Consider the following 40,471-nt stretch of genomic DNA (forward strand, 5'->3'; position numbering starts at 1 on the left):
AAAAAAAAAGCACCTTCCCGCCAAGGGAAGATGCGTAATTGAAGAACCGTTTGATTCTTCGTTTTATTCCGTTAATGGGAGTCTGGCATACTCCGACCTCACGACAATATCGACATGGATCAATTTGCGTTCGAACGCGTAATCCCGGTTCATGATTCGCCACAACAATTGATCCACCGCCCGCATGCCGAGCCATTCCTTTTTGACATTGACGGTGGCGAAAATGGGATGCGTTTCGTTGGTATTGTCGAATCCGGTCACAATGCAGTTTTGCGGCACGTCCAATCCCCGCTTGCGAAGCTCGTCAATCAAAAAAGCGGCGTTCGAATCGTTCGCGCAGACGAACACTTCAGGCAGCTCGTCAAACGTTTCCTTCTGGAACAGCTTGTAAATGTCGTCCGCGTCCGGACCGTTCAAACGGGGATCCTGGTTCAGCGCAATGCCGTACTCTTCGAGCACCGTCTTGAAGGCCAGCCAGCGCTCGTAGAAGCTTTGCGCATATCGAATGTTGCCGACAAACTGATACTTCCGGTAGCCTTTGCTTACAAGCTTGAGCATCATTTCCCGCATGCCGTTGAAATTGTCCGCAAACACGGTATCGCAGCGGAAGGCCGGATCGACATGATCGACCATGACGACCGGGATGTTCAGGCGGCCGATATCAAGCAAAATTTGCGTCGAGATGGTGCCGATCGTAATAATTCCCCGGATCGCTTCCGGATTGAGCACGGAAAACATGGGATCGCCGGAGGGCTCGGTCAAGGTCAGAATATCCATTCCCTCCTGGTTCAAACGGCTCGTAATCCCTTCGAAAACCGGCCCCCAATAAACCGAATCCTTGTTCTGGTATCGGATATTGGGAAACAGCACGACGATCGTACCGGCCAGCTTGCTGTCTTTAGGCGCCGGAGGCGGGTCATCGGCAACCCGTCTCGATTCGTTATTTTTGAAATAACCGAGCTGCCCCGCCGCCTTTAAAATCAGTTCCCTCGTCTGGGCGCTGACGCCGGGCTTTGAGCTCAGCGCGCGGGACACGGCGAATTTGGAGACACCTACAAGATCCGCGATCTCTTGTATTGTCACTTTTTTCCTTTCATGTCAGCTCATCCATTCATCCTTAGGTTTAGTTTGTCGGTTCTTTCCGTTTCCGGCTGCGTCCTCCTTATACAGCAATATCATAACAAAACGTTTGGTTGTAGAAAACAAAAAATCAAACCCGGAACAAGGAAGGCCGATTCTGCGGAAGCGGCTGCGCAATGACCGTTCATTTTGTTATGAAAACACCAAACCAAAAGATAAATTCGACTAAATCCGGCAAGCAGAAGCGATTCCGTCGTACTTGTGTGAGGACGATGCTGTCTCGCGGTGAATGCTTAAACAGGATGGCGGCCGGGCCTTATTCGCTCGCGCCCCCCGCTGAGCCCTTATTGCGACCCGCCAACGTCCTATTCGCTTGCGCCAATGCCAGCAATCCCGCTGCGAACTGCCCACTAATCCCGAAAATGCTTGCTTACTCCGGTTCCCCGGCGGCTGGTATCCGAAAGATAGAAACCCAATACAAGAGCAAAGTTGACAAAATACAATTTTTCGGGCGTAAAATAACCAAAACGCAAAAATTCCTGCGATTATACAGTTTTTTTGACCCGTTCAAGCCAGACAAGCGAAAATCTCCAAAAATTACTGTATTTTTGCATAATTTTACACCCTAGTCGTCTATTTAGGCTAAAATCCTGCATTTTTGCAGGATTTTCGCCAAAGAATCTGCCGGGAGAAGGGGGGCGCTGAAAGGGGGGGCGCTGAAAGGACGGGACACCAACGTCCAGAGACAATTTGACGAATGGCAGAGTTGGTCAGCTGACAGGAGATAATTAGACGGTAAGACAAGGCACACCGACGCTCCAGCAAATGTTGATCTCATTCGACAAAATCATACAATTTTACACCCTTTTCCCGGTATTGGGAAGAGCTATAATTGACCTATATATATAGGGAGCAGAGAAGCCAGTACTTACTTTGGGCACTTTGGACTGGTGGAGCTAGTAGTGCAACCGGCCTTCTTTCATCGCGAGAGGGTTTTTTTTATTTTCAGCTGACATCTTGTGTACAGAGGAGGAGTTCTGAAGTGAGACGTTCTCTCGACATAACCGAAATGGTGGAGCAGCTCGGGATTCCAGCCGGCCGTTACCATCTCTGGCTCGAACGGAATCTGGATTCTCGCACCGCTCCGCTCACGGAAAACTTGGCGAAAGAAGAGACGTGCGTCTCCGTAAATGAAACCGCATTCGTTAAAACGGCATCCGGCCGCTAGCCCATCGTTCTCCTTATGACCGTTTCTTCATCTGCGCCACGACGATGCGGTTGCCGTCCGGATCGAGCAGCGCGAATTCCGACAGATCGTGTAAATGCCGGGGCTCGTCCGCAAGCCGGAAACGTTGGCGGCGGACATACGCCAGCGCGGCATCGAAATCCTCCGTCTCCAAATAAAAAAGCTCGGTGAACGTCTCCCCGTTCAAATGGCGGTTCCGGTCAAGAAGCAGCGCCGCTCCCCGGGCAACCGGGACGGAATAGATCGGCTGCTCCGCCCGGTGTTCGTCGAAAGGTTGTCCGAGCAGCCCGGTATACCAGCGCGCGGCCGTCCGCATGTCCTTCACATCCACGAATACGCCGCCGATCCGGGACAGGATGGGGCTTTGCGCCGGCAGTTCGGCCTCCTCCGCGCTCGTCCCGGCGGTCCAGCAAGCCATCAGCGCATTGCCCTCCGGGTCGCGGAAATTGAAGCAGGCCATCGTGCCGTGGCGCTCGGGCTCGAAGAACGGCTCCGTCCGTTCCTCCACATAACGGTAAGCTTCGTCGATGTCCCGGGCGGGAAACATAAACCAGGGCATCATCTCCTCCCGCCATTCCGGATTCTGCCTGTTGGCAGTGTTGGAATCGAGAATAAGATGCGTCCCCGGAAGGTCGAACCAGTACACCGGTCCGCCGTTCAGGCGCTCCTCGAGTATGGGAAGCCCCATCAGGCGGCTGTACCACTCCGCGGCTCGGCGCAAATCCGTCACATGAACGAATACGCTGGCGATCCGGTTTTCCAGCGGAATCGGCCGGAAGGTGCCGGGTGATGACACTGATCCGGGATTTTCCTCCATTTTTCGTTCTCTCCTTTTTTGAAATGCCATACCGTCCTCTTCCTGACCTTGGCATGGAAATATCCGTCTATATCTTGCGGATATAGGATTCGCTTTCGATGTTGGAAATCCTTCCTTAAAAATCCAATATACTGTTGGCGCCGGCCATCTTTTCAAGTATGATCGGAGACATGTAAAGCCGTTTTCGCGGCAAGCTGCTCCAACTGTTCCATTCTGAAGCACGGGGAGATGATTGCGATGAAAGTCGGAGAAGCAAGAACGGCGGCGGCGGAGTGGGTCAGGCAGCATGCCGCGCGGGAGAATTGGTTCCGGGGCGCCTATTTCAGCGGTTCGACGGTCGGGCTTCCCGATGAAGCGGAGCTTCCGGCGGCGTCCGATATCGACATCGTCGTCGTCACGGCGGAAGCCGAGCCGCCGCTCAAGCCGGGGAAACTCATCTACCAGGGCGCATTGCTGGAGATCACCTATCTGTCCTGGCACCTGCTCGCCTCGGCGGAGCAGGTGCTGACGAACTACCATCTGGCGCCCAGCTTTCGCATCGATACGATCTTCGCCGACCCGGCGGGGCATCTGCGCCGGCTGCAAACCGAAGTTGCCCGCCGTTATGCCGGGCGGACCTGGGTGCGCCGCCGCTGCCTGAACGTCCGGCAGAAGATCGAGGACGGGCTGCGGTCGATCGACGCGGACGCCCCCTTGCACGACCGGGTAACCGCCTGGCTGTTCCCGACCGGCATTACGACGCATCTGCTGCTCGTCGCGGCGCTTCGCAACCCTACGGTGCGGCTCCGTTACCTGGCCGCGCGCCGCGTCCTGGCGGAATACGGCCATGACGGCGTCTACCCCGAGCTGCTGGAGCTGCTCGGATGCGCCGACATGTCTCCGCAGCGCGTCGAACATCATCTCGCCGGGCTCGCCCGCACGTTCGACGCCGCAGCGGATGCCGCCCGAACGCCGTTCTTCTTCAGCAGCGACATTACCGCCGCCGCGCGGCCGATCGTGATTGACGGAAGCCGCGAGCTTATTCGGGCAGGCCATCATCGCGAAGCGGTATTCTGGATCGCCGCAACCTATGCCCGCTGCCACAAAATTTTGGCCGCAGACGCTCCGCCGGAGGCGCGGCAGGCGCATGCTCCCGCCTTCGAAGCGCTGCTCGCCGATCTCGGCATTCCGTCTTACGGCGATCTCCGCCGCCGCGCCGAGGCCGTCATCCGCTTCCTCCCCGCGCTCTGGGAGACGGCCGAGGCCATCATGTCGGCGAATCCGGACATTACGGAGGAGCGGTGAGGCCGCTCCGGCGCATCCGGCCTAGAATTCCGGCCTAAAAAGCTTTCGGAACCTCTCCGGCGACATGCCGACGATTCTGCGGAAGGTGGCGATAAAGTGGCTGGCATCCCGGAAGCCCGTCAGCCCGGCGACGGATTTGACGGTCAGCTTCCGGTTTCCGGTCAGCAGTTCCTTCCCTTTCTGGATTCTAAGGTGCAACAAATAGTTGTAAGGCGTAATGCCATATGTTTCACGAAACAGCATGTTCAGCATTCGCACCGACACGCCGAGGCATTCCGCCATTTCCGCCAGTCCGATGCCAGGATTTCCGTAATGGCGTTCCAACCAATCGGTCAATGGGCTCAGCTTGCCAAGATTGCGGGAGATGCCGGACGATTTGTGCTGTCGTCCGTATTTGCGGAGCATGATCAGAAAATGATAGGCTTTGGCCGAAGCATTCAGACCGAACCGGTCTTCCTCCCGCTCCAATTGCGCAAGCGTGTCCGGAAGCATCTGCGCGAACCCCGTTCCCGCCTCCCAGTAGTAAATCGCCGAGTTTGTCATCTCGAGGGAATTTACGATTTCCGCAGCCGCTTCCCCGCCAAACGTCAAATATATCGTCTCCCACCGTTCGGCCGTCCGCGCATAAGCATGCTCCTCGTTCGGAAACAGCAGGATGCCGCTATTCTCCGGCAGGCTTTCCCGCCTGCCGCCGATGACAATGCGGCCTTCTCCCCTGACGGTCTGAAGCCAATGAAACAGCGGGTACCCTTGCGGCCGGCTGACGGTTTCCTGGTCATGATTGTAGCCGATCGTCTCCACCTTGATCGGCAAAGGCTGATCATAGCTTGAAGGATAAACCATTCTTCTGTGGCGTGTCATACCGCACAAACCTTTGCAATATTTTTATATGTCCAAACATTTTTATTATATATATCGGCCTGTCTGTTGCGCGTTAAACTGATTATATTCTTACATTACAGGAAGGTGTAAGGGATGATCAACGAAAAGCTTGCGAAAATTTGGTATGGCGGAGATTACAACCCGGAGCAATGGGATACGGAGACGGTCAAGGAAGATATGCGAATGTTCAAACTGGCCGGAATCGACGTCGCGACCGTCAATGTCTTTTCCTGGGCTCTGAATCAGCCGAACGAAGACACCTATAATCTGGAATGGCTCGACGAAACGATCGACAGACTGTACCGGAACGGCATTTATGTATGTCTGGCAACCGGCACGGCCGCTCATCCGGCCTGGATGGCCAAAAATATCCGGATGTGCTGAGAGTGGATTATCAGGGCCGCAAGCGCGCTTTTGGCGGAAGACACAATTCCTGCCCGAACAGCCCGACCTACCGGAAGTATGCCGAAAAATGGCCGGGGTGCTCGCCGAACGCTACAAGGATCATCCGGCCTTGCTGATCTGGCACGTCTCGAACGAATACAGCGGATACTGCTATTGCGAACGTTGCGCGGCCGGCTTTCGCGAATGGCTGAAGGCCCGCTACTCGACGCTCGATCATCTGAACCAGGCATGGAATACCCGTTTCTGGGGACACACCTTCTACGATTGGGACGAAATCGTTCCTCCGAACGAACTGAGCGAGGAGTGGGGCGGCAACCGCACGAACTTCCAGGGCATCTCGCTCGATTACCGCCGCTTTATGTCCGACAGTTTGCTTGACTGCTACAAGCTGGAATATCGGGCCATCAAGGAAAAGACGCCGAATATTCCGGTTACGACGAACCTGATGGGCTTCTATCCGGAGCTGAACTACTTCGAATGGGCCAAATCTATGGATGTCGTCTCCTGGGACAACTATCCGGCCATCGATACGCCTGTCAGCTTTACGGCGATGACGCATGATTTGATGCGCGGCCTGAAAGGCGGACAGCCGTTCATGCTGATGGAGCAGACGCCGAGCCAGCAAAACTGGCAGCCGTACAATTCCTTGAAGCGTCCGGGAGTTATGCGTCTGTGGAGCTACCAGGCCGTCGCCCGCGGCGCGGATACCGTCATGTTCTTCCAGCTTCGCCGTTCGATCGGAGCATGCGAGAAATTCCACGGTGCCGTTATCGAGCATGTCGGACATGAGCATACCCGCGTATTCCGCGAAACCGCGGAGCTCGGCCGCGAGCTGCAGCAGCTGGGAGACAAGCTTCTCGATTCCCGCCTCGATGCCAGAGTCGCGATTGTGTACGACTGGGAAAACCGGTGGGCGATCGAGCTGTCCAGCGGCCCTTCCATCGCGCTGAATTATGTCAACGAGATTCACAAGTACTATGACTCCCTGTTCAGAATGAACATTCAGACCGACATGATCGGCGTCGAGGAAAACCTGGACCAATACGACATTGTCATCGCGCCGGTCCTTTATATGGTGAAGCCGGGCTTCGCCCAAAAGCTGGAACGATTCGTCGCAGCCGGAGGCACGTTTGTGACCACGTTTTTCAGCGGCATCGTTAACGAGAAGGATCTGGTGACGATCGGCGGATATCCGGGAGAACTGCGCCCCTTGCTCGGCATCTGGGCCGAAGAGATCGATGCGCTGCTGCCGGATCAAACCAACCGGATCGTCATGAAGCAGGAGATTGGCGCGCTGAAGGGCAGCTATTCGTGCGGCATTCTGTGCGACCTGATCCACGCGGAAGGCGCAGAAGTATTGGCCGAATACGGCGCCGACTTCTATAAGGGCATGCCGGCGCTCACCCGGAACCGTTTCGGCAAAGGACAGGCTTACTACATCGCCTCCAGCCCGGAAAGCGCGTTCGTGGACGCTCTGCTTGCCAACTTGTGCGAAGAAAAAGGCGTCACGCCGCTGGCCGACGCTCCGGCAGGCGTTGAAGTCACCCGCCGCTCCAAGGACGGCTCATCGTTTCTGTTCCTGCTCAACCACAACGCCGAGGAAGCAACGGTCAAGGTCGGTCCGGAATATACGCAGGATCTGTTGACGGGACAGGCGGTGTCCGGCGTCATCACGCTTGCGGGCAGAGGCGTAAGCATCTTGTCGAATTAACGATATAATGACTTGAGCGGCACCATCGATTCTTCCGGCACATAATACTTGAATTTGTTGTCGCTGATTTCGCCAAGCAGCTGGCGTCGGATCGGACTTGCGTCTTTCAGCAGCCGTTCCGACGCCTTGTGGTAATCGATCGGCCGCATCCAGATCGGACTGTAGCCCAGGAACAGCTGCCTTCTTTCGAAATTCGACCGGTTCGGCGCGCCGGCATGCCAAATCGTTTGCGGAAAATGAAGACATCGCCCGGCTGGCCGCAAATCTGCACCTCTCCTTCCAGCTTTGTACTGACATCTGTGGTGGCCGGATTGAAGTCCGGAATGTTGTGGCTGCCCGGGATAATTTTCGTGTTGCCGCGGTCCGGCTCCGACATGTCGCTTAAAATATAGCAAGCCTTGATATAGTATGTGGCCGTCAAGCCGTTGATTTTTGGAAACGGCGGATGCGGTCCGTCCTGGTGCCAATGAATGAAGCTGGAAGTCGACGTCTTGACGTCATCCGGATTCGGCCTGCGGATCGTCAGATGGGAAATGTGCAGCTGGATGTTGTATCCGAGCAGATTCACCATCAGCGGGAGGATCGTCGGCTGGTCGATTAAGTCGGCGATTTCCGGATGGCGCTCGACAGCATGATAAATATTATAGGCCAGCGATTCGGGCTCTTCTGCGATCATTTCGTCAATCGCCCGGTTCAGACGGTCCACCTGCTCCTGCGGCAGCACGTTTCGCAACAGCAGATAGCCTTCTTCCTCGAACTGCTTCACCAATGCCGGAATGTCCGGTTGAACGGGATTCATCTTGCCTCTCTCCTTTGCCGGAATTTCTGCGGCGTCCCCGCTACTTTCCGTAGCCGAGAGCGCTCAGCTGCTCGACGGCGGAATCGAGATAAAGCTTATAATTCATCGACGTTTCCAGCGTGTTCAGAAATTGATCGTACTCGTCGAGCGGCCGTTTGCCGTAAATGAATTTCACCAATTCCTCTTCCGCATACCGGTTCGCGTCCGCCGCATTATATCCGTCCGGATTGTCGACGAAACCGTTCAGCGTCTGAATCCGCGGCTGGCTGTTCGCAAATTCGATGTATTCGGCCTGCTGGGCAAACTTCACCATCAAATACTCCATTTCCGGCCGGCCGGTGAATTGGTACAGCCAGAAGTAGGCGCCTTCCTTGCTCAACAGCTCGGTCGGCACCACTTTGCCGTCTTCCAGGTTGAAATGGCTGCCTTCCACCCCGTACTGCACAAGCAGCACCCCGCCTTCAGGATCGGACACGTAATTGAGCAGATCGAACACTTTTGCAGCTTCTCCGGTTCCTTCTCCAGCGACTTCGGAATCGCATACATTCCCGGCGTTCCGCCGATATCCCACGATCCGTCGTACTGCCCGCCGGGACCTATAGGCGGCGCGATCTGTATCCACGCTGCGTTCGGGTTGACGGCTTTGATCTGGTTCACATATTCCTCCTTGGTCATGTTCGGCCAATCGAGCCAGACGATGCCCGCCTGTCCTTTGATCGCCTTCTGCTGGTGCTGCAGTCCGGTGTTGGCGAGCAGTTCCGGATCGACAACGCCCGCCTCGATCATCGTCTTGATAAACGCCAATGCGTCTTTCGTGCCCGGATCGTAAAACGCGTTGACCAGTTCGCCGTCCTTGACGTAGAAGTTGCCCGGCATGCCGACGCCGAATGCGCCGAATACCGGCGCGAACGCGCCCAGCTTGCCGCCGGTCAGCCCGTACGTGTCCTTCTTCCCGTTGCCGTCCGGATCCTGCTCGGTGAAGGCCTTCGCGACCGCCAGCAGCTCTTCGATCGTCGCCGGCGGCTGCAAATTCAACTTATCCAGCCAGTCCTGGCGGACCCAGTACGTGTTGTACGGGATTTGCGGCGACTTCGCGATCGCATACACTTTGCCGTCGATCGTCCCTTTCTTCAGACTGTCTTCGCCGATATAGGCCGCCGCCTGTTCGAGCTTATCCAGGTACGGCGTCAGGTCGAGCAGCAGGCCCTGCTCCGCGAATTGCTTGATCGACGTGCGGTCCACGGCGAACAGATCCGGAAAATTGCCCGACGCCATCCGGACGTTCAACTGATTTTTGTAATCGTCGCCCGAAGCGTATACCGTCAAATTGAGCTCGATGTTGAGCGCTTTGTCGAGTTCCTGCTTGATGATGTCCTGATCCGGCGCCGGCAGGCCGCTGCCGGTTTCGATAATCTCCAGCTTGACCGGCTTGCCCGAACCGGCGGGCGAATACGCTTCCTCCGCCTGATAGCCGCCGCCTGTTCCGCTTGTCTCGCCTGTTCCGCCGATCCCGCAACCGGCCAGCAAGCCCGCCGACAGCAGCACCGCACTCCAGATGCGCAGCCACTTTTGCGAACGTTCATGCGATCCCCTTCTTTCTTTCGTTTTTCGTTAATTACCCCTTGACCGAACCAAGGAGCATACCTTTGGCAAAATGCTTCTGAATGAACGGATACACCGAGATAATCGGCACGCTGGCCAAAATGACCGATGCCATCTGCATCGTTTCCGTCGGCAGCATATTTTCCGCATTCTCCAGCGGCTGCTGCGTCAGCATCAGCAATTCCCGAACGATGACCTGCAGCGGAAACAGCGTACGGTCCGTCACGTACATGATCGCCTGGAAAAATTCGTTCCAGTGCCCGACCGCGTAAAACAGGCCGATCGTCAGCACAACCGGCATCGATAGCGGCATAACGATCCGCAGCAGAATGCGAAAATCTTTGGCGCCGTCGATGCGGGCCGACTCGAACAGCTCCTCCGGCAAGTTTTCGAAGAAGCTTTTCATAACCAGCACGTTGAAGCTCCAGACCGCGTTCGGCACGATCATCGCCCAGACCGTATCGGTCAGACCGACCGCTTTGACGATCAGATACGTCGGGATAATCCCGCCGCCGAACAGCAGCGTGAATACGACCATGAACAGAAACAGTCCCCGGCCCGGCAAGTTCCGTCTGCTTAACGGATACGCCATCAACGCCGTCAGTACGAGATTCGCGGCCGTGCCGACCACCGTGATGAACACGGTGACCCCGAACGCGCGGGGCATATTGGAGTCCGACAGCAGCCGGTGGTACGCTTCGAGCGTGATCGACTTCGGAATGAGGATGAAGCCGCCGTTTTTCAACACCTCCCCGAACGGAGTCAGCGATACGGAAAGGACGTACAAGAGCGGCAGGACTGCGGTCAAGGCGGCGAAGCCGAGTACCGTGTAGACGACGGCGTTGAACACCCGGTCTTCCAGGTTTCTTACCATATGCCTTCCCCCCATCGTCTCGCTAACCGGTTGGACAGCACGACGAGCGCCAGACCGATGACCGATTTGAACAGGCCCACCGCCGAAGCGAGGCTGAAATTCAATTGCTGCAGTCCGGTACGGAACACCCACGTGTCGAGAATGTCCGCCACCGGATACACCTGAACGTTGTACATGATGTAGATTTGGTCGAATCCGGCATCGAGGATATGGCCGAGCCGCAGGATCAGCAGCAGAACGATGACGGTGCGGATCCCGGGCAGCGTAATGTGCCAGATCATCCGCAGCCGGCTGGCTCCGTCCACTCGCGCGGCCTCATACAGCATCGGATCGATCCCGGCGATGGCCGCCAGGTAGATGATCGCTCCCCAGCCGAGGTTCTGCCAGATGTCCGAGCCGACGAGAATCGCGCGAAAATAGCCCGTCGACGTAAGGAACGGGATCGACTGTCCGCCCAACTCTTCGATCCAGCGGTTCGCGATTCCGGATGTTTGCGACAAGAGAGCGAGCAATATGCCGTAGATGATCACCCAAGACAAAAAGTGAGGCATGTAGGTCAGCGTCTGCACGACCGACTTAAACCAGCGCACGTGCACTTCATTGAGCAGCAGCGCCATCAGAATCGGCGGCGCCATGCCGAAGACCAGCTTGTAAAAGCTGATGATCAACGTGTTGCCGAGCAATTGCGAGAAATAAGGCGAGTTGTAAAACGCTTCAAAATGTTTGTACCACGGATCGGCCCACGGGCTTTTGAGCATGCCGTCCATCATATTGAAATCTTTGAACGCGATGATGACCCCGTACATCGGCAAATACTTGAAAATGACGTACCATACGACGCCCGGCAACAACATCGCGTAGAAAGCCCGAAACCGCCACAGCTTGCGCGCCAGCTGCCGGGCGCTCATCCGCGGCGCGGCCCGGGCGGCAGAGGCGGCCGCCGTTGTCTGCTCCATTGCACTCCCCCTTCCTATATGATTGCGCTTTCATTGCTGTGACATCAGTATACCAACGGTTATTCAAGGGGCGTTATGCCGAAAAAGTTCAAAACTGTCCGATTTTTGAAACCGCTGTTACGAATCGAGCGGCATTGGCCCGAAGGCTTCCCGGACGCCTTCCGGCATCGGCTCGAACGGCATCTCGATCCGGACGACCGTGCCGATGCCCGGCCGGCTGGCGATCCGCAGACCGTAACGTTCGCCGTAATACAGGCGGATCCGTTCATGCACGTTTTTGACGCCGATCCCGGTAAACCGCTGCCGCGAACGCGGGCGTCCGTCCGGTTCCCAGACACGCCGGATCTGCGCCGCGTCCATGCCGATGCCGGTATCCCGGATTGTCAGACGCAGCGTGCCGCGGGCCGTTATCCGTCCGCGCACAAGGATCGTGCCCGGCGCTTTGCGGGGCGCCAGCCCGTGGAAAATGCTGTTTTCCACCAGCGGCTGCAGGGTCAGCTTCAGCATCCGCGCCTCCAGCGCCGCCGGTTCGACGTCCGCCAGCAGCCTGAATTTGTCGCCGTAGCGGATTTGCTGGATCTGGGCGTACCGGTTCAGACCTTCCAGCTCTTCGGCAAGCGTGACGAATTCCGTGCTTTTATCGAAACTGAATGACAGCAGTCCGACAAGCGATTTGATCGTGTCGCGGACTTCGTCTGTTTTGCGCTGTCTGGCCAGACTGCTCACGCAGGCGAGCGTGTTGTAAAGGAAATGCGGCGCGATCTGGCTTTGCAGCATTTTCAGCTCGTACTCTTTTTTGCGCCGTTCGGCGTTTTTCGTTTCCTGCAGAAGCTGCTGAATCCGCTCCAGCAGCTCGTTGTAGCTGTGCGCCAGGCGCCCGATCTCATCCTCGCGGTTGACGTTCAGGGGTGACAGCACCTCGACATCGCGCACCCGGTCCATTTTGGCGGCGAGTTTTCGTACAGGAGACGTGAAATAGCGGCTCATCAAATAGGTGCTGATCAGCAGCAGCGAAATCCAGATCAGGGCGATATAACGGAACTTTTCGTACAGCTTGAGGAGATGCTGGTCGAAGTACTGTTGTTCGATGAACAGATACAACGACCAGCCGAGACGGTTCGGACTCGTTTTCACAGCCACGAGCGGCCCGATGGCGCCGTCGATCGGACTGACGCCTGCCGGCAGCTCGGACAGCTTGCGGACAAAGCCGGACTGAAGCTGCGGCGGATACACGCCCGGTTCGTAAGGCAGCAGCCTGTCCGGAATCTGCAGACTGGTGATGACATTGTTCTTTTTGGTAACAATCGCGAACGACTGATTCTTGCTCAGCAGAAGCTGCGCAATCTGCTGCGTGAGCAGCTGCAAATCGATTTCGGCGACGGCGATGCCGAGCTTCTGGCCGGTTTTGCCGTAGATCGGCTGCACGTAACCGACGGACTGGCCCGAAAGCGGCGACCAGTACGGCTCGCTGTTGATCGCTCCGTATTGGGCTTGCGACAGCTCGTACAGCTTCTCCAGATGGGGATTGCCCATAATGTCATAAAACACCTGCGAGTTGGAGTAAACTTTGCCGTCCTGGCGGACGATGAAAAACGAACGCGCCACCGCATTTCTCGTACGCTCCAAATTTTCCAACGCCTGGGTCGCCCATGTTTCGTTGCCGTCGGCCAGCAGTTGTTCCCGGTCCTCCCGCGTGGCCAGAAGCAGCAGCAAGTTTTGCACATTGTCGAGATAAGCGTCGATAAGCTGGTTGGTCCGGCCGGCCAGCGCCTGGGCATCGCTTGCTGCCTGTTCTTCCCATAATTTTTTCGATTCGATCCAGTTGATCCACCCGAGCAGCACGAACAGCAGGGAAGTGACGAGGAACAGAAACAGAAACTGCCGCACCGCCAGACCCCTTTGCCGGAGCCAGCGCGACAGCAGAGACATACGCGCGATCATTCGCTCACCCGCTTTCTGCCATAATGGTCTGGTTTAACCGCCTCGGCAATCGGTCGGCGCCATGCCGTAATGTTCGCGGAACAGCGCCGTGAAATAGCGGTAGCTCGGAATGCCTACGCGTTCGGCGATTTCATATACTTTCAGATTGGTCGTCGACAGCAGACGGAGGGCTTGCTGCATCCTCAGGCGCGTAATATGCTCGTTGATCGATTCGCCGCTCTCTTCCCGGAACAGACGGCTCAAATAGCGGGAGCTTAACCCGACGTGACGGGCAAGCAAGGTGACGGTGAGCGGATCGGCCAGATGCTCCCGGATGTAGAGGATCGTCTCGCGCACTTCGCGCCGACCGGATGTTTCGGGCGTACCCGCTTCGCGCTCGAACGCGTGGACGAGCACCGAAACGAGCTCGGACAGCGTCTCCGCGGCCAGTATCCGCCGCGCGGTATCCCCGGCGGACGCCCGCAGCGGTTCGGACGCGTGGGCGACATACCATTCGGCGACGAGGCTCCGCAAGTCGTCCGGCAGCAGGCGCTGCCTGGCGCACCAGCGCGGCAGTGCTTCGCGGAGCAGCGCGGCCCGGGCGGAAGACGATGCGGCGGCGGGCTGCATCAAGGCTCGGAAGTCCGCATCGATGCGGTCCGTGCGGCGGGCGAACGGCAGCGGGCGGCCTGTATAAAGAGACGCTCGGGGGACGGTCGGTGTGGCGGGTCCGCCCCCCCTTGCGGCCGCCCCTTCGCCGCCCGCATGCTCGTCGGCGGCGGCCTTCCCCGTTCCCTCCGCTTCGTAAAAGCGCGCCAGCCGCCATAGCTTCGCCGTCCGCCACGCCGCGGCCAGCGCCGCGCAGTCGTCGACCGGCTCGCTCAGGATGACGGACAGCCGCACTTCGCGGCTGTAAAATGTGAGCCTGGTTTCGACGAGCTCCCGCAGACGGCCGAGCGCCGCCTCAAGCTTCGACCGCAGCCGGGCTTCCGAAAGTCCGGGCGGCGGCAGCAGGACGCATGCGCTCTCCCCGACCCACAGCCCGGTGAGGCCGTGCTGCGCTTCCAGCGGCTCGAGCAGCTCCTGCAGATCCTCCCGGACGAAGAGCAGATCGTCCGGCGCGGCGTCGACCTGCAGGCACGCGAACCGCATCGGAAACGTCAGCACCGCCGGCTCCTCCGCCGAAATCCGGGCGAAAGGCCCGAAAGGCCCCAGGTCGGCGGTTGCGGCCATGTCCGGTTGCCCCTTCAGCAAAGCGGCCAGCCCAAGCGCCTGCTCCCTCCGCCGTTCCCGGCTTGCCTGCCGGCGGTAAGACCGCTCCTTCTCCAGCGCTTGCCGCGCTTTGTCCAGCGCCCGTCCCATATCCGCTTCATCCAACGTCACCTTCACCAAATATTCCAGCGCCCCGAGCCGAAGCGCTTCTCTCGCGTAAGCGAAATCGCTGTGGCATGTCAGCAGAATCACTTGCGTTTCGGGATGCCGCAGCTTGATTTCCCGAAACAGCGTCAAACCGTCCATAAGCGGCATCGTAATGTCCGTCACCACCACATCCGGGGCGCGGTTGCAGCACAGAGCCAGTGCCTCTTCCCCGTTTTCGGCTTCGCCGACCAGTACGGCGCCGAACGTCTCCCAAGGATACGAACGCAGCTCCTGCAGAAGGGGGAGCTCGTCGTCCACCACCAATACCCGAAGCGGCTGATGTTCTGCTGGCTGATGCTCTGCTGGCTGATGTTCTGTTGGTCGATGCTCAGTTGGCTGATGTTCTGTTGGTCGATGCTCAGTTGGCTGATGTTCCATCGTCTGACCTCCGTTTCCCTCAAGTTTGCTCGATCCCGTATTTGCAAACGATTTCAAAATAAGGTGCAGTTTAGAGCGAAAAAGCCGCCAAAGGGCGGCCCGCATCGTTCGCTGCGAAATAGAATAGCGGCTCATTCCGCCGGGACAACCCCGCGAATGCCGTCGTTCAAATGATAGTCGTCAACGCCCCGTACCAGAAACGTCTGGATTCTTTCCCTGTTGCCGCCGAATTCTTCCACCTTGAACTTCACTTCCGGCGTCGTGTACCGGACGGAGAAGGCGACGCGCGGAATATCGGACATGTTGCTTCCCGATCCGTGCAACGTCCGTTCGTTGAAAAAGACGATTTGTCCGGGCGACATCTCGATGTCGAGCGCCCTGGATTCGTCCACCTGCTCTGCCGCAGCGCCTTGGCCGAACGCGCTTTTGCCGTCGCCCAGATCGATATGCTCTACCGGGCTTCGGTGGCTGCCCGGAATGAGCCTCAGGCAGCCGTTCTCCCGGAGCGACCAGCCCAGGCTGACCCATGCCGTGGCGTTGACGGCCGGTTCCATCGGCCAGTAATGAATATCCTGATGCCACGGAATATACTTCTCGTTGCCCGGTTCCTTATACCAAAAATGCATCGCCCACAGCACGACGTTTTCTCCCAAAATTTGCGCCATGGCCTCGACGATGGCCGGATGAGTCGCGAGGTCGTACGCCCAACGGTGCTTGTGATGCCATGCGGACAAATCGGTTCGAGCCGGACCGGGCTCGTACTTGGACTGCCCGAGCGCCGCGAAAAAGCGGTCGCAGCCTTCCTCCGCCTCCTGCAGCGTCAATCCCCGGATCGGGCCGCTGTACCCGTCTTCCCGATACTGCTTCAATGAAAACGAAGTCCCTCTGGCAAGCATGATCATCTACCTCCCATATATGGTAATCGATAACGATAACACCATGATAAGGGGTCGGAGAATGGCGGAACTACCCGGCAAATCCGTCTTCTATAGCACAAACCGCTCATCCGTCCATCCAGATGCCGTATTTTTGCCGATACTGCAGGGGAGTAAATCCGGTCTTGTTTTTAAACAGCCGGGAAAAATAATTCGGATCGGCAAAGCCGAGCCGGTATGCGATATCGCTGATACGGGCGTCGGAGCGAACGAGCATCTCCTTCGCCTGCTCGGTCTTCATATGATGCAAAAATGCAGCGGCGGCATGCCGGTAAAACGGATGAACAGCTTGCGCAAATGGGATTCGCTCACCTCGGCCCATTCGCACAATTCCGCCATCTTCGGAAAGCGGTCCGGGCGGCAGGACAAATATTCGATCACTTTCTCCACCCTCGCATCCATGACAGGAACGGCTCCGGAGGGCATGGATCGAATATGCCTGTTGAGCAGCAGAGCCACCAGTTTTGCAGGCCGGCCTGCAGCAACAGCGTTTGCGCCGCCGACGGTTGGCCGGCTGTTCGCAGCATCTCCTGCAGCACAGATGCGATTTGCGGGCATTCGCCGTCTAGCTCAACGGGAAGATGCAGCGCCTCGGACCAGACCCTTTCACCGAGAAACGTAATGTTCGCATCGAAATTGACGCTGACAAGAGAGACGCGCTCCGTAATCGCATGACAACGGATGGCCGATCGGGGCGGCAGCAAATATATTTGGCCGGCGCGGCCGACATGCCTGGCGTCCTGTACGTGCAGGGCGAATTGGCCGGCCGTGACATACCATAACACGGAATGATGCAATTGCCGCGGTCCGACCGTCCAGGTATAGTCCAATTCATACGGCTTGATATGCAAATAAAGAATTTTCAACGAATCGACGAACAAAGACATCGACTGCCGCATCCGGTTCACCGCCACGTTTGAGCCGGTTTAATTCCGCACGTTCCGCGTGGCGTATACGCGGATTTCCACGATTTCCGCCCGCGGGCATCCGTTGGTCGATTCGACCACAACGCGCATCCGTCCGGCGCGCACCGGAGCCGGCAAGACATGGACCCGTTTTCGCCTGCGGTTGTCCCGTTCGCGGTGCAGCACGGTCCACCTTCCGTCCGCCCATGCCTCGATCCGGTAGTCTTTCACCAGCTCCGGCACAATTTCAAACGGCGTGCGGTGATGATGCAGGTTGATCAGATCTTCGTTCACATCGTCATTGAACGTGATGTGGATTTCGGCTGCCTCGACCTCGCGCTGCCAGTCCAGCTCGATCCATTCCTCCCGCCCGGCGCGCATCGGTTCGGACGCCCACAGATGGGGAGCGCCATACGGGCGATGGTAGCCGTCAATCGCTTTATCGGCCTCATAGGCGCGGGTTTCGGGACCGACGCGGAAACAGAACGGCCGGCGCGCCTTCCGGTTCATTCGCCATTGCACGACCGGCTGCGCGGGCTGATGGCTTTCCAACGACGGATCGACGACCGGCGCGGAGCCTTTGAAAAAATAAGCGTGCCGGTTAGCGGCTCATCGGAGTGGTGCAAGCGGACCGACTCGTTCGCTTTGACGATCAGAAAGGCATTTTGCGGACGCTCGGGCGTCCACCCGATGTCAAACGCGACCCATTGCTTCTCGCCTTTGTTCACAGCAGCGGACGCTTTCGCCTGCAGCGAACCGGGCACGTAATTTTCCGGTCTGCCCGTATCCCGCACTTCGACGTCGATGACGGTTGCGCGATCGGCGTCGATCAGCAGCTCCACGCGGCCGAGATGCGGATCGACGGGAAACAGGATGCCGACATCGGCCGTCATCCGGACGGCTTCCGCCGGCTTGTCGACCGCGATCCGTTTCAGCACGCTCGAAGCCGTCACCCGCGCGCTGCTCGCCAGATCGAGCGGATCCTCGTTCGCCAAACCGATGATCGAAGCGTCCTGGCGCAGCATGATCTGCTGCAGCTCTTTCATATGACGCCGGTACAGCTCTCGCGGCGTCACACCCTTCTGCACGCACAGCGCCGCTCCCGTACCGGCCGCTTCTCCCATGACGGCGCAGGTCGCCATGACGCGCGTCGTGCCGAACGCGACGTGCGACGCCGAAATATCCCGTCCGGCCATCAGCATATTCGATACGTTGACCGAATAAAGCGAGCGGAACGGAATATGGTAATTGCCGTCGGGATGCAGATGCTTCGAACCGGACTCGGTCGAATACATGCCCTGCGGCGGATGCAGATCGATCGACCAGCCTCCGAAGGCGACGCGGTCTTCAAACGGCCGCTGCTCGATAATATCGTTCTGGTTTAGCACGTAATCGCCGATAAACCGCCTGTATTCCCGTTTGCCCGGGATGCCCCCGACCCATTCCAGCGTCATATTTTCGGCGTCGAACTTGCCGGAATTTTTGATATAGTCCCAAATTCCGTAAATGACGGCCCATAATTCGTCGCGAATCCGTTCGTTGTCGTGGACGGTATCGAGCTCTCCTCCCCATTCGATCCACCAGTAGGCGCAGCCGTTGTCGCCGCTCCGGATCACCCTTTTCATCGGAATCGTCGTCTTCGCGATGTCTTTGGCAAAGCTCGGGGGAACGAATTTGACCGGGTGTCCCGCATCTTTCGTATAAAACAGCAGCGTGCTGCCCAGCGTAATATCGTCGGCCGCTGCAGGAGCCCACTCTTCGTTGTACTCGTGCCGCGCTTCGCGGCCGATGCGGTATTTCGCTCCGGCCAGAAAGCCGACCAGCCCGTCGCCGGTACAGTCGAGATACATTCGGCTTTCGAAGCGGATGCGCCTCTCCGACCCCATCATCCAGCCGGTCACGGAGCGGATCGCCCGCTCATCCTCATCCCCGCCGGCCTCCACTTCGTGGACGTCGGTGTTCAGGAACAGCGAAATGTTTCGTTCCGCACGCACCGTCTCCAGCACAACCAGGTCCCATATATAAGGATTGCCGTCGATGTTGCGGTACTGGTTCTCTACGAACATTTCGCCCATAATCCCCGTTTCGCGGGCATACCGGTGCGTCCCGTGCGCGGTCGCCCCGCACACCCACACCCGCACCTCGCTGCTGGAATTGCCACCGAGCACAGGCCGGTTGTTGACCAATGCGACGGTTTGTCCCAATCTGGCTGCCGCGACCGCCGCGCAAACGCCCGCCAGCCCGCCGCCCACGACGGTGATATCCGTTTTGACCGTTTCGAGCTTCATGCCGATGCCTCCGTTTCCGCCTTATATTCACAATTTCATAGTAAAGGCTGCTCTTCCCTTTTGACATACACTGTTTTATCATGATGCATATACTTTCTTTCAATCGGGAAAGGGGTGCGCATATGGAGGGGTACCGGCTGTGGGAGCTGACGCCGCGGATCAGGCAGTACCGGTACTGGCACCGCAAGGAACGATTCGACCTGTACGAGGACCGGTATCCGGGCTGGATGCTGTTTGCCGTCGAAGACGGGGCTTTTCGCTATGAGGTGCAGGACCGGCGGGGAACCGCTTCGTTCGGCGATCTTGTGTTTTGTCCGCCCCATATCCCGTTCCGGCGGGAAACGATTTCCCCGCTGTCCTTTCATTTCATCATGTTCGATTGGCATGACCCGAACGGCAACTTGCTCGAGGCGCACGGCCACGATGGCCCGATTCCCATCGGCAAAATAACCGTCGCCGATCGGCAGCGTCTTGCTTCCGATTATGAGAGGCTCAAAATAACAGCCGGGCAGCCGCATTCGCTCCGCCACCCCTGGACGGACCATCTGCTGAAAGACATCTGGTACTTGTACTGCTCCGAGTCCAATCAGGCGATTTACGCCGAAGCGATCGTCAAAGATCCGCTGATGGTGCGCGCCGCGGATCTGTTAAAACGGCATGCGTACGGCCCGTTTAGCATGAAGTCTTTGGCCGATACGCTCGGCCTCAGTCCGGTCCAGTTCACCCGCCGCTTCAAACGCGCCCACAACATGCCGCCGACCGACTATCTGACCCGTCTCCGTTTGCAAAAAGCCTGCTCCCTGCTGGTGACGACCGCGATGACTCTGGATCAAATCGCGGAACGGTGCGGTTACGAAAACGGCTTTTATCTGAGCAGGGTCTTCTCCAAAAAAATAGAAATGAGCCCTACGCAGTATCGCAGGACTCATCGGGTTTAGTTTGGTATTTCGCTCGCTTGAAAGTCGATCCATATTCCGGTCTTGTCATCGGACACTTTAAACCTGGGATAGCGCTGGCATTCCGCGTCGCCGGTCTCCAGACGGATCAACCAGTCCGCATATCCGCTCAATCTTTTCTCTCTGATCTGCTTCACCAACTCTCCCCAGTCCATGTTCTGCGGCTCCATGCTCGAACGCGGGAGAAACAATCCGTCGGTTACAAGGAGAAGCGAGCGGAGGCCGATCCGATTGATGCGGCCGTACTCGATGAAATCCGCCGCTTCAGGTTGGCCGCTAAGTACGGAATAGCCGCTCAGCGTATTCATTCTTTCTTTATTTTTAAAATGACCGGCTTCACGAGCTCCCAAAGCTCATCCTTGCGACGGATGCCCCGACGAATGCCGTCCATCCAAATTTTCCGCGATTCGTAATCGACATGGTCCACGTGGTCTCTTGAAACGTTCCGAACCGAGCCGTCCTCATACAAGGCGGCGATCATACAGTCTCCCGCTTGCGCAAAATCGACATATTTTTCATGAATCCGGACCAAAGCCAGCGCGCTTGTCCATAACGACGATTTGTCGGACAGATCGATCCCGGATTCCCGCATCGCCTCCCGCAAAAGCGTGTTGGCCCGTAATACCAGCTCATTCAAAGGGGTTTCGGAGGCTTCTTCCCGATTCAACGCCTGAAAATAATCCTGTATGAGATGGGAAGCCAGATACCCTCCGGTCTCTCCGTTCGGCCCCCGAAACGGATGCAGGGAAGTGGCGCCGTCCAAAACGCCGTAAAGCCCGGCCTGCCCGTTGACAACGAGAGCATCCTCGTTCCAGTCTCCGGTCCCTTTAATGGATATCGTCTCCACTTGCATATCTCCTCTCCCCTACTCGAATCCTTTGATTTCAACGGCGATGCCTTGCATATATTTCTATCATACTCCAAAAAATTCGGAATCTTCTATAATAAAAATAGGCGGAGATGAACCTCTGCCTATCTGCCGGGCAGCGATTACATAATTCGGCGATACTCTTCCGGCGTATAGCCGAATTTCCGTTTAAAGACGCGGTAGAAATATTTCTCGTCCACGAAGCCGACTTTGGACGCCACCTCGTAGACTCTGGCGTCGCTCTGTTTTAGCAGTTCCACCACTTTCCGGATGCGCAAATCGGATAAGTATTTGCCGAACGTCATACCCGTATACTGCTTGAACAGCGTATTCAGATAGTTCGGGCTGAAGTGAAACGCCGTGGCGATCGTCTCCAGATGAAGCGCGTCCATGTAATGTTCGTCGACATATCGGATGCAGCGTTCCATAATCCGTTCATGCTTGTGCGACCTTGTCGCACGAATATGGTCCGCTATACGCTCCATCCCTCTCCGCAAGGCGTCCTTCAGCGCCGCGAGCGTATCCGCCCGCGCATGCTCGCGCTCAAGCGCGTCCAGCGTCTCGCGGTACTCTGCTTCGCTCGCGAACGGCGCCATGACGCCGGCAACTTTGAGCGCATAATGGGCAATGCGCGAACGGAGCGCTTCCGGGACGACGCAGCCCTTCTGCAGCAGCCGTTCGAACACGGCTTCGACGATCGCCCCGATCCGGTCGGACAAGCCCTGACGCAACGTCTCTTCCATCGCCTCTTCTTCCTTGGCGAGGCCGACGTGAACGCCGGGCAGCAGCGCAGGCGCCTCCGCAAAGCGAACGATCCGCGAAGCGCCAATGTAGAACGTGTACGCCGCGGCGAGCATGGCCTCCTCGCCCGCTTCCTTTCCATGCTCGTGCAGGGACGACCGCCACCTGCTAAGACCGGCGGAAGCGTTCAGCGCCAAAGTTTTGGCCGCCGCGACGTTCATCTCGTCGAGTACCGCATCGAGCCGCTCATCCTGGAAATGCGAATCCGCCCTCAGCAGCACATACAGGATATGGTCGCGTTCGGCGTCCTGGAAGCAACCGGCGAAGCCGTAAGGCGCCAGACACCGCTCCGCCAATCGCATGATCGCATCCGGATCAGGCTGCCGCGACGTACGGTCCCGGTCGGCGAGATTTGTCCACGAAAGCGCCAGCACATACCCATGCTGCGGCAGTCCGGCTTGCTGCCACAGTCCGGACGCTTCCTCGCGGGTCAGGCCGCCCTTGATCCATTTGTTCAACTGATGTTCCCGATAAACGGGAAGCGCATACTTTAGCTGATATGCCAAGTCTTCCTTCTCACGGCGCTGCGCCTCCTCTTCGCGGATCGCCCGGTACGCGTCGTCCAGCATCTTGACGATATGGTCTTCCCTGACCGGCTTGACGAGATAATCGAACGCGACGAAGCGCAGCGCGCGCTGCGCATATTCGAACTGCCGGTAGCCACTTAAGATCACGACTTTGAGCGCCGGGTAGTCCCGATGAATTTCTTCGATAAAGCTCAAGCCGTCCATCATCGGCATCTTGATATCGGTGACGACGACATCTACGGGATGACAACGCACGGCTTCCAGAGCCAGCTTGCCGTTTGCGGCCTCGTAAACGGCAAGCGTCTCCGGATGCTTGCGCGCAATGTTCGCCAACACTCTGCGCTGAAACGGTTCATCGTCTACGATGAGGACATGATGCATACAGGCCACCCCTTCCAAAATAATCTTGCAAAAGTGAAGAAGGCCTCCGCAACCGGAAACTTCAATGCCATGGCAATGATGCGCCGACTTAACCGATCGGCTTCATCTCCCACGCCTGGAACCGTACAATGTCAACCGCTTGCTGTGCGAACAAATACAGGCCGCGGCTGTCTTCTCGAATCGGATAAATCCGCGCGGCAAGGCAGGATTCGCCGTTTACAAACACCTCGACCGCGCTTTGGTCGATCAAAAGACGCAGCGACACCGTCGGTTCATCCGAACGGTAGGTCTGGACGACGTCGGAGGCGTCCGTCCTGCCGCTTGCGCTCGAACGCTCGCGCACGATGCGGACCCGCTTGTTCGCCGGGTCGACTTCCACTGCCGTCTCCTCCAGACCGTCCGGCGAACGGAGAAATTTGACGCCGAACGTGCCTCCGGCTGTCGGTCGGAACGCCACCTCCACGTCGAGCGCGGTTCCTTCGATGCCCGTGTCGACGGTTTCCCCGCCAATCGAGAAGCTCTGCTTCACGGCCGACCGTCCGCGCAGCGTCTCCAGTTCCTTTGCCGGTTCGATCTTGAGGCCCCGCTCCTCCGACCAGCCGATGACGCGCGGCACGCTCTGGATGCCCGACCAGTCGAACGGCACGTCCAGTCCGCCTCTTGCCGCATCGTTGATCCAGCCCCACAGCAGCACGCGGCCATCGCCGTCGATTGAAATATTGGTCGCGTAATAGCCGGAATTCGGCCCGTCGAGATAGCCCTGCCGCTCAACGATAAGCCGTTTGTCCGGGGAGAGCGGACCATAGCAAAATTTCACCGCTCTCTCTTCAATGACCGAATAGATGAGCAGATACTTGTCTCCAAACTTCACGACGTTCGGGCATTCCAGAATGACATGATCTTCCGCGTACAGTTTGCCGAGCAACTGCCAGTCCGACAGATCCGCGGACCGGTACAGCCAGATGCAGCCTTCGTGCTTGTGCGTACCGGCGAGCACCATATGCCAGCCGTCCTGCTCTTTCCATATGAACGGGTCGCGCCAGTCGTCGACGACATCGTGGCCGCCGTGAATGGCGGTGCTGAGCGCCGGATTGCCTTCGATCTTCGACCAGGTTAACAGATCGTCGCTGCCGACGGCCATCCACTGCTGCGCGCCCATCCGGACCGGCTCGGCGTCCGGGCTCCCGCCTGAGCGGACCATCGTCTTCGAGCCCTCGAACTCCCCTACGCTTGTATAATAGATAACCGGCCGCTCGCCATCGATGACGCAGCATCCCGAGAAACAATGCCGTTCGCCGAGTTCAGGCGAAGGCGCAAGCGCGATCGGCAGCTCCTCCCAATGCACCAGATCCCGGCTTTTGGCATGTCCCCAATGCATATCGTCCCAGTAGGCCGCATTCGGGTTGTATTGATAGAACAGATGATGCTCGCCCTTATAATAAATCGTGCCGTTCGGATCGTTCATCCAGTTTTTGCGCGGCAAAAATGATAACGGGGCCTGAGGCGCACGTTCAAATTTCCGGTTTCCACTTGAACCTCATCCTTTCACGCCGGTATGCGTAATGCCTTCTATATAGTACCGTTGCAGAAACAAAAACAGAATGACAATCGGCAGCGTCGTAAAGGTAAGCGTTGCCATAATCTGCCCGTAATAGACCGGAGGCAGCGTGAAGAACGTCTGAATGCCGAGCTGCACGGTCCGCAGCTTTTCGCCTGTCGTCACCAGTATGGGCCAGAGAAAATCGCCCCAATGCGTGATGAACGTCAAAATGAAGACCGTCGTGAAGACCGGTCCGGACAGCGGCACGACGATTCGCACGAACGTCTTCATCGGTGACGAGCCGTCAATTGCCGACGCTTCCAATATCTCATTCGGCACGTCCATAAAAAATTGGCGGAACATGAAAATGCTGAAGCAGTTGCCGACGAACGGCACAATCAGCGCCAGCCACGTGTCGACCCAACCCAATGTATTGACGATAAAATAAAGCGGCATGATGATGCTCTCGAACGGCACGATCATGAGCGCGATGACGCCCGACAGCAGCATGTCGCGTCCCTTGAATTGCAGCTTGGCGAGCGCGTAGCCGCAGAGGGAGTTGACGACAAGCCCGCTGATGCAAATAACGGTAACATAGAACAGGCTGTTGAACAAATATTTCATCATCGGAATCCGGTGAAACGCCTTGATATAGTTATCAAGCGTGACGGATGAAGGCAACAGCGCCTTGATCGAGTTCAAATCCGCGAAAATGTGCGTTTCCGGCTTCAACGACGATACGACCATCCATAAGAGCGGCGTAATAAACAGCAACGTCATAACAGCGTTGGCCGCATAGAGAAATGCTGCATATTTGCGATCTGACATGTGCTACCTCCGTGTGGATTATCGGTCCCGAAGCAGCTTCCGCAGCAGAAACGACAGCAGCACGACGATGATGAAGAAGACGACCGAAATGGCCGAAGCGTAGCCGGCGTTCCGGAATTGGAAGCCTTGCTGGTAGATGAACAGCGCGAGCGTCCGCGTCGTATTCTCGGGACCGCCATTGGTCATAATGTACGGCTGCGTAAAGAGCTTGACCGCCTGTATCGTCGTTATCGTCAGCACGAACACGATCACGTTGTACAAGCTCGGGATCGTAATGTACCGAAGCTGCTGAAAGCGGTTCGCCCCGTCCATAGACGCCGCTTCGTACAGTTCCTTCGGAATACCCTGAAGACCGGCGAGAAAAATCATCATTTGATAGCCCGCCGCCTGCCATACCGACATCAGAATGATCGAATTCATCGCCTGGTCGGGACTGCGCAGGAAAGGCTGCTTCGGAATGCCGAGCGCATGCAAAAAGGAGTTGATCAATCCGTCGTTCGGATTATATAAATAAATCCATAAAATCGCGATGACGGTCATCGACGTGATAACCGGGCTGAAATAGGCGATCCGAAACAGGTTGGTCAGCCGCAGCTTCTGGTTGACCAGCAAAGCGAGCATCAATGCCAGCCCGCACTGCACCGGCACGACAATCGCCGTGAAATACAACGTATTGTACAACGAGCGATAGAACAAAGGATCGGTAAACAAAAACAGATAGTTTTCCAGTCCTCTGAATTCGATCTGATCGGGCCGTAACAGATTAAAGCGGGTAAATCCGAAAACGAACGCCAATCCGAACGGCAAAATGAGGAACAGAGTAATAAGCAAGCCGGCCGGCAATAAGAACGAATATCCCATAATGGCCTCTTGCCGCTTCCGCTTGCGCAGCGACAACATTTTATGCGACCTTGGAGCGCTCGCCATCGCTTCGCCCTGCATTGTTCCGTTCACTTCCTTTCTCCCGCGGGACATAACGGCTGCGGCATTAGGCGGTTAATGGCCTAATGCCGCAGCGCAAGCCGCTTATGAATTATTCCGCGAAGTTGCGGGCATATTCCTGATCGTAAACTTTGGCGACATTATCCAGCGACGATTTCACGTCGGCTCCGACCATAATGTCGATCAGCGCCTCGGCAAACTTTTGCGTCAGCACCGGATAAGCGGGCGTGACAGGCCGCGCATGGGATACGGTTGTCACCTGTTCCTTGATGACGCGCATCGGCAATTCGTTGTATTCCGGTATGCTCTCGAAGGCCGATTTGCGGCTGGCCGGCACGTTGATCGCCTTGGCCAATCGGGCGGAATTTTCCTTATTCGTCAACCATTTCACCACTTCGACCGCTTCCGCCACATGCTTGCTGTTCGAGCTGATGCCGACAGCCCAACTGCCGGAAGGAGACGTGACTTGGCCTTTCGGACTTCTCGGGAAATAGGTAATGCCCCATTCGAGATCCGGATAAGCTTCGAAGCCGGTAATGTTCCAGGTGCCGCCCAGTTTCGTCGCAGCCTTGCCTTCCTCAAATTCCGTCGGCGTCGGGTCGATGTTGAACAGCTTCTCGTCCGCCAGCTTCTTCAGGAAATTGGCCGCTTCGATACCTTGCTCGCTGTTGACGTAGCCTTCGGCCTTGGTACCGTCCTCGCTGACGATGTCGGTGCCGTTTGAAATCCAGAACTGCTCGAACGCATATGTCATCCATTCGCCTTTGTCATTGATCATGTTCGTTCCGAAAATTCCCCGGTCCGGATCGGCGGTCCGCTTCATTACATCGTACCACTCGTCCCACGTCCAGGCCTTGTCGATCTCCGTCGGCGGCACGATGCCGTGCTCGTCCATTATTTTCTTGTTATAGAACAGAACGACCGACGACTCATTCAGGCCTACCGCGTAAAACTTTCCATTGTACGTGCCTTGTTGAATAATCGAGGGTACGAAATCGTCCAGCTCCTCCTGCGTGAAATACTCGTCAAGCGGAATGATGATACCGGACGCGGCATAGTTGGCCACGTTCGGGCCGTCCAACGCTACGACGTCCGGCAGCGTGTTGGACGCCACCGCCGCATTGATCTTGTCTTCATAGGCGAACGAATTGCCCCTTGTAACCGTCTCCATTTTCAGCACGATCTTGCCTTCGTGCGCTTCGTTGAACGCTTTAACCGCTTCCTGGTAAAATTGATCTTCCGCTTCGTCGGCTTGCGGACGCCAGAATGTGATCTCTACCGGCTCCGCCGATCCGCCGGTCCCGCCCGACGCTTCCTGATTTTCGCTCGATCCGCTGCCGTTCGACGAACAACCGATAATGGTCACAGCCATAATGGCGGCAAGCAGGATCTTCATCCAACGCATGTTCATAGACACCCTCCCGGAAGTTATTTTTGTCTGCGTTTTCATTGTAGAAGGGAACCCGGCGGCGCGACTACTCGAAATACATGTCAAATGGTGGACTTTCTCACAGACTTCGTTCACGCCGGCAGCGTAATGGTCACCTTCGTGCCCGCACCCGGCTCCGAATGAACGACGACACCGTACGTTTCGCCGTACAGCAGCTTGATCCGCTTGTCCACGTTGTCGATGCCGATCGAGTCCTTCCGCTCCTTCTCATGCTGACCGTTCATCAGCCGGCCGATCGCCTCCCGGCTCATCCCGACGCCGTTGTCCTCGATGACGAACTGCCGGACGCCGTTCCGGATAAAGCCGGTTATCCGGATCTCCCCGCCCTCTTCGATGTCCTCGAAACCATGAATCAGCGCATTCTCGACGAACGGTTGAAGGAAAAACTTCGGCACCGAGTAACGGTACAACGCCTCGTCCAGTTCTGTATGCACCGTAAATTTGTCCACGAACCGTTTTTTCATAATGCCGATATAATTTTCAAGATAGTTCAAATCCTCGCCGAACGGCACCTCGTCGTGCTGATATTTCGCCGTATAGGCCAGCATTTCCGACAGCTCGACCAGCATCTCGCTAATCTCGTCCTGCTTGTTTTCGATCGCCATATAATTAATAATGTTCAGCGTATTGTACAGAAAATGCGGGTTGAACTGAAGTTGAGCGCCCGCAGATCCGCCTCCATCTTCTTGAGGCGGATGCTGTAGTTTTCATCGATCAACTGTTTGATCCGGCCGTTCATATCGTTGAACTTGTGAATCAAATAGGGAATTTCGCCTTTGCCCGTTACCTCGATTTGATGCCCGAAGTTGCCCTCCCCGAGCTTGCGCATGCCGGCCAGCAGCCGTTTGAGCGGATAGGTGATGCGGCTTGCGATCATCGAAGCAATAATGATGGAGATTATGCTGACGACCACCGTGATCAGCATCGTATAAGAGAAAATATCCGGCACCGTCTTGACCAGTTCCGGGTAAGGCACGAATACGGCGGACAACCATCCATTCGCTCGAATCGTGTCGTAGACAAGCAGCGTCTTCACCCCATCGATCTCCACATAGGTCGTACCGCTTTCATCCGGCAGATGGCTGCGAATCCATTCCTTCGCCCCCTCCGGAAGCCGCCGCTCCTTGTCCGAGGTCGAAATCGTCTGCCCGTCCCGCGTCAACACGTAATAATAGGACCCTGCCGTCTGTAAACTTTCCGCGAACGCCTGCTTCAGCATCTCCTCCTGAAAGTTCACGACGAGCACCGGCCGCTCGGCTTCCGGCGGCAAATGGTTCAGCATATTGTTGCGGATGAGCGACACATTGATCGAACGGGTCGCCGTGAAGACATACTGGGACTTGCGCTTGACCGCCTGCTCCGACAAATAAAACATCTCCAGCAGATTGTAGGTCGGAATCCAGCGGACGCCTTCCGTCGCTTTCAGCCCTTCCCGATAGACCTGCGTATCGGCAAAGTCCGTCTTCGGCAGCCAGAAATTCGGATTGCCGCCAAACATGTAGTTGTTCGCGAGCAAATTGACGGAGTACATGTCCGACGAGGTCGGAAAATATTTCTGCAGAATGCGCGTAATGCGCCGGTCGTCCTCATGGGTGAAATTGCCGTCCTTCTGCGGCGCAATCGTATTGAAAAACTCGAACAACTCCTCGTCCAGATGCATGTTCGCGGCGCTTTGCTCGATCCCGGAGAAGCGCGCGTCGAGCGCCTGGTTGGTCTGCTTCACCAGGCCGAGTATCGAATCCGCCGCATTGCCCAAAATGACCTCCGACGTTTTGTAATAGTAGCCGTACCCCAGTAAAGTCATGGACATGACGATCAATAGAATAAACGATAAGGAAAGCTTCGAACGCAGTGTAAGGTTGTTGTATCGTTGCAGGATAATATTCAACGGCGATTCCCCCCGGACCAATATCGCAACAGTCAAAATCGATTTCTACAACTTTGGTTATCGATTCGATGCATCTGCACATTGGCAGAGCTCCGATTCAAGTGCTCTAGCGATCTTCTTCTGAAAGTAGAGTCGCGTCACTCTAGTAGAAATCACACCGTAGCTTTCTTGTCAAGAAGTCCGCGGACCGATGGCCTTTCTAACACTGCTCGCTTGAGAAAAAAGAATGCGCCGTCCATCCACTGGCAGCGCAGAATGAAAAAAGACAGCCTCGAGCATGAGGCTGCCTTCCCGTTTATACGGATAAATAGCGGATCAAGCCAAGTACGGCATAGACGAACAATACCGTGCCTGCTCCGATGCCCACAATCGCGCTGTTGGCTACTTGCAGTTTCGGAGCAATCCATAATGAAAGAATTGAGATGGCAACGAGCAGCGCCGCCAGAAGATAGAGGCCGGGATCGTCAAAAACGTTTGTCAGGCCGATAAAATGGATACCGACGATAAAGGCGATCCAAGAGGCGACAACATTTTGGCGTTTTAATTTATACAGCACAAAAGCGCCTATGCCAGCCAAAATAAATTCGATACAGACCGTAATCAAATATTGGCGGAAAGCCGTTCCTTCCGACAAAGCGGAAGGCGCATCCCAATTTTTCACGCTCAGATAGACGCCAGCCAGACATACTAGCAGAGCCGCGGCGGACGCCAAACCGATATAGATTCGCCAGCTTGCTCTCGGTTTTTCTTGCGCCCAGCCGAACCAGACAAAACTGAACATGCCGAAAATGGCAGCGTACATCGTGTAATCCCGGACATACTCCATGAAACTCCTCCTTTAATGAGGGGCGGCTGCATTTCTTTCCCATTGTAACACGTTTTTGGATTTCCGATTACTTCATTAATCCGGTTAAAGTTCAATCACCTATTTAATCCGATGACCATTGTGTTAGTAACGTCAAAAGCCATCCCGAAGGATGGCTTTTTCTCTGGTAAAACTGTATACATCTCCAATGCCGCAAGGGCTCTGTTGCTTCTAACATAATGGAAAATAACTCTTTTGTCAATGATCTTATTAATTATTTAATCATTTCTCTCTGGCGGTAGCCGCTTCGGATAAATTTGCCACCAACTCATGGATAACCTTAGATTTACTAAAGAACATTTGGAATAACTTCTTATCGATTTCATCCATCTGTTGGTTGGAAAGCTTGATTGATTCATCATTTTTATGCCTCGGTCTGATGATTCGAAGCTTACTTATTGTTCGAATTTGATTTGGAATCGCGTACACCAATTTTTCATTAATACTGGGGATCGTCCCGATAAACACATCATCTTTATGCACATGTTCTTGGGTTTCCCCTTCCTCAAGCGATCCCAGAGGCACTACCGTTACTGTAGGACACGACCATTTTTCCCCATCAAGGATTACTGCCCAATGTGGTCCGCCATGCTCAGAACCGGTATTAAATCCAAATTGTACATGAACCACTTCCTTACGTTCAAAGTTCTTTCTCTTTTTGGGATTGAAGCCTTCTTCCCAATCTAAATATCTAATCTGATCCTTTAGGCATTTCAAAAATACGCGCCCGCGTTTTTCTTCCATGTCGGCAATTACCGTTTTCAAGTCATTTGTGAGTTTGTTCGCTTCACTCATTAAATCCGGAATATCTCTAACTTTCTTGTTATCTCTATCCTCTCCCATACGGCCCCTCCCTATTTCACCCCTGATTTCTTTTTCAAAGCTTCTTTCAGCTCTTTTTCTGCCTATGCCAGCAGCTCCTTATAAAACTCCTCTTTCTTTTCTTCGAACTGTTGAGGATGACATTAAGAACAATCGGGATGATACCGAACTAATTCTTATTGTATAATAGGAACCTTCCGAAACTCGTCAGCGAACATAAGTTCCCCCGCACGAAAGAGACCTGCCGTTAATTCAGCAGGTCTTCGTCATTAGGGAATATTCGTTATCTTGCGATCTTCACACGCGTTGGCTTTCCTATTACATATTTAATCCGATTAAAACTTCAACATCCAAGGTGATCTCTGCAGTCTCTTGATTGATATACGCATCAATGCGCGCTTGATCTGCGGTCCAGGCAAGGGGCGTCATTCGAACCAAATGTTCGAGCTCCGCGTTATGCAGTTTTTGAGTGTAAGTTAGACGGAAAGAGTCGAGCGGACGGAAATGGTTTTTAAATCGCGACACCGTTTCCTCGTTTCGATAGACCTTTTTATCGTCTTCGAAGAGCATATCCCGCAGTTCCTTCAGATAAAGGGGACGAGGAACAACTTTAATGACCAGACCGCCTTGAACCAACACCCGCTTGAATTCCTTGTAATTGGAAGGAGACAGCATATTCAGAATCACATGAACCGACCGGTCCGCCAACGGCGTTTTGGCCAGGTCCGCTACGAGCCAAATCGGGCTTTCGTATCTTCCGGCGGCCATCATAATGCCTTCCTTCGCAATATCGAGACCGATCCCGGTCGCGGTCCGGCTCCTGCATCCGTCCAAAATCTTTTGCAATTGGGAGCCTTCCCCGCAACCCAGATCCGCAATGATAAAAGGATTTATCGAAACATCCGCATGCGCCCGTATCGCCTTCGTGATCGTCTCATGCACGGCCGCGTACAAGTCGCTTTCCGTAATGATTTTGTGCCTGGCCTCGAACAATTCCTTCTTGTAATGACTGTTAGTGGGATAGGGCATCAAGTTGAGATACCCCTGCTTGGCGAAATCGAACGTATGGTTATGCGAACAGATCAGACTTTTAAGATCGACAACCTTCACCGGGCTTTCGCAAATCGGACATTTCAATACCGACTCCAGTTTCCGCACGCGTTGGGCGCTTCTTATTTTTTGGTCATGTATTTCTTCCTTTCCAAATAAAAATCACAGGCTGCCTGCCTGCGATCAGAGTAAACGGAAGAAGACCCATCCTTATTCGGTTAGAGATTAAGCCAAACAAAAAAAGGCAGAACGATCCGCCTTTCTTCTTCTGCATGTGTTGTCTATTCAAAGGAAGATGAGGATGAAAAATGGGCAGACTGATCCCGTTTACTCTGTTTATCCGAACAGAGCCGTTGAACGTATTCAATTTTTCCGTTCAAATCGGGAAACGCAGTCTGATGTAATGCATTTTTATACCTCTCATTCATGACAATGGATAAGCAAATTTCATTATAGAGATTCTGTTTGAATAAGTCAAAAAAGTTCGGCCGCATCCATTCGTACTGACGGCTTCAGCGCAAAAACCCCCGGCCGGACGGCCGGAGGCTGATTGAGGCTGATTGTTAATACCGCGTATGCCGTTATTTCCGCTTCTTGCGCGTCATCACGTCGAAGATTACCGCCAGCGCGAGCACGCCGCCGCGGATCATGTACTGATAGGAAATGCCGACGCCGAGCAGGTTCATGCCGCTCGACAGCGACGCCATGACGATGGCGCCGATGATCGCGCCCGTTACCTTGCCCACTCCGCCTGCGGAGGATACCCCGCCGACATAAGCGGCCGCGATAGCGTCAAGCTCGAACAGCGTGCCCGCCGTAGTCGTCGCCGACTGCAGCCGAGAGGTGAACAGAATGCCCGACAGCGCCGACAAAAAGCCCATCGAGCAGAACACGATGTAGGTGATCTTCTTGACGTTGATCCCGGAAAGATGCGCCGCGTCCGGATTGCTGCCGACCGCATAAATATGCCGCCCCAGCACCGTCTTGGTCGTCAGGAAGTGATAGCCGGCGACGACGGCCAGCATAATGATAACGGTCCACGAAAAGCCGTTGTAGCCGGCCAGAATCCAGGTAATATACGCAATAATGGCAGAGATGAACACCAGCTTGAGCGCGAATACCCCTTTGGACACCACTTCGAAGTTGTATTTGATTTTGTTGCGGCGCGCGGAGATTTCGCTGTACATGTACAGCACAATGCACAGCAGCCCGATGATCAGGGAAAGCAGGTGCAGCCCGTTCACTTCCATGATCGAGGGAATATAGCCGTTGCCGATGGCGTTGAAATACTTGTCCTTGATGATGATCGTGCCCGTCTTCTCCGTCACTTGCAGCAGCGCGCCGCGGAAAATCAGCATCCCGGCCAGCGAAGCGACGAAGGAGGGAATGCCGATGGACGCCACAAGCGCGCCGTTGAACAGGCCGATGACAACCCCGAGCGCGAGGATGATCGGAATGGTGAAATAGACCGGCACGCCGAACTGCGTCAGCAATATGGCGGCGATCGCCCCCAGGAAACCGGCCGCAAAGCCGACGGACAGGTCGATATGCCGGATGACGATGACAAGGGTCATACCGACGGCCAGCACCGCAATATAGCCGGTGGCGTCCAGCAGGTTGCTGATATTGCGCGAAGACATGAACAGGCCGTCCGTCAGGATCGTAAACGTCAGCATGATGACAAACAGCGCGATATACATGCCGTAGTCGCGGATATTTTCTTTGACTAGCGTTTTTACTTCCGTCACGAAATTCATGATGAACCTCCTATTGTGTCGCCAGTTCCATTATTTTTTCCTGGCTGGCTTCGCTGATGGGCAGCTCGCCCTTGATCTCGCCTTCCGCCATGACATACACGCGGTCGCTCATTCCGAGCACTTCGCCGAGTTCCGACGAAATCATGATGATGCTCATGCCGCTGGCGATCAGCTTGTTCATGATGGTGTAAATTTCGAATTTGGCCCCTACGTCGATGCCGCGTGTCGGCTCGTCCAGAATGAGCAGCTTCGGACCGACGAACAGCCATTTGCCGAGCGACACCTTTTGCTGGTTGCCCCCGCTCAGGTTGCCGACGATCTGTTCGACCGAAGGCGCCTTGATGTACAGCGATTCCTTGTAGTCATTGGCGATCTTGATTTCTTCGTTGCCGTTGATGACGCCTTTGGCCGACACGCCCTTCAGATTGGCGGCCGTGACATTCTGCTTGATGTCCTGGGCCAGAAACAGCCCGTCGCCCTTGCGGTCCTCCGTCACATAGGCCAAGCCTGCGCGGATGGCCTCGCTCGTATGCTTGAACGACCGCGGCTGACCGTCAAAGATAAGCTCTCCTTGCACTTTGTAGTTCTTCGCGTTGCCGAACAGGCTTAGAGCCAGTTCCGTTCTTCCCGAACCCATCAGCCCCGCGATGCCGACAATCTCGCCTTTGCGGACGTGGAGATTGACGTTTTTGAGCACTTGCCGCCCCAGCTGCGCGTCGTATGCCGACCAGTTGCGCAGCTCCAGCACGTTGGCGCCGAACGTCTGGTTCGTCCGTTTCGGATAAATATCGTCGATTTCGCGGCCGACCATATGCTTGATAATGACGCTCTCGGATATTTCGCCTTTGGCGGCGTCCAGCGTGCAGATCGTGCGCCCGTCGCGGATGACGGTCGCCTTGTCGGCGATGGAGATGACTTCCTTCAGCTTGTGCGAAATCATGATGCAGGTGATGCCCTGCTTCTTCAATTCCCGCAGCAGGTTCAGCAGATTTTCGCTGTCGTTCTCATTCAGCGCGGCCGTCGGCTCGTCCAGAATAAGCAGCTTGACATTTTTGCTGAGCGCTTTGGCGATTTCGACCAGTTGCTGCTTGCCGACGCCCAGATCTTTGATCAGCGTATCCGGATTCACATTCAGCCCGACTTTGTCCAGCATCTGCTTGGCCTGGGTGATCGTCCGGTTCCAGTCAATTATGCTGCCGCGTCTGACCTCGTTGCCGACGAAAATGTTTTCGTACACCGTCAAATCGGGGAACAGCGCCAATTCCTGATAAATAATGACAATCCCCGCCTTGACGCTGTCGCTGATTTTGTGAAACTGCTGGACCTGCCCTTCAAACACGATATCGCCGCTGTATGTGCCGTACGGATAAACACCGCTGAGCACTTTCATCAAGGTCGATTTGCCTGCGCCGTTCTCGCCGATCAGACAATGGATCTCGCCTCGCCCCACCTTGAAGTTCACGTTCTCGAGCGCCTTGACCCCTGTAAATTCCTTGGAGATATTGCGCATCTCCAGCATGCAGTCGTTCACCATGCTGCCTCCTTTGCCCCAAACGACTAATTGCGGAACTGCGGTCCGATCGGATCGGCCGCAATTCCGCGTCCATGATGCCGGCTGGTTATTCCAGACCGGTAAATTCGCCGGCTTCGTAGTAGCCCGAGTCGATCAGCTCCGCCTTCACGTTGTTTTTGTCTACGACGATGACATCCGTTTGTTTGGCTTTCACGTCAATCTTGCCGTTGTTGTAGGAGCCGGTCGTCTCCGGCGTCTTGCCGTCGAGAATCTCCACGGCCATGCCCATCGCGTCTTTCACGAGCGTGCGCACATCCTTGAACACCGTCATCGACTGTTTGCCGTCAATGATGTATTGAATGGAGGCCTTCTCCGCGTCTTGGCCGGTAATGACATAGTTCGTAATGGCGCTGTCGGCGGCGAAGACGTCCGCGATCGAGCGGGCGGTGCCGTCGTTCGGCGCAAGAATGGCAACATCGCCTTTCAAGTTTGCGCTTGCGGCGGTCAGATGCGTTTGCGCCTTGTTTTTCGCTTCGTTCGCGTCCCAGTTCGTCGTCACTTGGCCGATGATCTTGCTCATTTCGTCGCGGGTAAGCTTCGCTTTGTCCTTCAACGCCTCCGCTTCGCTGGAGTTGGCGATGACGAACGTGCCGTCGGCGATTTTCGGCTGCAGCACGCTCCATGCGCCCTCGAAGAACAGGAACGCGTTGTTGTCGGAAGCGGCGCCCGCATACAGGTACAACGGAACGCCGGAGCCGCCTGCGTTGTCGATCAGGTACTGGCCTTGAGCCGCGCCTACCGCGAAGCTGTCGAACGTTACGAAGTAGTCAACCGCGTCCGTGTTGGTGATGAGCCGGTCGTAGGCAATGACCGTAATGCCTTCTTTCTTGGCCGCTTCCGCTGCGGCTGCCGCTGCATCGCCGTCATGCGGCGTAATGATCAGTACGTCGATGCCTTTGTTGATCAGCGTCTCGACATTTTCCTTTTCTTTGGCCGAGGAGCCCTGGCTGAACAAAATTTCCGTCGTGTATTTCGTTCCTTCCAGCGCCTCTTTGAAACGCTGCTCGTCCTGCACCCACCTCGGCTCGTCCTTGGTGGGCAGCACAATCCCGACGCTCACTTCTCCTCCTGCGCCGCCGCTGCAAGCGGACAAACGGCCGCAAAGAGCGTCAGCACAAGTCCGAGCGATAGCCATTTCGATCTCTTTTTCATTTTGTTACCCCTTTCATATCGCTGCTTGTTTGTCTTTTACAATCTCACTATACTGCAGGCTGGAGCCGCCGAAAGCGCTTCGTAACTGGACTCTTTTAATTTTTGCTATACTTTTTTACAGTCCGGCAGAATCACCGTCCACTCTGAACCGCGATACCGCCTGCCGCAGTTCGGCAACGGCCGCTTCCAGCCGGCCCGCCTGCTCGGAAGCCGCCCGAACCGCGCCGATCTGCGCTTCCGTCGATGAGGCGATCGCCTCCGTCCTGGCTGTGGTCTGCTCGCACACCGCCAAAATATTTTGCGTGGACGCCACCACCGCGTCCCTCAGCCCCTCAACACCGGCGATCGCTGCGACTTCCTGCTCGATCATGCGCAGCATCCTCTCCAGCGCCTCATGCATGCTGCGCATGGCCTGACTGACTTGCGCGACGGCTTGTTTCTGCGTTTGGTTCACAGCGTTGGTCTCCTGGACGACCGCGACCATCTGACCGGTCTGCGCCAAAATCTCCATGATCGTCTGATGAATGTTTTGCGACGAGCGCTTGGCCTGCTCGGCAAGTCTCCTGACTTCGCTGGCCACAGCGGCAAAGCCTCTGCCATGTTCTCCGGCCCGCGCCGCCTCGATAGACGCGTTGATGGAAAGCAGATTGGTCTGCTCGGATATGTCGGCAATGATTTTCGTCACCGAAGAGATGGAACGCGATTTCTCGCTCAGATCGGCGGCGATCGCCGTCACTTGTCCCAGTGCCTGATCCAGCGAAGTGTAGACCTCCTCGAGCTGCCCGGCCTGGCGCCGGCCGTTCTCGATGTGGGAGCCGGTTGCCGCAATAGCCGCCTCCACTTCGCGGGATTGCCCGATCAGGACGCCGATCGCCCCGCTCAGCCTGTCGACGGCAGCGGAGCTTCTCTCCGCTTCCTCCGCAGTGTGAGCGGCCCCGGCGGCGATTTCCGCGGTCGAACCGGCCGTCTCCCGCCCGGCAGCCTCGTTCGCTTCCGCAGTGGCCTTCACTTCTTTGGCCGTATCTTCAACCTCCCGAACGCTCCCGCGCACTTTCATGATGAGCCCCCGGACGCTGGCCAGCATGGCGTTGTAACTGCCCGCCAGCTCGCCCATTTCATCGTTGCCGTTATAGCGGATTTCCGCCGTCAGATCGCCGGCTGCCGTCCGCGAAATGGCGGAGCGGATCTCCCCGATCGTCTTCAGCAAACGGGAAGCGATCCAGTACGCCGCGCATGCGCCGATGCAAAGCCCGACGAAAGCGGCGATGAAACTGATGGCCAGAAACGTCCGCCACTGGCTGTGCAGCGCCTGCTTGTCAACAAAGGACACGATCGTCCAATCGAGAGCGTACACGAACGAGACTTCGCCGTTATAATCGACGCCTTCCCAGCTAAAGCCGATGCCCCGCCGCTTGCCCTCCGCAATCTCTTTCACCCATGCGAACGTCTCCGCCATCTGCTCCCGGTCGGGCAGCGCGTCCTCCATCTGCCCGCTTGCCGCCGGATCGAGGTTCCGGCCATCGAGTCCGTCCATGAACGATGAAATGATGACCCCATGGCTATCATAAATGACCAGTTTGTTGCCCCCGAATCGTTCATTGGACTTGCGCAGCGAGCCGATGGCCTGCAAATCGATGTCGAAACCGGCAATCCCGTACAGTTCGCCGCCGACCAGCACCGGCGCGGCAACGGACATAACCATCCGGCCGTGCCGTTCATGCCGGCGGACATCGGTCCAGACGGCGCCGCCGCCCGCAGCGGCAAGCCGATAAACCTCCTCCGTCCGGGCATCGCCCGCTTCGGCGAAACCGGAAGAAGCTTGCATGCGTCCCGTTGCGGCAGAGATAAAATACACGCTCGCAAGCAGCGCGTCATCTTCCTGCGCCGCTTGCAGCAACTGACCGATCGCCGCGCCGGGATCGGCGGCTTGCACGCTTGCAAAACCAATTGACCGGGCAAGCTGCCGCACCGTTTGCTCGTATTTTCCGGTCCACGCCCTGATCTCTCTGGCAGCGCTTTCAACCTGGACGGCATTGCCCTCGGAAAACGTGGCTTCCAGCGATGCCCTGGCCGTGTAAAACAGCATCAGTGTCGAGCCCAGGACCGACACCAATACCGCCCCCGAAATGAGAGCCATCCATTTGATGCGAAGCGAAATTCGTCTTCCTCTGTTCATGCATGCCCCCTCCAGCATCAGTCGATGATCTTATTTACCACTATAAGGTGACGTGCTGTTGCCGTTGCGGGGGAAAAAGAGGATTGATTTGTATTGAATGGTAATATTTTGTTTTTACATGCAAAATGCCCCCTTGCGCAGTCTGTTTGCTGCGCAAGGGGGCTGTCCGACGCCAGGGCAAACCGGCTTAAGCCGCCGCAATGTTACGGGCGCCGATCCTGCCGAAACACGTCATCCCAGCTATGAAAACCGTCCGCAATAATAGTCTCTTCGATATTGCTCCGATCCACGGCAATCGGCGACAACAGAACGGAAGGCACTTCAATCTTGCCGTTGTTTAGCATGAGGTCCGCCTCCACCTGCTCGCCTCTCGCCATAGCGACCGCAAGGCCGGCCGCCGTTTCGGCCAGCGTCCGGATCGGCTTGTACACGGTCATCGTCTGGGTCCCCTCGGCGATCCGCCGCGCGGCGGGCAAGTCCGCGTCCTGGCCGGCGACCGGAATCCGGCCCGCCAAACCATGCGCGGCAAGCGCCGCGACGGCGCCGCCCGCGGTCGCGTCATTGGCGGCGATCACCGCGTCAATCCGGTTGCGATTGGCCTTGAGCGCCGACTCCATGTTGGTCTGCGCGTTCGTCGGTACCCAGTCCGCTGTCCACTGGTCATACACAACCGTAATGTCGCCGCTGTCAATGAGCGGCTGCAGCACCTTGAACACCCCTTTTTGATCAAATGGGCGTTATAGTCCGTTTCTGCCCCGCCGATATAGACATATCTTCCTTTTGGGACCAACGCGGTAATCGCTTTCGCTTGCAATTCGCCGACCTTCTCATTGTCGAACGACACATAAAAGTCGATCTCGGCGTTTTTCACCAGACGATCGTACGCCATCACCTTGATGCCGGCCGCATGGGCTTTCTTGACGATCGCGGCGGTCGCTTCGGCATCGTGCGGTACGATGACGAGCAGATCGACACCCTCGCTGATCATCGTCTCGGCTTGCTTGATTTGCAGCGCGTCGTCGCCGCTTGCCACCGTAATCTCCACTTCCGCGCCGAGCGACTCGACCGCTTGCCGGAATAACTCCCGGTCTCGCGGCCATCGCTCCTCGATCAGCGTATCCATCGCAAAGCCGATCTTGACCGGCCCCGTAACGGATCTCCCTTCTTCCGTCTTTTCGTCTGGCGTCCGCGCCTCGTTCCGCCTCTCCTGCGAATCGTTGCCGCCGGACCGGCACGAGGCAGCCAGCGCAAGCGCAACCAATATCAGCCCGGCCAGCGTTCCGCAGATAAGCTTTCGTCTCATCCTCCCCCTCCTTTCCGCAGCCTGGCGGAACCTACGCTTTTTGCCAAAAAGCATCCGGCGGTATTCCGTCGGCGATACGTCGCACATTTTT

The 40,471-nt window shown here is 56.3% G+C and carries 34 protein-coding genes, 4 pseudogenes and 1 riboswitch; of the genes and pseudogenes, 5 read left to right on the top strand and 33 right to left on the bottom strand.

What is annotated here, in order from left to right:
• Positions 1–63: 63 nt before the first annotated feature.
• The gene (locus tag PACILC2_RS04295; RefSeq protein WP_213527688.1) at positions 64–1,083 is read right to left on the bottom strand and encodes a substrate-binding domain-containing protein; all 1,020 of its coding nucleotides are present in this window, start codon (positions 1,081–1,083) and stop codon (positions 64–66) included.
• Between the two features lie 896 nt (positions 1,084–1,979).
• Positions 1,980–2,063: riboswitch (cyclic di-GMP riboswitch) on the top strand.
• Positions 2,064–2,122: 59 nt separating this feature from the next.
• Here PACILC2_RS04295 and PACILC2_RS04300 point away from each other — a divergent pair.
• The gene (locus PACILC2_RS04300) at positions 2,123–2,308 is read left to right on the top strand and encodes a hypothetical protein (protein WP_213527690.1); all 186 of its coding nucleotides are present in this window, start codon (positions 2,123–2,125) and stop codon (positions 2,306–2,308) included.
• Between the two features lie 13 nt (positions 2,309–2,321).
• Here PACILC2_RS04300 and PACILC2_RS04305 read toward each other — a convergent pair whose 3' ends face one another.
• Positions 2,322–3,143: a VOC family protein gene (locus PACILC2_RS04305; RefSeq protein WP_213527692.1), complete on the bottom strand. Its 822-nt coding sequence runs from the start codon at positions 3,141–3,143 to the stop codon at positions 2,322–2,324.
• 237 nt (positions 3,144–3,380) lie between these two features.
• Here PACILC2_RS04305 and PACILC2_RS04310 point away from each other — a divergent pair, with 237 nt between their 5' ends.
• Positions 3,381–4,427: a hypothetical protein gene (locus PACILC2_RS04310; RefSeq protein ID WP_213527694.1), complete on the top strand. Its 1,047-nt coding sequence runs from the start codon at positions 3,381–3,383 to the stop codon at positions 4,425–4,427.
• A gap of 21 nt (positions 4,428–4,448) precedes the next feature.
• Here the strand turns inward: PACILC2_RS04310 and PACILC2_RS04315 are convergent, their stop codons facing one another.
• Positions 4,449–5,288, bottom strand: coding sequence for an AraC family transcriptional regulator (locus PACILC2_RS04315; protein WP_213527696.1), 840 nt, complete (start codon positions 5,286–5,288; stop codon positions 4,449–4,451).
• Positions 5,289–5,492: 204 nt separating this feature from the next.
• Here PACILC2_RS04315 and PACILC2_RS04320 point away from each other — a divergent pair.
• Together PACILC2_RS04320 and PACILC2_RS26305 are read left to right on the top strand one after the other, a co-directional pair.
• Positions 5,493–7,161, top strand: a pseudogene (locus PACILC2_RS04320) (beta-galactosidase); the annotation flags it as partial.
• A gap of 18 nt (positions 7,162–7,179) precedes the next feature.
• Positions 7,180–7,425 carry a Beta-galactosidase C-terminal domain gene (locus tag PACILC2_RS26305; RefSeq protein ID WP_244863224.1) on the top strand — a complete coding sequence of 82 codons (246 nt, stop codon included), beginning with the start codon at positions 7,180–7,182 and terminating at the stop codon, positions 7,423–7,425.
• Here PACILC2_RS26305 and PACILC2_RS26310 read toward each other — a convergent pair.
• The 13 genes and pseudogenes from PACILC2_RS26310 to PACILC2_RS04375 form a co-directional block, all read right to left on the bottom strand.
• The gene (locus PACILC2_RS26310) at positions 7,422–7,574 is read right to left on the bottom strand and encodes a hypothetical protein (protein ID WP_244863218.1); all 153 of its coding nucleotides are present in this window, start codon (positions 7,572–7,574) and stop codon (positions 7,422–7,424) included. The two genes, PACILC2_RS26305 and PACILC2_RS26310, sit on opposite strands and share 4 nt — an antisense overlap.
• Positions 7,532–8,224, bottom strand: a complete 693-nt coding sequence (locus PACILC2_RS04325; RefSeq protein WP_244863219.1) for a phytanoyl-CoA dioxygenase family protein — start codon at positions 8,222–8,224, stop codon at positions 7,532–7,534. Before PACILC2_RS04325 ends, PACILC2_RS26310 begins: the two co-directional genes overlap by 43 nt.
• A 40-nt stretch (positions 8,225–8,264) precedes the next feature.
• Positions 8,265–8,669, bottom strand: a complete 405-nt coding sequence (locus tag PACILC2_RS28435; RefSeq protein WP_307860351.1) for a type 2 periplasmic-binding domain-containing protein — start codon at positions 8,667–8,669, stop codon at positions 8,265–8,267.
• Complete coding sequence (locus PACILC2_RS04330) at positions 8,600–9,769, bottom strand: extracellular solute-binding protein (protein WP_307860352.1); 1,170 nt, start codon at positions 9,767–9,769, stop codon at positions 8,600–8,602. Before PACILC2_RS04330 ends, PACILC2_RS28435 begins: the two co-directional genes overlap by 70 nt.
• Positions 9,770–9,839: 70 nt before the next feature.
• Positions 9,840–10,700 (bottom strand): carbohydrate ABC transporter permease, encoded by an 861-nt coding sequence (locus PACILC2_RS04335; RefSeq protein ID WP_062490665.1) that lies wholly within the window; start codon positions 10,698–10,700, stop codon positions 9,840–9,842.
• Positions 10,694–11,608 (bottom strand): ABC transporter permease, encoded by a 915-nt coding sequence (locus PACILC2_RS04340; RefSeq protein WP_372447047.1) that lies wholly within the window; start codon positions 11,606–11,608, stop codon positions 10,694–10,696. Before PACILC2_RS04340 ends, PACILC2_RS04335 begins: the two co-directional genes overlap by 7 nt.
• Before the next feature lie 165 nt (positions 11,609–11,773).
• Entirely contained in the window at positions 11,774–13,597 is a 1,824-nt protein-coding gene (locus PACILC2_RS04345; protein ID WP_244863220.1) for a cache domain-containing sensor histidine kinase, read from the bottom strand.
• A gap of 33 nt (positions 13,598–13,630) precedes the next feature.
• The gene (locus PACILC2_RS04350) at positions 13,631–15,253 is read right to left on the bottom strand and encodes a helix-turn-helix domain-containing protein (RefSeq protein WP_213527702.1); all 1,623 of its coding nucleotides are present in this window, start codon (positions 15,251–15,253) and stop codon (positions 13,631–13,633) included.
• A 251-nt stretch (positions 15,254–15,504) separates the two neighbouring features.
• Entirely contained in the window at positions 15,505–16,269 is a 765-nt protein-coding gene (locus PACILC2_RS04355) for a phytanoyl-CoA dioxygenase family protein (RefSeq protein WP_213527705.1), read from the bottom strand.
• 106 nt (positions 16,270–16,375) lie between these two features.
• Positions 16,376–16,525: a helix-turn-helix domain-containing protein gene (locus PACILC2_RS04360; RefSeq protein WP_244863221.1), complete on the bottom strand. Its 150-nt coding sequence runs from the start codon at positions 16,523–16,525 to the stop codon at positions 16,376–16,378.
• A gap of 20 nt (positions 16,526–16,545) precedes the next feature.
• Positions 16,546–16,710 (bottom strand): hypothetical protein, encoded by a 165-nt coding sequence (locus PACILC2_RS04365; RefSeq protein ID WP_213527710.1) that lies wholly within the window; start codon positions 16,708–16,710, stop codon positions 16,546–16,548.
• Entirely contained in the window at positions 16,686–17,207 is a 522-nt protein-coding gene (locus tag PACILC2_RS04370; protein WP_213527712.1) for an AraC family ligand binding domain-containing protein, read from the bottom strand. The genes PACILC2_RS04365 and PACILC2_RS04370 overlap by 25 nt, the downstream gene beginning before the upstream one ends.
• 27 nt (positions 17,208–17,234) lie before the next feature.
• A pseudogene (locus PACILC2_RS04375) lies at positions 17,235–19,501 on the bottom strand (FAD-dependent oxidoreductase).
• Positions 19,502–19,623: 122 nt separating this feature from the next.
• On the opposite strand from PACILC2_RS04375, the gene PACILC2_RS04380 reads away from it, so the two are divergent.
• Positions 19,624–20,439, top strand: a complete 816-nt coding sequence (locus PACILC2_RS04380; RefSeq protein ID WP_213527714.1) for an AraC family transcriptional regulator — start codon at positions 19,624–19,626, stop codon at positions 20,437–20,439.
• Here PACILC2_RS04380 and PACILC2_RS04385 read toward each other — a convergent pair.
• From PACILC2_RS04385 to xylF, 17 genes and pseudogenes are all read right to left on the bottom strand, one after another.
• Positions 20,436–20,765, bottom strand: a complete 330-nt coding sequence (locus tag PACILC2_RS04385; RefSeq protein WP_213527716.1) for a hypothetical protein — start codon at positions 20,763–20,765, stop codon at positions 20,436–20,438. The genes PACILC2_RS04380 and PACILC2_RS04385 overlap by 4 nt on opposite strands.
• Positions 20,762–21,304, bottom strand: a complete 543-nt coding sequence (locus PACILC2_RS04390; protein ID WP_213527718.1) for a protein phosphatase 2C domain-containing protein — start codon at positions 21,302–21,304, stop codon at positions 20,762–20,764. The genes PACILC2_RS04385 and PACILC2_RS04390 overlap by 4 nt, the downstream gene beginning before the upstream one ends.
• Before the next feature lie 143 nt (positions 21,305–21,447).
• Positions 21,448–23,034, bottom strand: a complete 1,587-nt coding sequence (locus PACILC2_RS04395) for a response regulator (protein WP_213527720.1) — start codon at positions 23,032–23,034, stop codon at positions 21,448–21,450.
• 88 nt (positions 23,035–23,122) lie between these two features.
• Complete coding sequence (locus PACILC2_RS04400) at positions 23,123–24,517, bottom strand: glycoside hydrolase family 32 protein (protein ID WP_280515274.1); 1,395 nt, start codon at positions 24,515–24,517, stop codon at positions 23,123–23,125.
• A gap of 54 nt (positions 24,518–24,571) precedes the next feature.
• Positions 24,572–25,402, bottom strand: coding sequence for a carbohydrate ABC transporter permease (locus PACILC2_RS04405; protein WP_062490637.1), 831 nt, complete (start codon positions 25,400–25,402; stop codon positions 24,572–24,574).
• Positions 25,403–25,420: 18 nt separating this feature from the next.
• Positions 25,421–26,356, bottom strand: coding sequence for a carbohydrate ABC transporter permease (locus PACILC2_RS04410; RefSeq protein ID WP_244863222.1), 936 nt, complete (start codon positions 26,354–26,356; stop codon positions 25,421–25,423).
• Positions 26,357–26,435: 79 nt separating this feature from the next.
• Positions 26,436–27,755, bottom strand: a complete 1,320-nt coding sequence (locus PACILC2_RS04415; protein WP_062490635.1) for an ABC transporter substrate-binding protein — start codon at positions 27,753–27,755, stop codon at positions 26,436–26,438.
• Between the two features lie 110 nt (positions 27,756–27,865).
• Positions 27,866–28,399, bottom strand: a complete 534-nt coding sequence (locus PACILC2_RS04420; protein WP_213527724.1) for a sensor histidine kinase — start codon at positions 28,397–28,399, stop codon at positions 27,866–27,868.
• Between the two features lie 14 nt (positions 28,400–28,413).
• Positions 28,414–29,682, bottom strand: coding sequence for a cache domain-containing sensor histidine kinase (locus PACILC2_RS04425; protein ID WP_213527726.1), 1,269 nt, complete (start codon positions 29,680–29,682; stop codon positions 28,414–28,416).
• Between the two features lie 295 nt (positions 29,683–29,977).
• The gene (locus PACILC2_RS04430; RefSeq protein WP_213527728.1) at positions 29,978–30,508 is read right to left on the bottom strand and encodes a hypothetical protein; all 531 of its coding nucleotides are present in this window, start codon (positions 30,506–30,508) and stop codon (positions 29,978–29,980) included.
• A gap of 261 nt (positions 30,509–30,769) precedes the next feature.
• On the bottom strand, positions 30,770–31,390 hold the full coding sequence (locus tag PACILC2_RS04435; protein WP_213527730.1) for a type II toxin-antitoxin system PemK/MazF family toxin: 621 nt from the start codon (positions 31,388–31,390) through the stop codon (positions 30,770–30,772).
• A 297-nt stretch (positions 31,391–31,687) separates the two neighbouring features.
• On the bottom strand, positions 31,688–32,527 hold the full coding sequence (locus PACILC2_RS04440) for a putative RNA methyltransferase (RefSeq protein ID WP_244863223.1): 840 nt from the start codon (positions 32,525–32,527) through the stop codon (positions 31,688–31,690).
• Between the two features lie 473 nt (positions 32,528–33,000).
• Positions 33,001–34,176, bottom strand: coding sequence for a sugar ABC transporter permease (locus PACILC2_RS04445; protein ID WP_062490625.1), 1,176 nt, complete (start codon positions 34,174–34,176; stop codon positions 33,001–33,003).
• Positions 34,177–34,186: 10 nt separating this feature from the next.
• The gene (locus PACILC2_RS04450) at positions 34,187–35,710 is read right to left on the bottom strand and encodes an ATP-binding cassette domain-containing protein (RefSeq protein ID WP_372447046.1); all 1,524 of its coding nucleotides are present in this window, start codon (positions 35,708–35,710) and stop codon (positions 34,187–34,189) included.
• 85 nt (positions 35,711–35,795) lie between these two features.
• Positions 35,796–36,901, bottom strand: a pseudogene (locus PACILC2_RS04455) (sugar ABC transporter substrate-binding protein).
• A gap of 115 nt (positions 36,902–37,016) precedes the next feature.
• Complete coding sequence (locus PACILC2_RS04460) at positions 37,017–39,077, bottom strand: methyl-accepting chemotaxis protein (RefSeq protein ID WP_213527735.1); 2,061 nt, start codon at positions 39,075–39,077, stop codon at positions 37,017–37,019.
• 203 nt (positions 39,078–39,280) lie between these two features.
• Positions 39,281–40,380 (bottom strand): annotated as a pseudogene (xylF, locus tag PACILC2_RS04465) (D-xylose ABC transporter substrate-binding protein).
• Positions 40,381–40,471: the final 91 nt, after the last annotated feature.

Source organism: Paenibacillus cisolokensis (assembly GCF_018403665.1).
Taxonomy (GTDB): domain Bacteria; phylum Bacillota; class Bacilli; order Paenibacillales; family Paenibacillaceae; genus Paenibacillus_AH; species Paenibacillus_AH cisolokensis.

Bases quoted from the DNA above. Each gene is read 5' to 3' on its own strand.
- PACILC2_RS04305 (WP_213527692.1), bottom strand. From the start codon at position 3,143: ATGGAGGAAAATCCCGGATCAGTGTCATCACCCGGCACCTTCCGGCCG.
- PACILC2_RS04310 (WP_213527694.1), top strand. From the start codon at position 3,381: ATGAAAGTCGGAGAAGCAAGAACGGCGGCGGCGGAGTGGGTCAGGCAG.
- PACILC2_RS04315 (WP_213527696.1), bottom strand. From the start codon at position 5,288: ATGACACGCCACAGAAGAATGGTTTATCCTTCAAGCTATGATCAGCCT.
- PACILC2_RS26310 (WP_244863218.1), bottom strand. From the start codon at position 7,574: ATGCGGCCGATCGATTACCACAAGGCGTCGGAACGGCTGCTGAAAGAC.
- PACILC2_RS04325 (WP_244863219.1), bottom strand. From the start codon at position 8,224: ATGAATCCCGTTCAACCGGACATTCCGGCATTGGTGAAGCAGTTCGAG.
- PACILC2_RS04335 (WP_062490665.1), bottom strand. From the start codon at position 10,700: ATGGTAAGAAACCTGGAAGACCGGGTGTTCAACGCCGTCGTCTACACG.
- PACILC2_RS04340 (WP_372447047.1), bottom strand. From the start codon at position 11,608: ATGAGCGCCCGGCAGCTGGCGCGCAAGCTGTGGCGGTTTCGGGCTTTC.
- PACILC2_RS04345 (WP_244863220.1), bottom strand. From the start codon at position 13,597: ATGATCGCGCGTATGTCTCTGCTGTCGCGCTGGCTCCGGCAAAGGGGT.
- PACILC2_RS04355 (WP_213527705.1), bottom strand. From the start codon at position 16,269: ATGCTTGCCAGAGGGACTTCGTTTTCATTGAAGCAGTATCGGGAAGAC.
- PACILC2_RS04360 (WP_244863221.1), bottom strand. From the start codon at position 16,525: ATGCTCGTTCGCTCCGACGCCCGTATCAGCGATATCGCATACCGGCTC.
- PACILC2_RS04365 (WP_213527710.1), bottom strand. From the start codon at position 16,710: ATGGATGCGAGGGTGGAGAAAGTGATCGAATATTTGTCCTGCCGCCCG.
- PACILC2_RS04370 (WP_213527712.1), bottom strand. From the start codon at position 17,207: ATGCGGCAGTCGATGTCTTTGTTCGTCGATTCGTTGAAAATTCTTTAT.
- PACILC2_RS04380 (WP_213527714.1), top strand. From the start codon at position 19,624: ATGGAGGGGTACCGGCTGTGGGAGCTGACGCCGCGGATCAGGCAGTAC.
- PACILC2_RS04385 (WP_213527716.1), bottom strand. From the start codon at position 20,765: ATGAATACGCTGAGCGGCTATTCCGTACTTAGCGGCCAACCTGAAGCG.
- PACILC2_RS04395 (WP_213527720.1), bottom strand. From the start codon at position 23,034: ATGCATCATGTCCTCATCGTAGACGATGAACCGTTTCAGCGCAGAGTG.
- PACILC2_RS04405 (WP_062490637.1), bottom strand. From the start codon at position 25,402: ATGTCAGATCGCAAATATGCAGCATTTCTCTATGCGGCCAACGCTGTT.
- PACILC2_RS04415 (WP_062490635.1), bottom strand. From the start codon at position 27,755: ATGAACATGCGTTGGATGAAGATCCTGCTTGCCGCCATTATGGCTGTG.
- PACILC2_RS04420 (WP_213527724.1), bottom strand. From the start codon at position 28,399: ATGGCGATCGAAAACAAGCAGGACGAGATTAGCGAGATGCTGGTCGAG.
- PACILC2_RS04430 (WP_213527728.1), bottom strand. From the start codon at position 30,508: ATGGAGTATGTCCGGGATTACACGATGTACGCTGCCATTTTCGGCATG.
- PACILC2_RS04435 (WP_213527730.1), bottom strand. From the start codon at position 31,390: ATGGGAGAGGATAGAGATAACAAGAAAGTTAGAGATATTCCGGATTTA.
- PACILC2_RS04445 (WP_062490625.1), bottom strand. From the start codon at position 34,176: ATGAATTTCGTGACGGAAGTAAAAACGCTAGTCAAAGAAAATATCCGC.
- PACILC2_RS04450 (WP_372447046.1), bottom strand. From the start codon at position 35,710: ATGGTGAACGACTGCATGCTGGAGATGCGCAATATCTCCAAGGAATTT.
- PACILC2_RS04460 (WP_213527735.1), bottom strand. From the start codon at position 39,077: ATGAACAGAGGAAGACGAATTTCGCTTCGCATCAAATGGATGGCTCTC.